This window comes from Pseudoalteromonas sp. NSLLW24 (assembly GCF_015864725.1).
Taxonomy (GTDB): domain Bacteria; phylum Pseudomonadota; class Gammaproteobacteria; order Enterobacterales; family Alteromonadaceae; genus Pseudoalteromonas; species Pseudoalteromonas arctica.
This window is the reverse complement of sequence record NZ_JADYWQ010000008.1, coordinates 115,343-173,013: the sequence shown is the minus strand read 5'-3', so window position 1 is coordinate 173,013 and position 57,671 is coordinate 115,343. Positions and strand designations below refer to the sequence as shown.

At 39.5% G+C, this 57,671-nt stretch carries 55 protein-coding genes and 8 tRNA genes (2 of these 63 running past the window's edge); 29 read left to right on the top strand and 34 right to left on the bottom strand.

What is annotated here, in order from left to right; translation table 11 throughout:
• The 10 genes from I6E72_RS10655 to leuS form a co-directional block, all read right to left on the bottom strand.
• Positions 1–964: the 5' portion of a serine hydrolase gene (locus I6E72_RS10655; RefSeq protein ID WP_010554697.1), read on the bottom strand. Its footprint begins 200 nt before the window's first position; only the first 964 of its 1,164 coding nucleotides appear in the window; it begins with the start codon at positions 962–964; its stop codon lies beyond the left edge, outside the window.
• 99 nt (positions 965–1,063) lie between these two features.
• Positions 1,064–1,828, bottom strand: a complete 765-nt coding sequence (locus I6E72_RS10650) for a septal ring lytic transglycosylase RlpA family protein (RefSeq protein WP_197112263.1) — start codon at positions 1,826–1,828, stop codon at positions 1,064–1,066.
• The gene (rodA, locus tag I6E72_RS10645; RefSeq protein ID WP_007585558.1) at positions 1,828–2,934 is read right to left on the bottom strand and encodes a rod shape-determining protein RodA; all 1,107 of its coding nucleotides are present in this window, start codon (positions 2,932–2,934) and stop codon (positions 1,828–1,830) included. The genes I6E72_RS10650 and rodA overlap by 1 nt, the downstream gene beginning before the upstream one ends.
• Positions 2,931–4,799: a penicillin-binding protein 2 gene (gene mrdA, locus I6E72_RS10640; protein ID WP_033012431.1), complete on the bottom strand. Its 1,869-nt coding sequence runs from the start codon at positions 4,797–4,799 to the stop codon at positions 2,931–2,933. The genes rodA and mrdA overlap by 4 nt, the downstream gene beginning before the upstream one ends.
• Positions 4,800–4,808: 9 nt before the next feature.
• Complete coding sequence (gene rlmH, locus I6E72_RS10635; RefSeq protein WP_007585562.1) at positions 4,809–5,279, bottom strand: 23S rRNA (pseudouridine(1915)-N(3))-methyltransferase RlmH; 471 nt, start codon at positions 5,277–5,279, stop codon at positions 4,809–4,811.
• Positions 5,280–5,316: 37 nt separating this feature from the next.
• Positions 5,317–5,634 (bottom strand): ribosome silencing factor, encoded by a 318-nt coding sequence (gene rsfS, locus I6E72_RS10630; RefSeq protein WP_007585564.1) that lies wholly within the window; start codon positions 5,632–5,634, stop codon positions 5,317–5,319.
• 55 nt (positions 5,635–5,689) lie between these two features.
• Entirely contained in the window at positions 5,690–6,325 is a 636-nt protein-coding gene (gene nadD / locus I6E72_RS10625; protein ID WP_165721389.1) for a nicotinate-nucleotide adenylyltransferase, read from the bottom strand.
• 21 nt (positions 6,326–6,346) lie between these two features.
• A complete protein-coding gene (holA, locus tag I6E72_RS10620; RefSeq protein WP_165721390.1) occupies positions 6,347–7,384 on the bottom strand; it encodes a DNA polymerase III subunit delta in 1,038 nt (345 codons plus the stop codon).
• On the bottom strand, positions 7,384–7,875 hold the full coding sequence (locus I6E72_RS10615) for an LPS-assembly lipoprotein LptE (RefSeq protein WP_010554703.1): 492 nt from the start codon (positions 7,873–7,875) through the stop codon (positions 7,384–7,386). Before I6E72_RS10615 ends, holA begins: the two co-directional genes overlap by 1 nt.
• Position 7,876: 1 nt before the next feature.
• Complete coding sequence (gene leuS / locus I6E72_RS10610; protein ID WP_165721391.1) at positions 7,877–10,465, bottom strand: leucine--tRNA ligase; 2,589 nt, start codon at positions 10,463–10,465, stop codon at positions 7,877–7,879.
• Between the two features lie 196 nt (positions 10,466–10,661).
• Between leuS and I6E72_RS10605 the strand changes: the two genes are divergently transcribed.
• From I6E72_RS10605 to I6E72_RS10585, 5 genes are all read left to right on the top strand, one after another.
• Entirely contained in the window at positions 10,662–11,120 is a 459-nt protein-coding gene (locus tag I6E72_RS10605; protein ID WP_007585575.1) for a zinc ribbon-containing protein, read from the top strand.
• Positions 11,121–11,197: 77 nt separating this feature from the next.
• Entirely contained in the window at positions 11,198–13,618 is a 2,421-nt protein-coding gene (locus I6E72_RS10600) for a Lon protease family protein (protein ID WP_024591122.1), read from the top strand.
• A gap of 2 nt (positions 13,619–13,620) precedes the next feature.
• Complete coding sequence (locus tag I6E72_RS10595; RefSeq protein ID WP_007585579.1) at positions 13,621–14,097, top strand: FKBP-type peptidyl-prolyl cis-trans isomerase; 477 nt, start codon at positions 13,621–13,623, stop codon at positions 14,095–14,097.
• A 25-nt stretch (positions 14,098–14,122) separates the two neighbouring features.
• Positions 14,123–14,377 carry a hypothetical protein gene (locus tag I6E72_RS10590; protein WP_002958531.1) on the top strand — a complete coding sequence of 85 codons (255 nt, stop codon included), beginning with the start codon at positions 14,123–14,125 and terminating at the stop codon, positions 14,375–14,377.
• A 146-nt stretch (positions 14,378–14,523) separates the two neighbouring features.
• Entirely contained in the window at positions 14,524–15,060 is a 537-nt protein-coding gene (locus tag I6E72_RS10585) for a hypothetical protein (protein ID WP_197112261.1), read from the top strand.
• Positions 15,061–15,081: 21 nt separating this feature from the next.
• Here I6E72_RS10585 and I6E72_RS10580 read toward each other — a convergent pair whose 3' ends face one another.
• Entirely contained in the window at positions 15,082–15,606 is a 525-nt protein-coding gene (locus I6E72_RS10580) for a CIA30 family protein (protein ID WP_197112259.1), read from the bottom strand.
• A gap of 82 nt (positions 15,607–15,688) precedes the next feature.
• Positions 15,689–16,456, bottom strand: a complete 768-nt coding sequence (locus I6E72_RS10575; protein WP_197112257.1) for a hypothetical protein — start codon at positions 16,454–16,456, stop codon at positions 15,689–15,691.
• Positions 16,457–16,636: 180 nt separating this feature from the next.
• Here I6E72_RS10575 and I6E72_RS10570 point away from each other — a divergent pair, with 180 nt between their 5' ends.
• The gene (locus I6E72_RS10570; RefSeq protein WP_197112255.1) at positions 16,637–17,725 is read left to right on the top strand and encodes an alkene reductase; all 1,089 of its coding nucleotides are present in this window, start codon (positions 16,637–16,639) and stop codon (positions 17,723–17,725) included.
• A 65-nt stretch (positions 17,726–17,790) separates the two neighbouring features.
• Here I6E72_RS10570 and I6E72_RS10565 read toward each other — a convergent pair whose 3' ends face one another.
• Together I6E72_RS10565 and I6E72_RS10560 are read right to left on the bottom strand one after the other, a co-directional pair.
• Positions 17,791–18,339 carry a hypothetical protein gene (locus I6E72_RS10565; protein WP_024591118.1) on the bottom strand — a complete coding sequence of 183 codons (549 nt, stop codon included), beginning with the start codon at positions 18,337–18,339 and terminating at the stop codon, positions 17,791–17,793.
• 17 nt (positions 18,340–18,356) lie between these two features.
• Complete coding sequence (locus I6E72_RS10560; RefSeq protein ID WP_024591117.1) at positions 18,357–18,932, bottom strand: hypothetical protein; 576 nt, start codon at positions 18,930–18,932, stop codon at positions 18,357–18,359.
• Between the two features lie 223 nt (positions 18,933–19,155).
• On the opposite strand from I6E72_RS10560, the gene I6E72_RS10555 reads away from it, so the two are divergent.
• From I6E72_RS10555 to I6E72_RS10545, 3 genes are read left to right on the top strand one after another with little or no spacing between them, the layout of a single operon-like run.
• Positions 19,156–20,166 carry an RDD family protein gene (locus tag I6E72_RS10555; protein WP_197112253.1) on the top strand — a complete coding sequence of 337 codons (1,011 nt, stop codon included), beginning with the start codon at positions 19,156–19,158 and terminating at the stop codon, positions 20,164–20,166.
• A gap of 29 nt (positions 20,167–20,195) precedes the next feature.
• A complete protein-coding gene (locus I6E72_RS10550) occupies positions 20,196–21,068 on the top strand; it encodes an alpha/beta hydrolase (protein ID WP_165734812.1) in 873 nt (290 codons plus the stop codon).
• 22 nt (positions 21,069–21,090) lie between these two features.
• Positions 21,091–21,858: a hypothetical protein gene (locus tag I6E72_RS10545; protein WP_165734813.1), complete on the top strand. Its 768-nt coding sequence runs from the start codon at positions 21,091–21,093 to the stop codon at positions 21,856–21,858.
• Positions 21,859–21,946: 88 nt separating this feature from the next.
• On the opposite strand, the gene lnt is transcribed toward I6E72_RS10545, so the two are convergent.
• The 5 genes from lnt to miaB are packed head-to-tail and all read right to left on the bottom strand — an operon-like array spanning position 21,947 to position 27,405.
• Positions 21,947–23,497: an apolipoprotein N-acyltransferase gene (gene lnt, locus I6E72_RS10540; RefSeq protein WP_197112251.1), complete on the bottom strand. Its 1,551-nt coding sequence runs from the start codon at positions 23,495–23,497 to the stop codon at positions 21,947–21,949.
• Positions 23,478–24,362, bottom strand: a complete 885-nt coding sequence (gene corC / locus I6E72_RS10535) for a CNNM family magnesium/cobalt transport protein CorC (RefSeq protein ID WP_007585597.1) — start codon at positions 24,360–24,362, stop codon at positions 23,478–23,480. The genes lnt and corC overlap by 20 nt, the downstream gene beginning before the upstream one ends.
• Before the next feature lie 22 nt (positions 24,363–24,384).
• A complete protein-coding gene (gene ybeY / locus I6E72_RS10530) occupies positions 24,385–24,843 on the bottom strand; it encodes an rRNA maturation RNase YbeY (RefSeq protein ID WP_002958542.1) in 459 nt (152 codons plus the stop codon).
• A gap of 4 nt (positions 24,844–24,847) precedes the next feature.
• Complete coding sequence (locus I6E72_RS10525; RefSeq protein WP_007585598.1) at positions 24,848–25,906, bottom strand: PhoH family protein; 1,059 nt, start codon at positions 25,904–25,906, stop codon at positions 24,848–24,850.
• A gap of 50 nt (positions 25,907–25,956) precedes the next feature.
• Positions 25,957–27,405 (bottom strand): tRNA (N6-isopentenyl adenosine(37)-C2)-methylthiotransferase MiaB, encoded by a 1,449-nt coding sequence (gene miaB, locus I6E72_RS10520; RefSeq protein WP_010554713.1) that lies wholly within the window; start codon positions 27,403–27,405, stop codon positions 25,957–25,959.
• Between the two features lie 169 nt (positions 27,406–27,574).
• Here miaB and I6E72_RS10515 point away from each other — a divergent pair, with 169 nt between their 5' ends.
• The gene (locus I6E72_RS10515) at positions 27,575–28,831 is read left to right on the top strand and encodes an FAD-dependent monooxygenase (protein ID WP_010554714.1); all 1,257 of its coding nucleotides are present in this window, start codon (positions 27,575–27,577) and stop codon (positions 28,829–28,831) included.
• A 154-nt stretch (positions 28,832–28,985) separates the two neighbouring features.
• Positions 28,986–30,569, top strand: coding sequence for a putative bifunctional diguanylate cyclase/phosphodiesterase (locus tag I6E72_RS10510; protein WP_007585601.1), 1,584 nt, complete (start codon positions 28,986–28,988; stop codon positions 30,567–30,569).
• A gap of 41 nt (positions 30,570–30,610) precedes the next feature.
• Here the strand turns inward: I6E72_RS10510 and I6E72_RS10505 are convergent.
• The 14 genes from I6E72_RS10505 to lolB all read right to left on the bottom strand — a co-directional run bounded on the left by I6E72_RS10505 (position 30,611) and on the right by lolB (position 36,899).
• Positions 30,611–30,685, bottom strand: a tRNA-Gln gene (locus tag I6E72_RS10505).
• A gap of 39 nt (positions 30,686–30,724) precedes the next feature.
• A tRNA-Leu gene (locus tag I6E72_RS10500) sits at positions 30,725–30,809 on the bottom strand.
• 71 nt (positions 30,810–30,880) lie between these two features.
• A tRNA-Gln gene (locus I6E72_RS10495) sits at positions 30,881–30,955 on the bottom strand.
• 38 nt (positions 30,956–30,993) lie between these two features.
• Positions 30,994–31,078 (bottom strand) — tRNA-Leu (locus tag I6E72_RS10490).
• A gap of 90 nt (positions 31,079–31,168) precedes the next feature.
• A tRNA-Met gene (locus I6E72_RS10485) sits at positions 31,169–31,245 on the bottom strand.
• Between the two features lie 5 nt (positions 31,246–31,250).
• Positions 31,251–31,325 (bottom strand) — tRNA-Gln (locus tag I6E72_RS10480).
• A gap of 39 nt (positions 31,326–31,364) precedes the next feature.
• Positions 31,365–31,449, bottom strand: a tRNA-Leu gene (locus tag I6E72_RS10475).
• Positions 31,450–31,496: 47 nt separating this feature from the next.
• Positions 31,497–31,573 (bottom strand) — tRNA-Met (locus I6E72_RS10470).
• A 332-nt stretch (positions 31,574–31,905) separates the two neighbouring features.
• Positions 31,906–32,997, bottom strand: a complete 1,092-nt coding sequence (gene ychF / locus I6E72_RS10465) for a redox-regulated ATPase YchF (RefSeq protein ID WP_007583951.1) — start codon at positions 32,995–32,997, stop codon at positions 31,906–31,908.
• Between the two features lie 53 nt (positions 32,998–33,050).
• A complete protein-coding gene (gene pth / locus I6E72_RS10460; protein WP_007583954.1) occupies positions 33,051–33,635 on the bottom strand; it encodes an aminoacyl-tRNA hydrolase in 585 nt (194 codons plus the stop codon).
• A 19-nt stretch (positions 33,636–33,654) separates the two neighbouring features.
• Entirely contained in the window at positions 33,655–34,266 is a 612-nt protein-coding gene (locus I6E72_RS10455) for a 50S ribosomal protein L25/general stress protein Ctc (protein WP_008171830.1), read from the bottom strand.
• Between the two features lie 149 nt (positions 34,267–34,415).
• Positions 34,416–35,363, bottom strand: coding sequence for a ribose-phosphate pyrophosphokinase (locus tag I6E72_RS10450; RefSeq protein ID WP_007583957.1), 948 nt, complete (start codon positions 35,361–35,363; stop codon positions 34,416–34,418).
• Positions 35,364–35,451: 88 nt separating this feature from the next.
• Positions 35,452–36,309, bottom strand: a complete 858-nt coding sequence (gene ispE, locus I6E72_RS10445) for a 4-(cytidine 5'-diphospho)-2-C-methyl-D-erythritol kinase (protein ID WP_197112249.1) — start codon at positions 36,307–36,309, stop codon at positions 35,452–35,454.
• Positions 36,310–36,311: 2 nt separating this feature from the next.
• Positions 36,312–36,899 (bottom strand): lipoprotein insertase outer membrane protein LolB, encoded by a 588-nt coding sequence (lolB, locus tag I6E72_RS10440; RefSeq protein ID WP_024593864.1) that lies wholly within the window; start codon positions 36,897–36,899, stop codon positions 36,312–36,314.
• Positions 36,900–36,982: 83 nt separating this feature from the next.
• Between lolB and hemA the strand changes: the two genes are divergently transcribed.
• From hemA to I6E72_RS10370, 14 genes are all read left to right on the top strand, one after another.
• Positions 36,983–38,239, top strand: a complete 1,257-nt coding sequence (gene hemA / locus I6E72_RS10435; RefSeq protein ID WP_010554718.1) for a glutamyl-tRNA reductase — start codon at positions 36,983–36,985, stop codon at positions 38,237–38,239.
• Between the two features lie 7 nt (positions 38,240–38,246).
• The gene (gene prfA, locus I6E72_RS10430; protein ID WP_007583962.1) at positions 38,247–39,332 is read left to right on the top strand and encodes a peptide chain release factor 1; all 1,086 of its coding nucleotides are present in this window, start codon (positions 38,247–38,249) and stop codon (positions 39,330–39,332) included.
• Between the two features lie 2 nt (positions 39,333–39,334).
• Positions 39,335–40,174 carry a peptide chain release factor N(5)-glutamine methyltransferase gene (gene prmC, locus I6E72_RS10425; RefSeq protein ID WP_197112247.1) on the top strand — a complete coding sequence of 280 codons (840 nt, stop codon included), beginning with the start codon at positions 39,335–39,337 and terminating at the stop codon, positions 40,172–40,174.
• Between the two features lie 54 nt (positions 40,175–40,228).
• Entirely contained in the window at positions 40,229–41,773 is a 1,545-nt protein-coding gene (locus I6E72_RS10420) for a response regulator (RefSeq protein WP_007583964.1), read from the top strand.
• A gap of 29 nt (positions 41,774–41,802) precedes the next feature.
• Positions 41,803–42,177, top strand: coding sequence for a SirB2 family protein (locus I6E72_RS10415; protein WP_007583965.1), 375 nt, complete (start codon positions 41,803–41,805; stop codon positions 42,175–42,177).
• Positions 42,178–42,326: 149 nt separating this feature from the next.
• Complete coding sequence (locus tag I6E72_RS10410; RefSeq protein ID WP_007583966.1) at positions 42,327–43,154, top strand: tetratricopeptide repeat protein; 828 nt, start codon at positions 42,327–42,329, stop codon at positions 43,152–43,154.
• Between the two features lie 14 nt (positions 43,155–43,168).
• The gene (locus tag I6E72_RS10405; protein WP_007583967.1) at positions 43,169–44,422 is read left to right on the top strand and encodes a DUF819 family protein; all 1,254 of its coding nucleotides are present in this window, start codon (positions 43,169–43,171) and stop codon (positions 44,420–44,422) included.
• Between the two features lie 9 nt (positions 44,423–44,431).
• A complete protein-coding gene (kdsA, locus tag I6E72_RS10400; protein ID WP_007583968.1) occupies positions 44,432–45,286 on the top strand; it encodes a 3-deoxy-8-phosphooctulonate synthase in 855 nt (284 codons plus the stop codon).
• A 121-nt stretch (positions 45,287–45,407) separates the two neighbouring features.
• The gene (locus tag I6E72_RS10395; protein WP_002958561.1) at positions 45,408–46,310 is read left to right on the top strand and encodes a transcriptional regulator GcvA; all 903 of its coding nucleotides are present in this window, start codon (positions 45,408–45,410) and stop codon (positions 46,308–46,310) included.
• Positions 46,311–46,312: 2 nt separating this feature from the next.
• Positions 46,313–46,948: an alpha/beta family hydrolase gene (locus I6E72_RS10390; RefSeq protein ID WP_024593861.1), complete on the top strand. Its 636-nt coding sequence runs from the start codon at positions 46,313–46,315 to the stop codon at positions 46,946–46,948.
• Between the two features lie 19 nt (positions 46,949–46,967).
• Positions 46,968–47,336, top strand: coding sequence for a DUF423 domain-containing protein (locus I6E72_RS10385; protein ID WP_007583972.1), 369 nt, complete (start codon positions 46,968–46,970; stop codon positions 47,334–47,336).
• A 17-nt stretch (positions 47,337–47,353) separates the two neighbouring features.
• Positions 47,354–48,439, top strand: a complete 1,086-nt coding sequence (gene rlmM, locus I6E72_RS10380) for a 23S rRNA (cytidine(2498)-2'-O)-methyltransferase RlmM (RefSeq protein ID WP_007583974.1) — start codon at positions 47,354–47,356, stop codon at positions 48,437–48,439.
• 16 nt (positions 48,440–48,455) lie between these two features.
• On the top strand, positions 48,456–51,764 hold the full coding sequence (locus I6E72_RS10375; protein WP_197112245.1) for a PKD domain-containing protein: 3,309 nt from the start codon (positions 48,456–48,458) through the stop codon (positions 51,762–51,764).
• 1 nt (position 51,765) lies between these two features.
• A complete protein-coding gene (locus I6E72_RS10370) occupies positions 51,766–52,287 on the top strand; it encodes a hypothetical protein (protein WP_197112243.1) in 522 nt (173 codons plus the stop codon).
• Between the two features lie 72 nt (positions 52,288–52,359).
• On the opposite strand, the gene cysZ is transcribed toward I6E72_RS10370, so the two are convergent.
• On the bottom strand, positions 52,360–53,070 hold the full coding sequence (cysZ, locus tag I6E72_RS10365; protein ID WP_010554723.1) for a sulfate transporter CysZ: 711 nt from the start codon (positions 53,068–53,070) through the stop codon (positions 52,360–52,362).
• Between the two features lie 312 nt (positions 53,071–53,382).
• Here cysZ and I6E72_RS10360 point away from each other — a divergent pair, with 312 nt between their 5' ends.
• The 4 genes from I6E72_RS10360 to I6E72_RS10345 form a co-directional block, all read left to right on the top strand.
• Entirely contained in the window at positions 53,383–55,635 is a 2,253-nt protein-coding gene (locus I6E72_RS10360) for a sensor domain-containing phosphodiesterase (RefSeq protein WP_197112277.1), read from the top strand.
• A 343-nt stretch (positions 55,636–55,978) separates the two neighbouring features.
• Positions 55,979–56,440, top strand: coding sequence for a GNAT family N-acetyltransferase (locus tag I6E72_RS10355; RefSeq protein WP_007583982.1), 462 nt, complete (start codon positions 55,979–55,981; stop codon positions 56,438–56,440).
• Between the two features lie 233 nt (positions 56,441–56,673).
• A complete protein-coding gene (locus I6E72_RS10350) occupies positions 56,674–57,543 on the top strand; it encodes an MYG1 family protein (protein WP_007583983.1) in 870 nt (289 codons plus the stop codon).
• Between the two features lie 77 nt (positions 57,544–57,620).
• A protein-coding gene (locus I6E72_RS10345; RefSeq protein ID WP_007378102.1) for a YnfA family protein crosses the window boundary here: on the top strand, positions 57,621–57,671 show its beginning. 282 nt of this gene lie beyond the right edge of the window; only the first 51 of its 333 coding nucleotides appear in the window; the start codon lies at positions 57,621–57,623; the stop codon falls past the right edge of the window.

Here is a 57,671-nt window from a genome sequence, read left to right as displayed (position 1 = left end):
GCTGACCACGTGGGATAGTAATCGGTGTATCTTCTAAAATACCTAAAGATACATTTTCTTTGTTACCCATCCAAATGCGTTGTTCTGCAAAGCTATCGCCTGCTTTGTACGGAGTAATTGTTTCATAAAAACGAAAACCATAGTTAAGTAGTTTTTTACTTTCTACTTTACGAGCTCGTTCGCTGGTAGTACCCATAACAACAGCAATTAAACGCATATCGTTTTTAGTTGCTGAGGTAACTAGGCTGTAGCCAGCTTCTGATGTATGACCAGTTTTAATACCGTCAACATCTAAGCTTTCGTCCCACAATAATGAGTTACGGTTATATTGCTTAATGCCGTTATAAGTAAACGATTTTTGCTTATAAAGTGCATATTCATCTGGCACATCACGAATAAGTGCAGCACCAAGTGTCGCCATATCGCGAGGCGTTGTGAAGTGCTCGTCAGTATCAAGGCCGTGGCTGTTGATAAAGTGGCTGTTGCTCATACCTAATTTAGCAGCGTGGGCATTCATTAAATCAGCAAATGCGCTTTCGCTTCCAGCAATATGCTCAGCCATTGCAACACATGCATCATTACCTGATTGGATAATAATACCGTGGTTAAGCTGATCAACACTAATTTGCTTACCTACTTCAATAAACATCTTTGAAGATTCTGGGAAGTTTTTAGCCCATGCTTTTTCGCTTACCGTTACCATATCGGTAGTGGCAATATTACCTGCTTTAATTTCAGTACCAATTACATAACTGGTCATCATTTTAGTTAAACTTGCAGGTGCTAGCTGTGTATCGGCTTCACCTTCAGCAATAACTTTACCTGTTGTAAAGTCGACTAAAAAATAACCTTTCGCATTAACTTGAGGTGGTGCCGGAATAATTTGGGCGCTGGCTGAAAATACGGCGGCTGTACAAACTAGGCCGCATACACCTTTGAGGATTTTATGTTTAATAGATTTCATCATACTCATTAATGGTTAAAGTTAAAGATTCGCGTTACGCCATTTTATACCCAAACCAGCCCAAGATGCGAGCATCCTGGGGTAGTTTGGGTATTAGTCTTACTGAGTGTAAAGCAAGAACGCGTTTTGAAATTGATTTTGTTTTAATTTTTTTAATACTTCGTCTGCATGAGGTGTGTCTTTTATTGGCCCTAAATGCAGTCTGTAAATGTCGTCTTTTTGAACGATATTTGTTGGTAATTTGTATTGCTCTCGCAATGTGCTGGCAAGCGCTTCAATATTAGCAAGTGTACTACCTGCAGCTACCTGAATATAGGTTTGACGCGCAGTTGCGCCCGCAAGCGTAACGGCTTCTAGCTTAACCTTTGCTGTACCATGGGTGTAATAGCCAAGCTTGTAAGCGGCTGCGTACGAAAGGTCAATTACTCTATCGTCATGAAACGGGCCCCGGTCGTTCACGCGTACGATTACCGACTTACCATTTGCTGTATTGGTTACTTTAACAAAGCTAGGTAGCGGCAGCGTTTTATGCGCTGCGGTCATGGCAAACATATCATACGTTTCACCATTTGAGGTGTGATAACCATGAAACTTACGACCATACCAAGAGGCAATGCCTTCTTCACTAAAGCCTGTTTCATCAAGCATGGGTGAATAACTTTTACCAAGCACTGTATATGGGCGACTAGCGCTGGCGCTTTTAGTTACTTCGGTAACTATAGCGTCTTGCATCTCAAGTGTAGTCGGGGCTCTAAGTGGTGCTGCATCATGGCGCATGCTATAGCGGCTACTAGAGCCGCTACTACATGCATTTAAAAGCAAAATTAATAACGTGGTAAATATAAGCTGATTAGTGTGTCGCATTATTTTAAAAGCATCCTTTTATCTGTCGCGATTGACATAATAATGCCAAATCCTGCCATTAACGTTACCATCGATGTGCCACCATAACTAATCAGTGGTAAAGGTACGCCTACAACAGGTAATAAACCCGATACCATGCCTATGTTTACAAATACGTACACAAAAAAGGTGAGGGTGAGTGCGCCTGCGAGCAATTTACCAAATGCATCTTGTGCATTAACAGCAATGTATAAACCACGGCCAATAATAAATAAATAGAGACTAAGTAAAACACATACGCCAAATAAACCAAATTCTTCGCTTAAAACCGAAAATATAAAGTCGGTGTGGCGCTCTGGCAAAAATTCTAGTTGCGATTGCGTACCAAGCAGCCAGCCTTTACCTTCTATACCGCCTGAGCCAATAGCAATTTTAGATTGAATAATATGATAACCCGAACCGAGCGGATCGCTCTCAGGGTCTAAAAAGGTGAGTACACGCTGCTTTTGATAATCGTGCATACCGTAGTGCCAAAATGGCCATGCGGCAAGCGCTACAATAGAGCTTAAAAAGCCGATTAAACGCCAACTTAATCCAGACAAAAACAAAACAAATATACCTGAACTTGCAATAAGTATAGCGGTACCTAAATCGGGTTGTTCTTTAATTAATAATGTAGGGAGCATTACAATCATAAAGCCAATAATTAAGTGCATTGGCCGAGGAGGTAAGTGGTTACGCCCTATATACCAAGCTACCATCATAGGGACTGCCAGCTTCATTAATTCTGCAGGTTGAAACCGTGTCACCCCTAAATCGAGCCATCGCTGTGCGCCTTTTGAGCTTACGCCAAATAAAAGTACACCCACTAGCATTAATAAACCAACGCAATAAAGTGGGATCACTAAACGCTTTAATGTGGCAGGCGAAAACTGGGCCAAAACAACCATAGCAACAACCGCACCGCCCATACGAGTCATGTGCCTAATCATCATTGAAGAGTCTTGGCCGCTTGCGCTGTAAACAACCATTATGCTACCAGCCATCATTATGAGTAATGCAATAAGCAGTGGTAGGTCTAGATGCATACGCATCCAAATAGAGCGTTTATCGTGCAAAGCGGTCATGGTGTATCGTTCCTTGCAAGATTAACTGGATTAGCTGCAAAGTAGTAATCCATAAGTTGGCGAGCAATTTGAATACCGCCGTGGTTGTTTTCTAATACAACAGAAACCACAATTTTAGGATCGTTGTAAGGTGCAAACCCTACGTAAATTGTGTTGTCACGCTGGCGCTCTTTAAGCGATTCTGCATCGTAGCGTTCACCTTGGGCAATACTAACTACCTGTGCAGTACCCGTTTTACCAGCCGAGTCGTAGTTAGTGCCTTTAAATGCTTTGTGCGCTGTGCCTGATATTTTTTGAACTGTATTATGCATTGCATCTAACGATACCTGCCAATGGCGTGGATCTTTTAAAATAACAGGGGGTTTTTCTTCGTTGTTAATTTGCGTTATGTCGCTATCTTTTTTTATTACTTGCACCAAATGAGGTGGATGATTAATACCACGATTAACTAATATGTTAGTCGCATTTGCAATTTGAATTGGTGTAGCAGTCCAGTAACCTTGACCAATACCTACCGAAATAGTATCACCACGCCACCAAGACTCTTTAAAGCGTCCTTCTTTCCATTCTTTTGAAGGTAGAATAGCAGTAGTTTCTTCATGAATATCAATACCTGACAAATCGCCGTAGCCAAAACGGGCCATAAAATCACTGATTTTAGTAATGCCTAATCGATAAGCCGCATCGTAAAAATAGGTATCGCACGACTCTTCAATCGCCTTGTATACATCCACATGACCATGGCCCCAACGTTTCCAATCTCGCCATTTGTGTTCAACATTTGGAATTTGAAAAAAACCAGGATCCCACATTGATGTTGATTCATTTACTATATTTTCTTCAAGTGCTAATACAGCCATTAAGGGCTTTACCGTAGAGGCAGGCGCATAACGACCTTGCGTAGTACGGTTTATTAACGGACGGTCTTGGTTAAGTAACGCTTTATAGTTTTTGCTGCTAATGCCGTGTACAAATAAATTTGGGTCGTAACTTGGGTTTGAATAAAGTGCCAGCACGCCACCATCTTTTGCATCCATAACTACAACAGCGCCACGCATATCTTTAAGCCCATGCTGTGCAATTTGTTGCAAGCCAATGTCTAAGGTAAGCACTAAATCGCTACCAGGTTGTGGCTGGGTCATGCTTAGAGTGCGAATTACACGGCCACGGTTATTAACTTCTACCCGTTGTGAGCCCACTTTACCGTGCAATGTCTCTTCATAGTATTTTTCTAATCCGAGCTTGCCAATATCATATGTAGCACGGTAATTGGTTGCACGATCTTCTTGTTCTAATTGGTTTAGCTCTTTTCTATTAAGCTTGGCAACATATCCAAGCGCATGCGTTAGCGTGTCACCAAATGGGTAGTAGCGAGCCAGACGTGCCTCAATACTAAAACCAGGGAATTTATGTTGATTAACCGAAAATTTCGCCACTTCAGTTTCGTCTAAGCGGGCTTTTAATACTTGTGATTTAAAACGACGGGTGTGTTTTATATCTTTTAAAAAGTCTTGTTTATCTTGCTCTGTAATCGCAATTATTTTACTTATTTGATCAAGCGATTCGTCAAGGTCATCTACCTCTTCGGGGATGACTTCAAGGTTGTAAACAGGTTTGTTTTCAGCAAGTAGCACACCGTTACGGTCGTAAATTAAACCACGGTTGGGTGCAATAGGAATAACTTTAATGCGGTTATCGTTGGAGCGGGTTTGGTAGTCTTGGTGATCTTCTACCTGAATAGTATAAAGATTAGAAAGCAATACAGCGACTAATCCTAATACAAAAACAAAACCCACGAATGCTCGCCTAGCAAATAAGTTTGCTTCTGCGGAGTGGTCACGAATAGTGGGTCTATGTTTTAGCATGGCAAGGGGTTACTCGCGATGATAAGGATGGTTGTTATTTAAGCTCCAGCCTCGGTAAAGGCTCTCTGCAACAATTATACGCACCAAAGGGTGCGGCAATGTTAAATTAGATAACGACCATTTTTGCTCAGAAGCTGCAATGCACTCTGGAGCAAGTCCTTCAGGTCCGCCAATAAGTAAACTTACATCGCGGCCATCGAGTTGCCATTTTTCCATATTTTTAGCAAGTTGGTGAGTATCCAGCGCTTTCCCTGTTACCTCTAACGTTACAATACGATTGCCTTTTGGAATAGCCGCTAATGTTTTTTCACCTTCAATGTGTAAAATACGTTTTATATCTGCATTTTTACCACGTTTTCCGGCTTGAATTTCAATTAACTCTAGGGCCATATCTTTAGGGAAACGTCGCTGATATTCTGCAAATCCCGTTTCTACCCATGCTGGCATTTTAGTACCAACAGCAATCATTTGTATTTTCACGTATTACTTCCAAGCATTGTCTAAAATGAGTGAGCGTTTAGCCCCACAGTTTTTCTAGATCGTAATAGCTACGTGCTTCGTTTTGCATCACGTGTACAACCACATCACCTAAATCAACCAGTGCCCATTCGCCGTCGCCTTCACCTTCATAACCTAATGGCTCTGAATCTGCATGACGCGCTTCTTTTGCTAAGTGATCGGCAATTGACTGTACGTGGCGTTTAGAAGTACCAGAACAAATTACCATGTAATCTGTGATATCTGATGTTCCAGTAACGTCAATATGAACGATGTCACGCGCTTTCATATCGTCAATTTTGTCCATAGCAAAGGCGAGTAGTTGTTTTGAATCCAAGGTTTTGTCTCAATTTAAAAATTTAATGGCGCGCATTTTAACACGCTAGGAGTTTTTAAGCATCAATTTGATAGAGCTGATGCACTTCTATGTAATGACTCACTGCATCGGGCAATAGTTCATTCTTTTTATTACTTTTTTTCAGTTGTTCGCGAATGGTGCTTGAGGCCGCATCGAGCATTTCGCCCGGTAAAAAATAAAGTTTACCTGCAAGTGAGTGTTTAAGTGCCGCTACTTCGCCGGCATTTGCGCGTTGCATATAGCTTTTGAGCTCACCTGTTACAGTGCAATGTTGAGCAGGGCGCTGGTACACCACAATATGGCAAAGCTGCGTTATTGCCTTCCACTCAAACCACTTATCTAGGTTGTTAAATGAGTCCATACCAATTAAAAATAAAATAGGTGTAGTGGGGTGCTCTTTACGAAGTTCTTGTAAGCTCAGCAACGAATACGATGGACCGGTTCGATTAAGTTCTCTTAAATCGAGTTCAAAATGAGGGTAAGGAGCAATAGCTGCGTTGAGCATATTAATTCGGTGCTCTGCACTAATACCCGGAGCTGCTTTATGTGCAGGTAATGCACAGGGCATAAAATAAAGCGTATTTAAATTAAACGCATTTACGCATTGCTGCGCCATATTTAGATGGCCTAAATGGACTGGGTCGAAAGTGCCACCAAAAATTGCGATCATTTTACACCCATTAGCTATTTATTAATTAACCGCGTGGTACGGCATAGGAATGTTGAGCGGCTGGCAAAATTTAATACAAATATGAGCAAGCGCTTGGTAAGGTGCAATTAAATTACCTTGCTTGTAACTGGCATCAAACAACGCAACATCACTATTTATTTGTTCTAGTGTGTGCATGTTTAAACGGTTAATAGCATTTTGAACTGGACCTTGTTGGTTTTTCCAAATTGCTTTTTGTTTAAATAAATTAGCGATAGGTTCGCCATTCAGTAAACCAAGTTGCACACTTATAAGTGTATTAAGCTCTTTGGTTATAGCCCACAAAATACTTACCACTTCGGTGTTATCGCTGGCAAGTTTGTTTAATACTTTTATAGCTTGTTTGGCGTGGCCATTTAATAGCGCATCGCTTAAATCAAAAATATCAAACTTGGCTTGGTTTAACAGACCTTGCATTACTAATTGCTGAGTAATTAATGCATTGCCGTGTAGTAGCGAGAGCTTCTCAAGTTCCTGAAAACAGGCTAACAAGTTGCCTTCGGTGGCATTTATTAAGCTTACTTTGGCGTCGCTTTGCATATTAAGTGATAAACGTTGGCATTGCTCATCAAGCCATCGTTTTACATGAGAGCCCGTAAGCGGGTAGCAAGGTACAAATACACCTTGCTTATCAAGAGCTTTAAACCATGCTCCACGTTGTACTTCTTGGCTGGCTTTAGCGCCTTTAACAATTAAAATAGTATCGGGATTAACCAGCTCAACTACTTTTTTAAAGGTGTTGCTGCCAATAACGCCTGGCTTTTGTTGGTTTAAATCAAGCTCAATAATAGTGCGGGCGCTAAACAGCGACATACTTTGGTACTGGGCTATAATTTCTTGCCAATCGAATCCTTGCATTAAAGTAAACTTAATTACTTCATCAAAACCTTGTTGCTTAGCACTGTCGCGAATTTGTTGTACGCACTGCGCTTCTTGAAAAGGCTCTTCTCCAAATACTAAATAAAAGGGCTTTAGCCCTTTATTTAATTCACTCGGTAGTTGATTAGCGTAGCAGCGCATTATAGTTGCGACAGCTCTCTAACAATACGACGACTGGCTTGCTCACGAATTTCGCTAATAAGTAGCTCAAGCTCTTTTGCTTTTGCTAATGCATGATCCGGATCATCTTGGTAATTACGATAAAGCTCAAAACGTTTTTCTATCGCTTTTTCACCTGGGCGTTTAACTACATACGATACGCCATAAGCGAGCTCATATTCAGCAACTTGGCCGTTTTGGAACAGCGAAAGTGTTTGGCGTTCAATGCTTTCTTTGCGTAAATACAATTGGGCTTTATCTTTAGCTGACGATACTAACTCTACGTTACTCGCTTTAAGCTCTTTTTTAAGCTCAGTGAATAAAGTCGATTTTTCGTCATCGCCTACAAGTGTTAGCTGTTTTAAGTTATCAGGCAGGCTAGAGGCTTTTTTTAAATGAAAGCCACAGCTTGATAACAAAAAACAGACTAGCACTAAGGCTAGTCCATTTTTAATGGCGTTAAATGCAGCCATATTAGTTAGCTACCACGTTAAGTAGCTTGCCTGGTACGTAAATGATTTTACGAATGGTTGAGCCATCAGTAAATTTAGTTACGTTAGATTCTGCAAACGCAAGGGCTTCTACTTGCTCTTGAGTTGCATCAGCTGCCACTGTTAACTTAGCGCGAAGCTTGCCGTTTACTTGTACGATGATTAGTTTTTCATCTTCAACAAGTGCAGACTCGTCAACTTTTGGCCATGCAGCATCTAAAATCTCGCCTTTTTTACCAAGCTCTTTCCAAAGCTCATGCGATAAATGCGGAGTAATAGGTGCAAGCATAATAACTAATGCTTCAAGTGCTTCGTTAGCAATCGCTACATCTTGTTTGTCGCTCAGTGGTGCTTTTAATAACTTATTAGAAAGCTCCATAATGGCTGCAATAGCGGTGTTAAAGGTTTGACGACGTTCAACATCATCAGTCACTTTAGCAATAGCTTTGTGTAAGTCTCGACGTAGTACTTTTTGCGGGTTAGTTAGCGCTGATTTATCAAGTGCTTGGTAACCTACTGTTTTAACGTCTACCGCGTATTTCCATACACGTTTTAAGAAACGATGCGCGCCTTCAACGCCTGAGTCTGACCATTCAAGCGTTTGCTCTGGTGGTGCTGTAAACATCATAAATAAACGCACTGTATCTGCACCGTACTGGGCAATTACATGTTGTGGGTCTATACCGTTGTTTTTAGACTTAGACATTTTACTCATACCTGATGAGAATACCGGCTCGCCGTCTTCCTTATGCCATGCTTTAGTAACGCGGCCTTTTTCGTCGGTTTCGGTGTTTACATCAGTTGGCGAAATCCAAATGTCGCCGCCTTTTTCATCTTTACGATAAAATGTTTCAGCAAGTACCATACCTTGACAAAGTAAGCGGTCAAACGGCTCGTCTGAATTAACTAAACCAAAGTCACGTAATAATTTATGGAAAAAGCGTGAGTACAATAAATGTAAAATTGCATGCTCAATACCACCAATGTATTGGTTTACTGGTAACCAGTAGTTAGCAGCCGCTGGATCTAGCATGCCTTCGTCGTAGCGTGGGCTACAGTAGCGTGCGTAATACCAAGACGATTCCATAAAGGTGTCAAACGTATCAGTTTCGTGAAACGCAGGTGCGCCATTTACTGTTGTTTTAGCCCACTCTGGGTCTGCTTTAAGTGGTGAAGTTACACCGTTCATCACTACATCTTCTGGTAAGCGAACTGGTAGCATATCTTCTGTTGCGGCAAGTTCTTTACCGTCTTCATCGCTAAGCATTGGAATTGGAGAACCCCAATAGCGCTGACGGCTCACACCCCAGTCACGCAGGCGGAAGTTTACTTTACGCTCACCAACACCGAGTGCTTCTAATTTATCGGCAATCGCTTTAAAACCAGCTTCAAAATCAAGGCCGTTAAATTCACCCGAATTTACAAGTACGCCTTTATCAGTAAATGCTGATTCTTTTAGGTTTACTTCAAGATCTGAACCTTCAGCAGGCGCAATGACTTGTTTTATATCTAGGCCGTACGCTGTTGCAAACTCAAAGTCGCGTTGATCGTGTGCAGGTACTGCCATTACAGCGCCTGAGCCATAATGCATTAATACAAAGTTAGCAACCCAAATTGGTACTTGCTCGCCCGTTAATGGGTGAGTGGCGTAAAAGCCTGTTGCTATACCTTTTTTCTCCATTGTTGCCATGTCTGCTTCGGCAACTTTGGTGTTTTTGCATTCTTCAACAAACATTGCAATAGCGTCGCTATTTTTAGCGGCTTCTTGTGCGATAGGGTGACCACCAGCAACAGCAACATACGTAACACCCATAAAGGTATCTGGACGTGTTGTGTATACGCTGAAAGTTTCGTCGTTATCGGTGCGTTTAAATTCAATATCACACCCTTCAGAGCGGCCAATCCAGTTGCGCTGCATTGTTTTAACTTGCTCTGGCCAATCTTCTAACTTGTCTAAATCGTCAAGTAGCTCTTGTGCGTAGTCGGTAATTTTAATAAACCACTGTGGAATTTCTTTTTGCTCAACCACAGCGCCTGAACGCCAACCGCGACCGTCAATAACTTGCTCGTTAGCGAGTACTGTTTGATCCACTGGATCCCAGTTAACTGTCGACATTTTTTTATACACTAGGCCTTTTTCGTAAAGCTTAGTGAAAAACCACTGCTCCCACTTGTAGTATTCTGGATGACATGTCGCAATTTCGCGATCCCAGTCATAACCAAAACCTAATTGCTTAAGTTGAGTACGCATGTAATCAATATTTTCGTATGTCCACTTAGCTGGTGCTGTTTTGTTTTTAATAGCAGCGTTTTCTGCAGGTAAACCAAACGCATCCCAACCCATAGGTTGCATTACGTTTTTGCCTTGCAGGCGCTGGAAACGAGAAACAACATCACCAATGGTGTAGTTACGCACATGACCCATATGCAGTCGACCACTCGGATAAGGAAACATAGAAAGGCAGTAATACTTTTCTTTGCTCTCATCTTCAGTGACTTTAAATACCTGGTTTTCTTCCCAGTAGCTTTGTACTTTTGACTCTATATCTTGCGGGTTATATTGCTCTTGCATCTATGGTTCCAGACTTCTTGCAAACTAATAAAAAATTGCCGTTAGGATACCCCAAATAAAACACTATTCACAGCGTCAAAAACATGCTTTTATTAAATTGTAACTTTCAGTGCAGGTTAACCTGCCTTTTTATAGTGTGGTTAGCTAAAGACATAAGTTACAGACTGATTTAACAGCAATTTTGAAGGAGTAAAAAATGACTGATTACAAAACATGGCTTAGCAGTTTTACCCATTGGATAAAAGATGTGAAAGAGCATGGTTTAAAAGATGTGGTTTCTGGGTTTGTTGAATCTGAGCAGGCGCTTAAAGATTTAAGTCAAGAAAGATATGAGCTCTACAAAAGTTATTTAAAGAATGATATTGAACATATAGTAGAGAACGAATCACACTATAATTCGCTTGCATGGCAAGAGCTTAAAGAGTCTCTTTGGTTTGAACTTTCGCACATAGAAGATAAAACTCAACTTGAGTGGCAATCTCTTAGCCAAGATTTTAAGCACAATGGTGTGTATCACGCAGGCGAATGGATAGCCATGGGCACATTAGTATGTAAGAATTGCACCCATAGTTACGATGTTTATCACGCTACACAAATTACACCGTGTATTGAATGTGATGGAATCTATTTTAGTCGTAAGGCACTGCACCCTTAAATATAAGTATTAAGTGGCTGCGGGCCACTTAATACGCCCAAAGGCCAGCGAATATGCTGGTAAAAAAAGAAGTTAGAATGACGAAAAAATTGCTGCCACTATCTGTTTCAAAGCTCGCACCGAGTATTTCTACTAATCACGTAAACACGTGTATGAACAATCCATACCCAGAGCAACTTACGTTTATAGGCCAACAACGCGCCCAAAGTGCTTTAGATTTTTCATTAGGGATGGAACTGCCGGGTTACAACGTTTATGTAATGGGCGAGGCCGCTCACGGGCGCTTTACGCTTGTTAAAGATAAACTTAAACAACACGCAAAAGACCGCTCAACGCCAAACGAATGGTTATACGTAAACAATTACGATGACCACAGAGAACCTATTGCGCTGTTTATGCAACCAGGCCAAAGCAAGCAACTTAGTGACGATATAGATTCATTTTTAGATGAAGTACTCGACACCTTTCCTGCGGCATTTGATAACCCAGCGTATCAGCGTAAGAAAAAATCAATCGATCGTGAATTTAACGATGCCTACGACAGTGCTATTACCGCAGTAGAAATTGCGGCGTTTGAGCAAAGCGTTGCATTAGTTGAAGAAAAAAATTCAGTAGGGTTTGCACCACTTGTAGATGGTAAACAATTAAGCGACAGCGAATTTGGCGAACTTGAAGAAACGTTACGTGAAGAGTTTTTTGAAAAAATTGAAAAGCTAGAAGATGCATTAATAGAAGCGTTAATAGAGCTGCCACGTTGGAAACGCGAATCAAAAGAAAAACAACGCAACCTTAAAAAGTCGACTGCAGAGCAAGCCACTAAACCACTTTTAAAAGACTTAGAACATAAATATGCCACGCATATTGGTGTACTGCGCTATTTAAAAGATATACGCGTTGAAATTATAGACGCGGTACTTGAATGGCTAGATGACGAAGATGAAAGTGAAGAAAGCAAAGAAGACTTTGATCGCAAAGGCATGCTTACCGACTTTTTTGCACCTAACATTTTAGTTGAGTTTAAAGAGGACGACGCAGCACCGGTTGTGTATGAGCCTAATCCAACGTTTGGCAATATATTTGGCAAAATTGAGTACTCAACATCTCAAGGCTCTTTAATTACCTGTTATCGCTCAATTCAGGCTGGTGCATTGCATCGTGCTAATGGCGGCTATTTAATTATGGACGCTGAAAAAATCATGGCAAACCCACAAGTGTGGGATGGTTTAAAACTTGCGTTAAAAACACATCAAATTAAAAACGACTTACCGTATCAAGACAGCACAGTAGGGACGAGCTTTACACTTCGCCCGCAGCTTATACCGCTTGATGTTAAAATTATTTTATTAGGTTCGCGCGAGTTGTACTACACCATAGGTGAATACGATGAAGAATTTGCAGAGCTATTTAGAGTATTAGCCGACTTTGATTACTACTTGCCAAGTAGCGATAAATTGCAATACCAGTTTATTACTAAAGTAACCGAGTATTGCGAGCAAACATTAAAGTGCACTGCAACGCAGGCTGCTATGGTGCGTTTACTTAAATTTAGTTACCGCCAAGCTGAGCATCAAAATAAATTATCAGCGCGTTTTGCTGATGTACTTGAACTTATTGCAGAAGCCAGTTACTACGCTAAGCAAGACAAATTAGCCGTTATTGACGCGCACCATATTGACGAAGCCATTGAAGGCAAGCAATACCGTACCGGCCAAATTAGCGAAAATATGCTCAGTGATATAAAAGAAGGTCACACACTTATTGCAACCGACGGCCAAGCCATTGGTAAAGTAAATGGCTTAACCGTATTACACATTGGCGATACCTCATTTGGTACCCCTGCGCGTATTACGGCAACGGTTTATGCTGGCGCCGATGGCGTAATAGATGTTGAACGCGAAGCTGAGCTTGGTAAAGCAATTCACTCAAAAGGTGTTATGTTGCTTACCGGTTATTTAGGTAATAAATATGCGCAGCACTTTAGCTTAACGCTTAGCGCTAATATTGCCATTGAGCAAAGCTATGGTTACATAGATGGCGATAGCGCATCTTTAGCAGAGTTGTGTGCGCTTATTTCGTCTATTACAAGCCTACCTATTAGCCAATCAATTGCGCTTACAGGCTCTATTAACCAACACGGCGATGTACAAGCCATTGGTGGCGTAAACGAAAAAATAGAAGGCTTTTTTAAACTGTGTAAAATGCGTGGTTTAACAGGTTCGCAAGGCGTTATCATTCCTAAATCAAACCAAGTTAACTTAGTGCTTGATGACGAAATACTTAATGCGGTTGAAGCGGGTAAATTTAATATTTACGCAGTTGAAACCGTAGACCAAGCGCTTAACTTGTTAATGGATATAGAAGCTGGCGATATTATTGATGACCAGTATCCAGAAAACTCAGTAAACGGTATTGCACTTGCTCGCCTCAAAGAGATTGCCGACATAGTAAACGGCGATGATGACGAAAAAGACGAAGAGCTAGATAACGAAAAAGGTTAATGATGATTAATATAATTTTGGCGGTAGTTATCGCCATTTTTTGTTTTTTAATATTTCAAAATAGTAAAAAAGCAAAACAACAAGCAGGCATAAATGCACAAATAGGTGCAGATTATTTAGCCGCTAACGCAAAGGTAGAAGGTGTAGTAGAAACGACTTCTGGCTTGCAGTATAAAGTAATCCATAAAAGCGAAAACGAAAACACACCAACCCCAAAAAGTATGGTTAACGTGCATTACCACGGCACACTAATCGACGGCACTGTGTTTGACAGTTCAGTAGAGCGTAAAACACCTATTAGCTTTGGTTTGCACCAAGTTATTAAAGGTTGGACTGAGGGCTTACAACTTATGAGCCCCGGCGATAAATACACGCTATATGTACCGCACCAATTAGCGTACGGCGAAAAACGTGTAGGGAGTATTCCTCCTGCCTCAGTACTTATATTTGAAGTAGAGTTACTGGCAATTGAGTCTTAGTGATCAAATAACAAGGAAGTAAATTATGAATAAAGACGAATTACTTAAAATAGCCAAGGGTGATATTAACTTTACCTTTCAATCTATTATTTATGCATTAGCGCTATGCTTACTAGTTGCAGCTGTTTTTTTACTAGAGATGAGCGTTAACCTACAAATGGGTTTAATAGTGTGTATTATCGGTGTGTTTGGAATGACTATTTATAATAATTTAAATACTCGCCTAAATGCGGCGCTTGCACTTATTGCGCTCTCACAAGATAACCAAAGCACTAAGTAAGCAACGAGTTAGTTTAATAAATTGGTATAAGCCCTACTTTAATAAAGTGGGGCTTTTTGCTTTTAGCTAACATTAAAATTTACTCAAGGATTTTAATACGAGGTCGATACCTATAATAGTTACAAAGCTATTTTAGGGATAAAATAATGAAGATTTCACCGACTCCCATTCCATACCAAGTATACAGCTCAAATACTCAAACTTTAGCGCAATCAGATAAACTACCTGTTGAAAAAGCGAGTGAAGAAAAGAGCGAGGAGGAAAATGAGGAAGAGCCAAAATATGTGTTATCAAAGTTTTTAGATACCAAAGCGCAAGAATATAGTGAAGATAACGCTACGTTTGGCAATCAATATAAAAACCTAGAAAAAGTATACAAGCACTTCACTGGGCGAGTTATTGCGCTGCAAGAGCAAATTAATAAACTTAAACAAAGCCCCGTACAACGTAGTTTAACTATAAACACTTCTGCAAGTGAGCTAAATAAAAGTGATGCGAGTTTAACTTTAGATGCTGACCACCTAGGTGCAAAAAAATACAAAAACACGCAACAGCAAGAGCAAATAGATATGTTAGAGCTGCAATTAGGGGAGTTAAAGTCAGAGCAAGCAGCAATAAAACAACAAATGGTTGAGCTGGTTATTAGTGAAATGAAGAGGCGGGGCGACGACTATACTATTTAGCGCCACCAACATGCTGGTGGGTTAGCTTTTAAACTCAATTTTACCCACTTCAAGTTTAAACTTACCTTCTTGCTTGCCTGCAATCATAAAGCCTAGCTGTTTTATATCATCAAAATCAATAATCGGTTGTTGCTCAAGCACGCGGCCGCGATACGTTAAAGTAAAATCACTCGGAGCAAAGTTTATATCTACCCATTCATTTTTTACTGTTTTAAATGAGTGGGTGTACGCTGCGCCATCAAGGTAATTGGTAGTTCTGAGCCTAAGCTGATAGGTTTGTCCATCGCCTTTAACGCGCAGTGCTATAGCTTTAGTATTTTGGCTTTGTGTATTTAGCTCTGTACGTATTGATGCAAAACCGCCGTTATTATCAAGCGAAACATTGCCTGTAAAAAGCAAATTTTCTTGAGTTTGTGTTACTTGGTTATTAGATACACCGCCCATTACTGAGTCGTTAACAACGTACCAGCGCTGATTTGCATTCGCTTGTGCACTTACAACTAATAAATTAAATACAAAAAGTGATGATAGTTGCTTTGTTGTCATACGTGTTTCCTAATTGGTATTAAGTAAGTGGAGTACTTATAACTAATACGCTTTAATAATGTATTTGTTCACTAATTTAAAACTAATTATTTTTACGAGCCCACTTATCCATTATTTTATTAAATAATATTTCATCATCAGTTTGCTCACCAGGGCAGATCTGCGCGCTACCTTGAGGCATGCCATTACTACCAAATACGGTTGAAGTATCAATTAAATAGCATTTACCGTTAAATTTTTCTAATCGTCGTGTGCCTATTGTATTTTGGCTAATAACTTCTGATTTTTGTGATTTAACCGGTGATTTAATTGTGGGGGTGGCAGCTATTGCATCATCAGTACTATCTGAGTTATCAGCTTCGCCAAACGTGACCATTTTTTTATGCGTTAAGTTATTTATAGGTGCGCCATAAATAGGCGCATACGGGTTAAGTTTTTTAAACGTTTGCGTGTTGATATTAATGGTGTGGGCAGGGGGTTGAGGTTTATTTGTAATAGTGGACTTTGTTACTGTTGTTGTTTTTGGTTTTTCGTCACGTTGTTTGGGTGCTTTAGTAACTTGTGTTTGAGTTGTAGGTGTTTTATTAGTGCTTATAGATTCAGGTACTTTTTTTACCTCTAACTTTGCAGGCTCAGCAATCGGTGCGTTAGTGGTGGTTTTAACGGTGCTTAACTTAGGTTGGGTTAATAAGTTAACCATTACATAAGCGTTTATTACGGTGTCTTTTTTTGTTTGAGGTTCTTCAACCTTTATTTTTTGCGAAAGTAATTTATGTGAAAGTAATAAGTACAGCAACACGCCATGTATACATAACGAGATAACCCACGGCCACGCATTCCCTTTATTCACATCAAATCCTCAACATAATAGTGCTGTTATGAGTCAATAAAATACATTTAGTTCACCTAAAGTTAATGTGTTTTACTTTGTGGCTTTATTGCAGATACAACAAAACTATTTTGCAGCTTTTGTTGTTTTTGCAGGTGCTTGGTTACGTTATTATGAGCGCAATCAAACTTAGGAGGCATTATGACATTACTTTTTGAACCAATAGAACTTGCAGGTAAAACATTAAAAAACCGTATTGTTATGCCCCCAATGACTCGCTCGCGTTCAACACAGCCTGGCGATATAGCTAACGACTTAATGGCAACATATTACGCACAGCGCGCAAGTGCCGGGCTAATTGTAAGCGAAGGCACGCAAATTAGTGAGCTTGGTAAAGGTTACGCTTGGACTCCGGGTATTTATTCAAATGAGCAAGTTGCAGGCTGGAGTAAAGTAACCAACGCAGTACATAGCGCTGGTGGCGTGATGTTTGCTCAGCTTTGGCATGTTGGTCGCGTAACTCACAGTGACAACACCGGTGGCGTGCAGCCTATTTCAGCCTCGGGCATTGCTGCAAAAGACGTAAAAGTATTTGTAGATACAAACGGCACACCGGGTTTTGTAGATACTCAGTTACCACGCGAAATGAGCAAACAAGATATTACGCAAGTCATAGGCGAATTTCGTCAAGCTGCTAAAAATGCAGTTAATGCAGGATTTGATGGCATAGAGCTTCATGCTGCAAATGGTTACCTTATTAACCAATTTTTAGACTCAGAGTCAAATGCTCGCACCGATGAATATGGTGGCAGCGTGCAAAACCGTATACGCTTTTTAATTGAAGTCGTAAATGCTGTTAGCGACGAAATTGGTAGCAACAAAGTAGGTGTAAGACTAGCCCCGTTAACAACCCTTAATGGCACAGTAGACGAAAACCCTGAGGAAACTTATTTAGCTGTTTCTGAGGCATTAAACAAAGCCGGTGTAGGTTACATGCATATAGCTGAAGCCGATTGGGATGATGCACCTTTAATGAGTGTTGAGTTTAAACACGCCATTCGTAAAGCTTACAGCGGTGTATTAATTTACGCAGGCAAGTACACCAAAGAGCGCGCAGACAAAGCACTTAGCGAAGGCTGGGCCGACATGATTGGTTTTGGTCGCCCGTTTGTATCAAACCCAGACTTACCAGCACGCTTAAAGCAAGGCAAGCCACTTAACAGCCACAACCCCGACACTTTGTTTGGTGGTGCAGAACAAGGCTATACCGATTACCCAGTTACAAATTAAATTTATATATAAATAAGGAGCTGTAGCATACAGCTCCTTATTTGTTTTAATTACACTGAGAGTACTTACTTAATTGCAGTAATAAACTCCTCGTCAGAATACAAGTTCTTAAGTAATTTTTGAACAAGCTCTACATAGCTTCGTTGACCATTTGGGATTGCAATTGCGCCAATAAATGAAGAGTCGAAATCATGTTCAGCTGAAATTACTTTTTCAAATAAAATTGCATCGTCCTCTGAAACAACAAAATTTACTTTTATAAATGAATTCCCCTCTGAGAACCCTGTTACATCAATATCTTGGTCAATAACCTTGCCAGTCACTTGCTTTTTAGCAACACCAGACCAAAGTTTAGCCAGTTTTAATTCTTGTATTAATGCGCTCTCAATATATTCGCCATAGCTGTTGCCTACAGATGAAACAAGAGGAGAGCCTCGAAGTGATATCTTATTTAATTTTTTTTCAGATTCAATTTTTCCGACTGAGACTGGTGTATTAGACTCTTCTTTTAGTTTAGAAACGTTACTGATATCTGCACTATAAGGTGGAACTTGAATGGTACATGCACTTAAAAATAAAGCCGCGATTAAACCTAGTGAACTTTTATACTTCATTTTATTTCTGTCCTTATTTATAAATTTGATTGATCAAGTTCTACAACTAGTTTGTTAAATGCTTCTTCTGTTGCACGTTTTGCAGATAAAGAAAAATCATTTTTAAACTCATCAAATTCAGCTTTGCCAAAACCTTTAACTTCACTATTCCATGCTATATCGCCATTGTTATTTAAAGTTTTACAGTTTAGTGTGAAAGTAAATTCAGTAGGAGGCCATGTGAATAAGCTATCTGAGCTAGATTGCGTTGTTATTGTCGGTATGAATACATACTCAATTTTTTTATCTTTTAAAAATGTACTATCAGTTAATGATTCAAGCTTATAGACGTTTTCAAATTTATTAGAAAGCACAGTATACAGCGCTGCTTCTGTGTCTTTATAAGGTTTGTAACTAACATTATCGCCACCACCGCCAGGTGTTTTTACTTGTGTTTTTATATCATCTTCAGAAATATAATAACCTACAACTGATGCTGATTTATTTTCTGTAACCTGAAGTTTTTCAGTGTCTGGATTTAAACTTATCTGGTGGGCACAGCCACTCAAAATAAGGACCGAAAACAAGAAAAACATGTTAGTTAATAACTTCAAAATATACTCCATATATTTAATTTTTAGTGTGAAAGCAGTTTCAGCATCAATATATGTTCAATAGTTACTTTTGTAAATTATGTTAACTTTATATTTGTAAACGGTTGTAACTTTTAGCATTTGTGAGGTCGGTTTTCTTCAAAATAAAGCAGAGTTAATCTTGAGCAAAAAATAAAAAACGCGTAAGTTAACCGGGTTACCTATTTTAATAACAAGAAAATAAATGAAAGCCAAAGAGATAGAACAATTAGAATTATCAAATTCTGAAACCCGAGAAGTTGTTACCCCCTACGCCTTTAAAATTGACAGTGCTTTACTGGGCTTGCCTTTAGCTACACCAATTCGGCGTGCACTAGCTATTATTATTGATGTAGCACTGATATTTTTAGCAGCCAAACTCAGCGCGGCTTTAATAGCATTTGTTGCTGCAATGGCCTTATATAAAGGTACGGCACAGCAATACCTTCCAAAAATGTCGAATGTGTGGCGAAGAATCTTAAAAATAACGGCAGCAAGTATTTTATTTGTAAGCGCACTTACTATGCTTTCAATTGGCATTGATTACCTAGAAGACGAAAACGCTGATCAAGGTTTAGCTGTTCAGGGCGTAAAAATACAAGATGAAATTCAGCTTACCGCCACAGAAAAACAACAGGTAAATACTTATTTAGCGCAAACAGCTGATGAAAGCTGTGAGCAACCTTGCCAACAAAACGCGCTTGATAATTTAATAGGGCAAGTACCTAAATTAGCAGAAATGGACGACCTACAAAACCCACAACTTGCTACCGTACTTTTACAGCTACTAGTGCTCAGTGAAAATAACGAAATAAAGCCTGCGCAGTTAATAGAAGAAAAACCTGCACAAACAACCACAAATAGTATTTTGCAGTGGAGCAAAGGCATTATTCAAGACCTAGGCTTAGGTTTTGGCTGGGCTGCTGTTTACTTTACGTTGTTCTCGTTACTTTGGCGCGGCCAAACGCCGGGTAAAAAGGTTTGTAATATCCGTGTTGTCGCCCTAAGCGGTGAGCCATTAGGTTTATTAGATTGTTTTGGTCGCTACGGCGGCTACGGTGCAGGCTTTGCCACAGGCTTGTTAGGGTTTTTACAGATATACTGGGACCCAAACAGGCAAGCCATTCAAGATAAAATATCAGCGACGGTGGTTATTAAAGGTAACTTGAATCAAGTTGTAAATGTGGAAACGGTAGAAGAGACTGTAAAAAGTTAAGTTTGCTCTTATTAATTACAAGGATGGTTATGAAAGCTTTATTAATGGCGTTTAGTTATCTGTATTTTATTACAGCTTCGTATGCGTCAGAAAATATTGTGTTAGCAAAAAAACATCAGCTTAAGTCTATTATTTTAGGTGAGCAGCGCAGTTATAGTGTTTATTTACCGCCAAGCTACAAGCAAAACCTCGAACGAGTATATCCTGTTATTTACCTGCTTGATGGCGACCCAACCCATTTAAAAGCCTTAGCTGGGCTTGTTGAAGCACTCAGTACTGAGCGGCTAGAAAAACAAATTCAACAAGCAATTATTGTCGCTGTTCCAAACAGTAAAAATGCGATAAGAGAGCGCGACTTTACCCCTACCAATGTCGATTGGACTTTTAACGGCAAGCTACTAGAAAAATTTGAAAACATTGGCAATGCCGCAAACTACACCGCTTTTTTTGAAAAAGAACTTATTCCCTTCATTAATAAAAATTACCGTACATCAAATAAGCGGGTATTAATTGGGGAATCTTTCGGTGGCTTGTTCGCAAGCTATGTTTTACTTACCAATCACTCTTTATTTACTGATTACTTAATTATTGATGCAACCTACCTTTGGGATAATAATTATCTCAATCGTTATTTTGACGAGCAACAGCTTATAAATAAGCAGCTTAAAGGCAATGTATATTTTACTTTTGCTAATAATGCAGCTTTTGGTGAAATTGGAGAGGCTAATTATAAATGGGGCTTAGAGCTTGCTAAAAAACTAAAAGCGCACCCGAGTAACAGTTTATATATAAATCAACGTTACTTTGAAGAAGAAACTCATGGCACGGTGGCAGCGCTTAGTTGGTACTATGGGCTTAGGGATCTTCTATACGAAGTAGAGTTAGCCTTGGTACGTAATTAAAAAAAGCAAAGGGAGTTCATTAATGTTTAAGAAATTAGATAAATATATGGATGATTTGAAATCTCCTTACTGGGAGATTTATATCTATCTAATAGCCATTACCTTTTTGATGGCAGGGACTATAACAATATTTTTTGGTGATCAGGGATTAGGGCAAAAATTTGCAAATTTTGGTAGCTTTCTAGGTGGGATTATAGCTCTAATTGCGCTTCTCTATACTAGGCATGAATACTTGAGGCTAAGAGGTTTAAATGAAAGGATAGGTATGATTACAAATACTTTACCTAGACTTAAGGGTTTTTTGAGTGGTAATTTTGTAATGATTGCTTCAAATTATCATACGGTAACATGTGGTTTTAAATGTAACAAAACCGGTATTGACTCTGATTACCTTGAAGAGTTTGAGCGAGAAGATATAGATATAGAAAACCAAATGCTTATAGAAGAGTTGGGTAGTATTTGGAGAGAATATAAGGTTCAACATATAAAAATATTGGAAGCAGGGGCTGATTTAACCTCTAGTTATCTAGATATTCATGAGCAAATAAAAGTATTAATTGAATCATTAGATGATGTACTTTTCTTTATTGCAAAGAGCTTAAAGCATTATAACTATAGTAGTCGTGAATCAAAGTTACTCGAAATTAGGCTAACCAAAAATTTATATTTCCAAAAATATATCCAGAATAAATTTAATACATTGGGTGAGCTTAATATTGATGAATATGAGCAATCGAAATCTGAACTTCAAGGGCTATTAGATAAAGCTATAGCTACACTAAAGTTATAAGCTTTTGTATATTCATGAAGGTGAAATACTAGCGTCAGGTATATTTCGTTTTAAAAACTGATAGCTACCTACTGAAAGCTATCAGTCCTTACTCCCTCAACCTAACCCCAAATCCAACAACACCCATCAAAAACACAAATCCCCACACAAATATGTTGCCGTATTGGCTGTACACGCTGTCGCCTTTTATAAGCTTAATGTTGGCTTTCAATATAGTAGCTTCAAACTGAGGCATGGTTTGTTGTGTGTGGCTTATAGGGTCGTATACGGCACTTACACCATTGTTGGTAACTCGCACTAGAGGGCGTTGTAGTTCGAGCGCGCGCATACGGGCTATTTGCATGTGTTGCAAAGGCCCAATAGAGTCGCCAAACCAGGCATCGTTACTTACCGTAAAGAGTAGGTCGGAATCGCTTTTGTAATTACCGCGTACTAAATCTGCAAAAACAATTTCGTAGCAAATAGCGGGTAGTAAATTAAAGCCGTTGGCGCGCAAGTTGTTTTGCACTTTGTCGCCACGGGTAAACGATGACATAGGCAAATCGAATAATGGGGCAATAGGGCGCAAAAAGTCTTGAAACGGTACAAACTCGCCAATAGGTAATAGCTGGTGTTTTTGATAGCGGTTTTTATCAAGGTAATGATAATGCCCGTGATCGTCGCCGCGTTCTTTATTACCGACCACAATAAGTGTATTGAATATGTTTTTGGTGTCTCGCTGGTAGTCAACAATACCGGTAACAAGGGCGGTTTTATTAAACGAGGCGGCACTGTCTAAATTGGCTAAGTAGGAATCAGCAAGCATTTCTATTTCAGGCACTGCGGCTTCTGGCCATACTATTAAGTCGGCATCCCAATGTGGGCGTGTCAGGTCTTGGTATTTGCTCATTGTGGTCCAAAACTCACTTGGCTCAAAGCGCAGGTGTTGCTGTATGTTCCCTTGTACGAGCAATACTGACATGTTTTTATCTGTGTAATGAATACTGCCGGTGGTGCTTGCGCCTGTAAAAATAAGCGCAACAGCTGTCGCAGTAACCGCCGGGGTTTTAAAATCTTTTTGGGTAAGTCTATACAGTGCAAAGCCAATAGCGACACAGGTAAGTGTTAAGCCAAACTCGCCAATATAAGGGGCAAGCAACCTTAAAGGTCCGTCGGTTTGTGTGTAGCCAAAACTTAACCACGGGAAACCGGTAAGTACGGTGCCACGTAAATACTCACTAATTGCAAAGCAGGCAATAAGTAATGCGCCAAAGCTTTTAGGGCCACTGGCAAAGCGTGTAGTTGCCCAAAAGGCAAGTGCGGGAAATAATGCTAAGTAGGCGCACAAAAATGCCATTAACGAGAGCGATGCTATCAGCGGCATACCGCCAAAGGTGGCAATAGAAACATGTACCCAGCTTATACCTGCACCAAACCAGCCTAAGCCAAATATAAAGCCATATTTAGCAGCGGTTTTTGCGTGTGCTTTACCGGTATTATTGGGATTAACGCAAAAAATTATGGTACCAAGGCTAATAAATACGATGGGCCAAATTTCAAAGGGGGCATAGCCAAAAGTTAAAACAAGGCCCGCAACGAGTGCGAGCCATGCTTTTTTATCTTTTGCTAATAGGGTAAGTCTAGTTAGCAGTTTCTTCACTGTCGTTATCATCAGCCTTAGGAACGGTGACTTGCAGTTGCAAAATACGACGATTGTCGGCGTTGGTTACTTTAAATTGGTAACCTTCTATGTCAATCGTTTCACCACGGCTTGGCATATGGCCAAATGCGTGCAGTACAGTTCCGCCAATAGTATCGGCTTCGTCTGTGCTGTAGCCTGTTTTAAAATGCTCGTTAAAGTCATCTACAGGTGTGAGTGCTTGCACTACGTGAACATGTTTAGCAAGTCGACGAATATCTTGATGTTCTTCTTCTTCGTCGTGTTCATCTTCGATTTCGCCAACAATTATTTCAAGAATATCTTCAATCGTTACCAAGCCCGATACGCCGCCGTATTCGTCAATAACAACAGCCATATGGTAGCGTTGCTGACGGAATTCGTTTAGCAATGTATCAACACGTTTGCTCTCAGGTACTACCATTGCTGGGCGTAAATAATCGCGTATTGATGGTAAATGCTCGTCTTTATTTAAGATCAGTGGCAATAAATCTTTAGCGAGTAAAAAACCTTCTACATGGTCTTTGTCTTCAATCACCACAGGAAAACGTGAGTGAGTTGAGTCAACCATCATTGGAATTAGCTCTTCAAGCGGGCTGTCGATCTCAAGAGTGATCATTTGTGAGCGCGGAACCATTATGTCTCGCACTTTAAGCTCAGACACGCCAAGCACACCTTCTATCATCTCTTTTGTTTCAGGATCGATTACGTCTCGTTCTTGCGCATCGGCAATAACTTCGACCAGCTCTTCTCTATTCTGGGGTTCCCCTTGCAACATTTGGGCTATTCTGCCCAACCACGTTTTGCCAGAAGAACCCTGGCTAGATTGCGAGTTACCGTCGCTCATTACGTCTAATTGCTCCGTTAATTTAAATATCGTCCCGGTATGGGTCTGCTATGTTTAGCTCTGCAAGTAATTGCTTTTCGATGCTTTCCATCTCTAAAGCATCGTCACTCTTTATATGGTCAAATCCAAGCAAATGCAAGCATCCGTGAATAACCATGTGAGCAAAGTGGTCATGAAATGACTTCTCTTGCTCAATTGCTTCAGCTAATACAATGGCTGGGCAAATAATTAAATCACCAACCAAGGGAATATCTATTCCTGGTGGTGCTTCAAATTCGAACGACAGTACGTTGGTCGGTTTATTTTTACCGCGATAGTCGTTATTAAGTTGTTGCGATTGCGCTTCGTCGCTAATAACGATACTGAGTTCTGACTCGTCACGGTATTGGCTAAGGGCTTTGTCAGCCCACAGTGCAAATTGCTCTTCGCTTGGGAGGTTGTCAAACTCACAGGCTATTTGTAAATCAAGTTCGGTTGTCAAAGTATTACTCTTTAGTAGTAGGCTGTTGAAGAGCAGCGAGTGCGTCTTTTGCATTTTGCTTTTCAATGCGCTTTAGTCGCTCGCTTTCGTCGTTTCGCTCGTAGGCTTCAACTATGCGTGCTACAACAGGGTGTCGTACTACGTCTTGGGCTTTAAAGTAGTTAAAGCTAATTTCGTTTACGCCATCAAGTACTTCCATTGCATGGCGAAGGCCTGAACGTGTGCCACGAGGTAAATCAACCTGTGTTATATCGCCTGTAATAACCGCTTTTGAGTTAAACCCTATACGGGTTAAAAACATTTTCATTTGCTCGGCGGTGGTATTTTGGCTTTCATCTAAAATAATAAAGGCATCGTTTAAAGTGCGTCCGCGCATGTAAGCAAGCGGAGCGACTTCAATGATATTTTTTTCGATGAGTTTTTCTACTTTTTCAAAACCTAGCATTTCAAAAAGAGCGTCGTAAAGAGGGCGCAGGTACGGGTCTATTTTTTGACTTAAATCGCCGGGTAAAAAACCAAGCTTTTCGCCGGCTTCTACAGCAGGGCGCGTTAATAATATGCGGCGTATTTCTTGGCGCTCAAGGGCGTCAACGGCGGCAGCAACTGCAAGGTAGGTTTTACCAGTACCAGCAGGGCCAATACCAAAGGTAATGTCGTGGTTTAAAATATTAGCCACATAAACACCTTGGTTATCGTTACGTGGTTTAATAACACCACGGCGCGTTTTAATCACCATTTCTTTGCCGTAAGCGCTGCTTGATGCGTCTTGCTCTAGGGCTTTTGATTCGGTAATAGCTAAATGAACGGCTTCGGGTTCTATTTCGCCTAAAACACCACGAACTGGCTGAGTATCAACATAAAGGTTTTTTAAGATTTCTACAGCGCCGGCGCAGTTGTGTAGTTTACCGGTTACTTTAAAAAAGTTGTCACGGTGAATTATTTCAACAGCCAGGTGGCGTTCAATTTGTTTGATGTTTTCGTCAAACGGGCCACATAAAGAAGAAAGGCGTTTGTTATCGGCAGGTTCTAAATAAATCTCTAATGTTTTTAACTGATTACTCAAAATTGCTTCCTATAGTACTGCGCCAGCGTTAACTGGCGCTAATAGTGTGACTAAGGAACGAAAGTAGCTACGCCAATTTCGTTAACAGTGTCTGGTTTTGGCTCTGCAGCTGCAGCTTTAGTTAAAATAGCTGAAGGAGCGATTTCACGTCGTAAGTTCATTTCTGATTCTGTACGAATTAAGTCACCACGTAAAGAGTTAGGTAGTGCTTCGGTAATACGTACGTCAACAAACTGTCCGATCACTGTGTGCGGGCCAACAAAATTTACTACACGGTTATTTTCGGTACGGCCACGTAATTCCATTGGGTTCTTTTTAGAAGGACCTTCAACAAGTATACGTTGCTCTGTATCGAACATTTGACGGCTAATTTGCTGCGCCATTTGTGTAATACGGTTTTGTAGTAAGTATAAGCGTTCTTTTTTCTCTTGCTCTGTTACGTCATCTGGCAAATCTGCCGCTGGCGTACCTGGGCGGGCACTGTAAATAAAGCTAAAGCTCATATCAAAACCAATGTCGCTAATAAGCTTCATGGTCGCTTCAAAGTCTTCTTTACTTTCGCCTGGGAAACCAATAATGAAATCTGACGACATGCTTAAGTTAGGACGAATTTTGCGTAACTTACGAATTGTCGATTTGTATTCAATTGCCGTATGGCCACGTTTCATTAGGTTTAATATACGGTCTGAACCACTTTGTACTGGTAGGTGTAAGTGATCTACAAGCTCTGGTACATCAGCGTAAACGTCGATTATATCAGGCGTAAATTCTACCGGGTGCGATGTGGTGTAACGAATACGGTCAATACCATCAATAGCAGCAATAAGACGAATTAAATCTGAGAAGTAACATATTTCGCCATCGTGCGTGTCGCCGCGGTATGCGTTTACGTTTTGGCCTAGTAGGTTTACTTCACGTACGTTTTGCTCAGCAAGCTGTGCGATTTCAAGTAGTACGTCATCTACTGGGCGGCTAACTTCTTCGCCGCGAGTATACGGTACAACACAAAAAGTACAGTATTTAGAACAGCCTTCCATAATTGATACAAACGCAGATGGGCCATCCGCTTTTGGCTCTGGCAGGCGGTCAAACTTTTCAATCTCTGGGAATGAAATATCAACAACCGATGAGCCTTTGTTGCCTTGCACTTGTTTAATCATTTCTGGTAAACGATGCAATGTTTGCGGGCCAAAAATAACATCTACAAATGGTGCGCGTTGGCGAATAGAGTCACCTTCTTGTGAGGCAACACAACCACCTACACCAATTATTAAGTCTGGCTTATCGTCTTTTAACAACTTCCAACGACCTAACTGGTGAAATACTTTTTCTTGTGCTTTTTCACGAATTGAACAGGTGTTAAGTAAGATTACGTCGGCATCTGTTGCATCATCAGTTAGCTGGTAGCCGTTGGTGGCATCTAAAAGTTCAGCCATTTTCTGAGAGTCGTATTCGTTCATCTGACAACCCCAGGTTTTAATATGCAGCTTTTTGCTCATTGAAATATTGCCTCGTGTTCAATTCGATAGTGGCACAAAAATGTGCTAGAAACAGGATTAAGGAGCAAGCATGCTCACTTAAAGGAGGCGTATTTTAGCTGGATACCCGCCCAGATCCAAGTATAGTTTTCATGTTTGTGATCTCAAATCAATACGGGGCGAGTTTAATGTGCTGTTAGGGATATCCTCTGGTATAAAACAAATTAATTTTGATACAATCAAAACAGACTCAAGTAATAATAAAATGATGAAAAACATGACCAAAAATAATGTGATAGTGGTTGGCGGGGGCATGGTTGGCGCAGCTATGGCGATAAAGCTGGCTCAGCAAGGCTTTGGTGTGCGCATAATTGAAAAACACCTAATAGACCCATCGCACATTCTTAGTAGCGATAAGGTGGATATTAGGGTGTCTGCTATTAATCGTTTTTCAGAAAATTTACTTGATGAATTAGGGGCAATGCCTCTATTAAGGCAAAACCGCATTGCACCATATCAACAATTAGAGGCTTTTGAGCGCGGTGGTGACAATTTATTATTTGATTGCGCCGACATAAACACGACACATTTAGGCCACTTGATTGAAAATAGTTTAATTCAAGCAAGCTTGTGGCAGCAATTTGGGCATTATAAGATTGAGGTTATTGAGCAATCATTGCCGGTAACTAAAATAGAGCAAACGGATGATTTAATTACGCTTGTGTATGGTGATCAAACCTATACGGCTGATTTAGTAATTGCCGCCGATGGTGGGCAATCGCAGCTGCGCGATAAGGCGAATATTGGTATTACGGGTTGGCAGTACCAACAGCATTGCATGGGGGTGTTAATTAAACTCGATGCACCGCAACAAATTAAAACATGGCAACAGTTTACACCAAGTGGGCCGTTAGCATTTTTACCAATGCAGGCACCGTACGCTAATTTAATTTGGTACGACGATGCAAATACATTGCAAGCATTTAAAGGGCTAAGCCCAACTCAGTTAAAAACGCACATTCTGAATAAATTCCCAGAACTTGCTGGAGACTTTGAAGTACAAACCCATGCAGTATTTCCGCTTACTCGCCAACATGCTAATAATTATTCGCAAGGGCGCTTGGTTTTAGTAGGCGACGCTGCACATACAATTAATCCCCTTGCTGGGCAGGGCGTTAATTTAGGTTTTCAGGACGTAGTGGCACTTGCTGAGGTTTTAAACGAAGCAGGAGATATAGGTTGCCCACTAAAACTTAAAGAATACGAGCGAGCTCGCCGCAGGGCTAATTTATTAATGATGAGCATGATGGACGCGTGTTACTTTGGGTTTTCTAATCAAATTACGCCACTTAAATGGGCACGCAGCCAGTTTTTAAAAATGGCTAATAATACGGGGCCGATAAAAAACTGGGTTTTAAAATACGCAATTAGTGGTGATTTAGGCTAAATTTAAAGTAGATATTAGAAAGGCTCATTTATGAGCCTTTTTTTATGTCTGTTTTTAAGTCAGCAAATAGTGACTCGGCTATATTGAACACGGTTTTAATTTAACTGGTGTTACATCACTAAATCGCAATTTAATAACTTTAAAGAGCCTGTGTGTGGATAATTTTTTTACAGTAATAATTATTTTAGGTGCGCTACTACTTGTTGCTAGCTTAAAAACAACCGTTAAAGTTTGCAAAAAAACATCGCAAAGAGCATGGAGTGTACTGCTATGCGCTATTATTTTTTTTATTATAGGGTATTGGTGGATACTTTATTATTTTTCAAACCACGACATTGCACCCGTCGTTATGAATATGGTGGCTATGTTGTTACTTGGCGGTGGTGGGTTTGTTTTTTTAGTTATTAAACTGAGCTTAAAAAGTATTCTTAAAATAGAGCAAGCAACGCAGTATCAAAAATATCAAACTGAGCACGATAACTTAACAACTCTACCTAACCGCGATAAATTTTTTAAATCTTTAAGTAAACAAGTTGAATATCCTTCCCCATTTTCACTATTTTATATCGACTTAAATAACTTTAAACAAATTAATGATGCGTTTGGGCATCAGTGTGGTGACCAACTTTTGGCTGCATTTGCCAATAAATTAAATAAAGAATTATGCGGTATTGCTAAGTTATATCGAATAGGTGGCGATGAGTTTGCTTTTTTATTGCATACCGATACAGATGAAAGCATGAATTATTGTGTAAACATTATAAACTCAGCCGTCAAAAGTCCGTTTTGTACGAATGAGCAAATGGTTAAAATACAATTAAGTATAGGCGTAAGCCGTTTTCCTGATGATAGCCGATTGCCCGATCAGCTATTAAAAAAAGCTGACTTGGCACTGCATGAAGCTAAAAAAACATTTCAACCTTTGGTAAATTACTCATCTGCAATAGGTAAACGAGCTGAGGACTTTTTTGATTTATCAGCCAAAATTAAAGTGGCATTACATAAAGATGAGTTTGAGCTTTATTTACAACCCATAATGGACTCTAAAGATCTGCAATTACATGGCCTAGAAGCGCTTATCCGATGGCCGCAAGATGATGGTAGCTTTATTAGTCCAGAAAAGTTTATAACCGTAGCTGAGCGTACAGGGCTTATTTTTCCTTTATCGAAATGGGTTGTACAAGAAGCCGTTAATCATATTAGAAAGCTCAAGCTATTTGGTTTCACCGGTACTATACATGTCAACTTATCGACTAAAGATATTGAAAGCAGCGAGTTTTACGATTTTATAATTAGTTTACTCGCAACCGACCCTACATTAAGCGACTCGTTAATTTTTGAAATTACAGAAGGTGCAATGATGACAAATATACCGGCTGCTAGAAAAATGATGCAACAGTTGAGTATGCGCGGGTTTAAATTTAGTGTTGATGACTTTGGTACTGGCTTTTCGTCACTGTCATTATTAAGAGAGCTGCCAATCAATCAAATAAAAATTGATCAGTCGTTTGTCAAAGATATGCTTACTAACTCGCCTGATTACGCCATTGTAGAATCTACATTGTTTTTAGCGAGTCGATTAAATTGCGATGTAGTTGCTGAAGGAATAGAAACTAAAGAGGTAGAACAGGCGTTGTTGAGTCTTAACTGTGATTATTTACAAGGGTATTTATATAGCAAACCAATAAATATAGATGAATTTATAAATGTTTATTTAAGTGCAGAAAAAGTAAGTTGAATTTAATGAGTATTGAGAAGTTTTAGACAGGGGAGTCAAATTGGCTGGGATACCAGGATTTGAACCTGGGAATGCCAGGATCAAAACCTGGTGCCTTACCGCTTGGCGATATCCCAACTATAAATTTGAATTAGTTTTAGTTCTTAATAAGAACATGGTGCGGAAGGAGAGACTTGAACTCTCACAACCTAAGTTACTGGAACCTAAATCCAGCGCGTCTACCAATTCCGCCACTCCCGCATCACTAAGTTGCTAATTTAAACTCTAAGCTAGAGCAATTCTTTTATCCAACTTTCCTTGGTAGAAGAAGTTGGCTGGGATACCAGGATTTGAACCTGGGAATGCCAGGATCAAAACCTGGTGCCTTACCGCTTGGCGATATCCCAACAAAGAATTCTTTATAATTTTAGTTCTTATAAGAACATGGTGCGGAAAGAGAGACTTGAACTCTCACAACCGAAGTTACTGGAACCTAAATCCAGCGCGTCTACCAATTCCGCCACTCCCGCATCGTTTGTACAATAAAGTACAGGTAGTTATTTTAAACTCTTCATTGAGCTGCAATTTAACTCTTGCAGAGCCATTTCTAAAAGAAGAAATGGTGGCTAAGACGGGATTTGAACCTGTGACCCCATCATTATGAGTGATGTGCTCTAACCAGCTGAGCTACTTAGCCATTGTTGGCTGGGATACCAGGATTTGAACCTGGGAATGCCAGGATCAAAACCTGGTGCCTTACCGCTTGGCGATATCCCAACAATAACAATTGATAGTTTTAATTCTTATCAAGAATTATGGTGCGGAAGGAGAGACTTGAACTCTCACATCCTAAGATACTGGAACCTAAATCCAGCGCGTCTACCAATTCCGCCACTCCCGCACACAAGGTAGTTATTTTAAACTCTTCATTGAGCAACAAAAAAATAATGGTGGCTAAGACGGGATTTGAACCTGTGACCCCATCATTATGAGTGATGTGCTCTAACCAGCTGAGCTACTTAGCCATCTTTTTTTGTTAGCACTTCATCGCTGAGTGCGGGGCGTATTATGCTGATATGACCCAAATTCGTCAACACCTTTTTTGCAAAAAAACACTTAACTGTGTTTGTTTGCAGGAAAATTAAGCTAACAGGCTAAAATTTAATAAAAATGCTGTTTTTTTAGCTGCCTTTAAGGCGCGGAATCTTAATTAACCCTGTACTTCTTTAATTAAGCGATATTACAAAGATAGACTAGTTGAGGCTAATTATTATTTTTATAATGCTTAAATACAAAAAAGGCTCGTAAAAACGAGCCTTTAAAAATTATTACCAAGTGAAATTGGTTTAATTTGTACTTATACGTTGAACAAGAAGTTCATTACATCGCCATCTTTAACAATGTACTCTTTACCTTCTTGACGCATCTTACCTGCTTCTTTTGCGCCACTCTCACCTTTAAAGGCAACAAAGTCGTCAAAAGCAATAGTTTGCGCACGGATAAAGCCACGCTCGAAGTCGGTATGGATTTTACCCGCTGCTTGTGGTGCTGTTGCACCTACAGGGATTGTCCATGCGCGTACTTCTTTTACGCCAGCTGTGAAATAAGTTTGTAATTGTAGTAATTCATAACCACCACGAATAACAAGGTTAAGACCTGGCTCTTCTAGACCAAGATCAGCCATAAACTCTAGCTTGTCTTCGTCATCTAGTTCTGAAAGCTCAGACTCGATAGCGGCACATACAGGAACAACAATCGCATCTTCAGCTGCGGCAATAGCACGTACGCGGTCAAGGTATGGGTTATTTTCAAAACCATCTTCAGCAACGTTTGCAATATACATTGTTGGTTTAATCGTTAAGAAGTTAATAGAGCTGATTGCTGCTTTTTCTTCTTTAGTTAGTGCTAGACCACGTAAAGTTAAGCCTTCGTCAAGATGCACTTTTACTTTTTCAAGTACAGCATTTTGCTCTTTAGCGTCTTTATCGCCACCTTTTGCTTTTTTTGAATTACGGAAAAGGGCTTTTTCAGCGCTATCCATATCAGCAAGTACTAACTCAGTGTTGATTACGTCAATATCGTCAGCAGGGTCAATAGTGCCTGCTACGTGGATGATGTTTTCATCTTCAAAACAGCGAACTACGTGGCCAATTGCATCGGTTTCACGAATGTTAGCTAAAAACTGGTTACCAAGGCCTTCACCTTTAGATGCGCCTTTTACTAAGCCAGCAATGTCTACAAATTCCATACTGGTGGTAAGAACTCGTTGAGGATTAACTATTTTAGCAAGTTCGTCTAGACGAGGATCTGGCACAGGTACCACACCTGTATTAGGCTCAATGGTACAAAAAGGAAAGTTAGCGGCTTCAATACCCGCTTTAGTTAGTGCATTGAAAAGCGTTGATTTACCAACGTTAGGCAAGCCAACGATGCCACATTTAAAACCCATAGTAAGATACCTTGTTTAGAATTCGTTTAAACGGTGTACTTGGACCCAAGTTACTAGGGTTTAAACGAATGTAGTCTGTTTTGTGCTTTTAACACACCATCTTTTGCAAGTATTTCCATGCAACGAACTGCTTCATCAACAGCAGCATCCATTTTTTCTTGGTCTGCTTTGGCCGCTTTTCCAAGCACCCAACCAGTAACCATTTCACGATGCCCCGGATGACCTACACCAATGCGCAAGCGCATAAAGTCTTTTTGATTTGCCATTTTTGCAATAATGTCTTTTAAACCATTATGACCGCCATGCCCGCCGCCTTTTTTTAACTTGGCAACGCCTGGGTCTAAATCCAATTCGTCATGGGCAACTAAAATGTCCTCGACAGGGATTTTGAAAAAATTAGCTAAACTACCGACCGCTTTACCACTTAAATTCATGTAAGTAGTGGGGATCAATAATTTGAATTCTTGGCCTTGAATGATCACTTTGCCTGTAAGGCCGTGATATTTAGGATCGTATTTTAGGGTGCAGTTGTAGCGTGCAGCGATTTGCTCGATGAACCAAGCACCTGCATTGTGGCGTGTGTTTGCGTATTCGGGGCCTGGATTAGCCAGGCCCACAAGCATTTGAATAGAATTCAAGGTTGCGAGACCTTAAAAATTATTCTGCTGCTGCAGCGTCGTCTTCAACTGGAGCTGCTTTGTTTGCTTTGATAGTCAGGATAGACTGATCATGGCCTTCGCCTTTACCTAAATCTACAGAGCTAACGCCTTTAGGGAAAGTAAGGTCAGAAATATGAACAGAATCGCCAACAACAAACTTAGAAACATCTACTTCAATGAATTCTGGAAGTGCTTTTGGAAGACACGTAATTTCAACTTCAGTTAACTGGTGAACAACAGTTGCGCCAGCTTTAGTTACAATATCTTCACCGATGAAGTGAAGAGGAACTTTAGTTTGAAATTTATGAGTAGCATCTACACGTTGGAAATCAAGGTGAGTAAGCTTAGGCTTGAATGGGTGACGTTGGATATCTTTTAAGATTACTTCAACAGCTTCGCCATCTACGTTAAGCGTAAGGATATGCGTGTAAAAACCTTCGTCTTCTTGTGCTTTGATCATATCTTTATGAGCAAAAGTAAGAGATAAAGCTTCTTTGTCAGCTCCGTAAAGGATTGCAGGAACTTTGTCTTCGCGACGTAGGCGGCGGCTCGCACCAGTACCAGTTTCTACGCGAAGTTCAGCGTTATATGTATAAGTTTTGTTAGACATGATGTCTCCAGTTATTAAAATGTGTAGGGCCTTTGCGACCAAGGTCCCTAGCCAAAAGGCGCGCTATCATACCACCACGCCCAGACAAAATAAACATCGCTTACAAAAAAAGCGCCAAAAGGCGCTTTTATACTCAGGAATGTTTAATTTTAGTGTTCAAACATCGCTGAGATAGATTCTTCGTTACTAATACGACGAATAGTCTCTGCTAACATGTCAGCAAGCGTAAGTACCTTAATTTTATCAAGGGCTTTAAGCTCGTCAGATAGCGGAATTGAGTCAGTTACAATTACTTCGTCAATCATCGAGTCACGTAAGTTTTCTGCTGCTTTACCTGAAAGAATAGGGTGCGTTGCGTATGCAAATACGCGTTTAGCGCCATGTTCTTTAAGTGCTTCTGCGGCTTTACATAACGTACCACCGGTATCAATCATATCATCTACGATAATACAATCACGACCTTCAACGTCACCAATAATGTGCATTACTTGAGAAACGTTTGCTTGAGGGCGACGTTTATCAATGATTGCTAAATCGGTATCGTTTAGTAGTTTTGCAATTGCACGTGCGCGTACAACACCACCAATATCTGGAGATACAACAACGACGTCTTCAAAGTCGCGTTCTTTCATATCTTCAAGTAATACAGGGCTGCCAAATACGTTGTCTACTGGTACATCAAAGAAGCCTTGGATTTGTTCAGCGTGTAAATCAACCGTAAGAACACGGTCAACACCAACGCTTGATAAGAAATCGGCAACAACTTTAGCGGTAATTGGAACACGGGCAGAACGTACACGACGGTCTTGGCGCGCATAACCAAAATAAGGAATGACGGCAGTAATACGACCTGCAGATGCACGACGTAGAGCATCAACCATAACGATAAGTTCCATTAGGTTATCGTTTGTAGGGGCACAGGTTGATTGCAAGATAAAAACGTCCGAGCCACGAACATTTTCATTTATTTGAACACTGATCTCACCGTCGCTAAAACGGCCAACAACAGCATCGCCTAATTCAATATATAAACGTTTTGCAACTTTTTGAGCTAACTCAGGTGTTGCGTTACCAGCGAAGAGCTTCATGTCAGGCACGGTAGGGTTCCTCAGGCACTGAATATTTGGACTAACGGGCAATGATAAATACCACTGCGAGTTAACTTATGATTACTTGTACGTTACTTCATTGATCGAATATGGCGGTTAACTCCGTATGAGCAGGTGAGACATTTGCGCTTGAAGCCACAAAACCCTGCCAAGTATGGGGGAGATTTTCAAGTACATCTTGTGCTTGAACTTGACTAGCAAATTCGACAAAACAACATGAACCTGTTCCGGTCATCTTCGACGGTGCGTATTTTAGCAACCACTGGAGGGTTTTTTCAACCTCGGGGCAAAGCTTTTTAACTAAAGGCTCACAATCGTTGGTTAAAGTATGGTGTTTCCAATCGCCTATTATTTTTGGTGTGTCGCGTTTTAAATCTGGATGTGTAAATATTTTTGCAGTACTTACATGTTGGTTTGGGTGTACAACGCAGTACCATTTTTGTTCAAGTTTTACCTGGTGTAATTTCTCACCAATACCATGCGCTATGGCGCTTTGCCCTTGTATGAACACCGGAACATCAGCCCCTAATTTAAGTCCTAATTGGGCTAGAATTTCTAAATTTAGTTCTAATTTCCATAATTTATTTAGCGCTAATAAAGTACTTGCGGCGTCGGATGAACCACCTCCAACACCTCCGCCCATCGGTAAGCGTTTAATTAAATTTATTTTTACACCTAAAGAGGTTTTACAGTGTGTTTGTAATAATAAAGCCGCTTTATAGATGAGATTATCATTTTGGGGTATGTCTTTAGTATCACCCCCGACAGAAATACCACCGTCTGTTGTTAGCTCAAAATGCAACTCATCACCAAAATTTAAAAAAGTAAATAAGGTTTCTAGTTCATGATAGCCATCTTCTCGGCGAGCATTAATATGTAAAAATAAATTGAGTTTTGCCGGAGCAATAAGTGAAAAAGAGGTTTTGTTATTCATACTTATTTAAACTGCCAATCGTAGAGTTGAATTTTTATTTTTATTTGTTGGTGCTTTAACGTCAGTTTAGTAGGTAACCAGTAACCTGCGTTTTGTACGTAAGTGCCGTAATCTATTTGCCATTTTTTGCCTGCATTATCAAACCATAATACTTGCTTAGCACGGCCTAGTTCATCAACGACTAAACTTTGATCGTCAATGGTGCCCTTAAGCCAGTTATCGGCGTTATCAACAGGGAGTGTAAAACCCGTTAAACGCTTTAAAAGCTCTGCAGCATTAGTATCAAAGTACTCATCGCCGTCAAACTCTAATTCAGCACCATTTGCTGTTTGTTTAAGCGACAAAATACGAGTACCAATAAAAGTAGTCAGTATTAAATTATTGGAATTTGTTGTTTGCTGCCAATTTAAGTTTGCAGATTGACGCTCTTCTGGGCTTATAAACGCGAGTTTACCCTCGACCTGCCAAGTTTTTTGAGCAGCTAAACGTGGCTTCCAATCATCATAAAGTGTTGTTTTTGTATCAATTTGATGGGCACAGCCACCTAATAATAAAAAAAACATGAATAAAATCAAATATTGTCGAATCAAATGTTGTTCCTTACTTTCCATATTCCGCTGATTTTTGGTAAAATTACCGCCTTTGAAGTAGGGCTCAGCAATATTTGGCAAATATGACCATAATAGCACTAGGTATAAATCACAAAACCGCATCCGTAGAATTACGTGAAAAAGTGGCTTTTTCGCCTGAGCAAATTTCAGAGGCGTTGCAACAATTAAGTGGCCATGCCGACTTTAATGAAGCGGTTATTGTGTCTACCTGTAATCGAACCGAGATCTATTGTAGCCTCGCTCAGCAAAATTCCCAAACACTGTTAACGTGGCTTGCCAGTTTCCATGGTTTGGATGAACATGAACTGAGCAGCAATATATACTGCCATGAAGGTAATGACGCCATTAACCACTTAATGCGCGTAGCGTGTGGGTTGGATTCTCTTGTGTTAGGCGAGCCGCAAATTTTAGGGCAAATAAAGCAATCGTTTTTTAGTGCTAAAACCCACGATGCAATAGGGGTTACTTTTGATAGGTTGTTTCAAAAAACCTTTTCGGTAGCAAAACAAGTTCGCACTGAAACAAATATAGGCGCAAGTGCCGTGTCGGTTGCATTTGCGGCTGTTAACTTAGCAAAACATATTTATGGCAAGCTTGATCAAACCAATGTGCTATTAATTGGTGCTGGTGAAACCATTGAACTGGTTGCTAAACATTTATATCAAAATGAGCCTAAAAAAATAACGGTAGCTAATAGAACAATTGAACGTGCTCGCAGCCTTGCTGATGAAGTGTCGGCAGATGTTATCGCACTTGCACAGTTGCCAGAACGTTTACATGAAGCCGATATAGTCATTAGTTCTACCGCCAGTACTTTACCTATTATTGGTAAAGGGGTGGTTGAGCAAGCGCTTAAGCAGCGCCGTCACAAGCCTATGCTATTTATAGATATTGCGGTTCCGCGCGACATAGAAAGCCAAGTAGGTGAGCTAGATGCTGCCTATTTATATTCCGTTGATGACTTACAAACCATTGTAAGCGAGAATATGGCAGCGCGTGAGCAAGCTGCACAGCAAGCGCAAATAATTATTACTGAACGCACCAAAGAATTTGCAATGTGGATGCGCTCACTCGATTCGGTAGATTTAATCCGCCATTATCGAAATGATGTACAAACAATTAAGTCAGAACTTGTAGAGCGTGCTGTTAGTCAGCTAAATACAGGTAAAGATGCAGAAAAAATTATATTAGAGCTCGCCAATAAATTAACCAATCGCTTAATGCACGCGCCTACCCGTGCAATACAAGACGCAGCGAAAAAAGGTGAAGTGGCGCAGCTAAACCAGTTGAAAAAAATGTTAGGTATTGATCAGGAATAACCGTTAAATGAAAGAGTCTGTTTATAATAAATTAGAAACCTTAGTAGAGCGTTACGAAGAAGTACAAGCGCTGCTAAGCGACCCGTCGGTCATTAGTGATCAAAATCGTTTTCGTGGGCTTTCAAAAGAATACTCTGAGCTTGAAGAGATTGTAAAAACGTTTTTAACTTACAAAGAAACGCAAGATGATTTAGCCAGTGCAGAAGAAATGCTTAAAGATTCTGACCCTGAAATGCGTGAAATGGCGCAAGAAGAATATAAAGAAGCTAAAGCACAAATTTTGGTAATTGAAGATCAAATTCAAGTATTAATGTTGCCAAAAGATCCGCGAGATAACAATAACGTGTTTGTTGAAGTACGCGCTGGAACAGGCGGTGATGAAGCGGCTATTTTTGCTGGCGACTTATTCCGTATGTACAGCCGCTATGCAGAAACTAAAAAATGGAAAGTAGAAGTTGTGAGCACCAATGAAGGTGAGCACGGTGGCTACAAAGAAGTTATTGCAAATATTAGTGGCGAAGGCGTTTACGGTCAATTAAAGTTTGAATCAGGTGTACACCGCGTACAACGTGTGCCAGAAACTGAGTCACAAGGGCGAGTTCATACCTCTGCATGTACTGTTGCGGTAATGGCGGAAGTACCAGAGGCCGAAGCGATACAAATTAATACCGCAGATTTAAAAGTTGATACATTTCGTGCATCAGGCGCAGGTGGTCAGCACGTTAATAAAACAGATTCTGCTATTCGACTTACACATATACCTACCGGTGTTGTGGTTGAGTGTCAGGATCAGCGTTCACAGCATAAAAACCGTGCTAAAGCGATGTCGGTACTTGCAGCACGTTTGCAACAGGCTGAGGATGAAAAGCGCCATGCGGCAGAAGCATCTGAACGTCGTGACTTAGTAGGTAGTGGCGATCGTTCTGAACGTATCCGTACTTATAACTACCCACAAGGTCGTATTACCGATCACCGTATTAACTTAACACTTTATCGTTTGAATGAAGTGGTAGCGGGTGATTTAAGCTGCGTTATTGACCCATTAATGCAAGAACATCAAGCTGACTTATTAGCGGCTATGGGCGACGAGTAATCGTGAGCCAAACTCTTGAACAAGCTATTGCTGCAGGCGCTAATTTATTAGCACCTAGCAGCGAAAGTGCTAAATTAGACGCACAAGTTTTACTTCTACATATTCTTCAAAAACCTCACAGTTACCTTTTTACTTGGCCAGAGCATGCGCTTAATGCCGAACAACAACAGCAATTTAATACATTTTGCCAAAGACGTTTAAACGGTGAACCTGTTGCACATATTACGGGGCAACGTGAATTTTGGAGCTTATCGCTTGAAGTTAACGCAACAACTTTAATACCTCGACCAGATACCGAGACGTTGGTAGAGCAAGCTCTTGAAATGGATGTACCTGTAGATTCCAAGGTGCTTGATTTAGGCACCGGTACTGGTGCAATCGCACTGGCGCTTGGTAGTGAAATGCCTAACTGGAAAATTACAGCTGTAGATAGAGTAAGTGATGCAGTTGCACTGGCTACACGTAACCAGCAGCGATTGGCTATTAATAACGTTCACGTTAAGCAAAGCAACTGGTTTAGCGAGTTACATGGTGAGAAATTCAACCTAATTGTCACTAACCCACCTTATATTGAAAGCAGTGATATACATTTAAATCAGGGCGATGTGCGCTTTGAGCCTTTGTCGGCATTAGTGGCGGATGATTGTGGAATGTCTGATATTAAACAAATAATTACGCAATCACGTGACTATTTGTTATCTAGTGGCTATCTTTTAATAGAACACGGTTTTGAGCAAGGTGAAGCTGTTCGTCATTTTTTCCAAAAAATGGCATTTGTGAATATTAAAACAGTGAAAGACTTTGGTGATAATGACCGTGTAACGTTTGCACAGTGGCCCTAAAGAATAATAATTGCCTGCTAGTGCGTTAAATAATGCCATGAAGGAATTTCGACTATGATGGGTGATTTTTTATTTTCAGATGAGCCAGAAGAAGCAATCAATGAGATTGAACTCGGTACCTGGAAAGTATTAATCGTTGATGATGAACCTGAAGTTCATGCTGTTACAAAACTAGCGTTGAGTGATTTTGAGTTTCAAAATAAACGCTTAGAATTTATTAGTGCGTACTCAGGTGCTGAAGCAAAAGAGCTTGTGAAAGAGCATCCAGATGCAGCCATTGTACTACTTGATGTAGTAATGGAGACCGATGATGCCGGTTTGCAAGTTGCTAAGTTTATTCGTGAAGAAGCTAAAAATAATCATATTCGAATTATTTTAAGAACGGGTCAACCTGGTCAAGCACCTGAACGACAAGTAATTATTAATTATGATATTAACGATTACAAATCTAAAACAGAGCTAACGGCTCAAAAGTTATTTACTGTTATTATGTCGAGCCTGCGTTCGTATCGGGATATTATTTCGATTGAGCAGTCACGCGAAGGGCTTGAGAAAATAATTATAGCGTCCCGTGATATTTTTTCTGCGCATTCAATAGAGCACTTTATTGAAGGCGTTATGCAGCAGTTAACTTCTTTACTCGGTATTGCTGATCAAGCTATGTATGCAACTACTTTAGTTGCGCAAAATCCTGAAGCACAAAATAATAAAAAATTAATTGTTTGCTCGGGTACCGGTGACTTTGAAAAAAGTGAAGGTAAAGAGCTCGATGAGGTATTACAAGCTGAACAATTAAGTGCATGTCATCAGGCGCTTAATGAAAAAAGCATTATTTATAAAGATAACTACTTATTTGCGTATTGTAGCAGTGAGTACAATCATAATTCGATGCTATTTATATCAGGTATTCCAAAGGATTTAACGGATACTCAGCGCCATTTAATTAAGATTTTCTCTCAAAACGTGCAACTTGCGTTTGAAAATGTACAACTTCAGTCTGAAATAGAAGCAACGCAACAAGAGCTTGTTTACAGGTTAAGTGAAGCGGTAGAGCAACGCTCAACAGAAACGGGTAATCATGTTAAGCGTGTAGCACATATTTGTCATATATTGGCACAAGGGTATGGCTTATCTAAGCATGATGCTGATTTAGTAAGGTTGGCGTCGCCTCTTCATGATGTAGGCAAAGTGGGCATTCCTGATGCGGTATTAAATAAACCAGCAAAGTTAGACGCCCAAGAATGGGAAGTGATGAAAACCCATACTGATAAAGGCTATACTATTTTAAAAGACTCGCCGCATGAGATTGTTAGTGCAGGCGCAATTATTGCAAAAGAGCATCATGAAAAATGGGATGGCTCTGGTTACCCACAAGGTTTAAGCGGAAACGCAATTAATGTATTTGGTCGTATAGTTGCACTTGCTGATGTATACGATGCACTTCGCCATAAACGATGCTATAAAGAACCTTGGACACTGCAAAACGTAGTTGATGAAATTAACGCTCAAAAAGGCACACACTTTGAACCAAAATTGGTTGAAGTATTTAACGAGAAGCTTGATGAGTTAGAAGCGGTTCTTAACCGTTTTCCTGATTAAATTTTTATAAAACAGAAGTACAGGGGCATATGGATTATTTAGCAGTAAAGCATTCACACATGGCAATTGCGATGTTGAGTGTGATTTTATTTTATGTTCGCGCATTTTCGCGAATGGGCAGTGGTAAATTAGCAAAAAATAAAGCGGTAATGATTGGTAGTCATAGTATAGATACTTTGCTATTAGTGTCTGCACTTACGCTTATATTTATGGCTAAAATTAACCCGTTTGAACAATATTGGCTATTAGAAAAAATAGTTTTAGTGGTTATATATATTGGTATTGGGGCTAAAAGCGCCAGACAAACTAAAATGACGGCTAAAGTTGCTTACGTTTTAGTTAACACTGCTGTTATTTTAGCGATAGGTTATTTAGCGACGTCTAAATCAGCTTTTTTGCTTTAAGTAATACCTGACTATTTGAGCTTTATAGTTGTTTTATAAAGCTCAAATACGACTCTCTCTCAGAAAGTATTCAAAAACATCTCTATATTGGTATATAGCTTTAAAGTTAGGTAAACTACGCCTTCGTTTTCTAAAATGTTGCAGTATTAATGACTACCCTCGGGTTTGACGAACACGATGAATCTTATCTTGATGATGCTTACGATGAATTTACACCTCCAGCGATTTACCGCTGTATTAAAGCAGAGTCAAAATGGGACCCTCAGATAGATTTAACACCATGTTATGAAACTTTAACTGACTTTGAACAGCAAATTTCAGCGCTGTGTTTAAAAGTGAGTGATGAGCACGATCGCTTCGAAAAATTATTAGATATGTTTTACAGCGATTGGCTATTTAGTGCCTCAGGCTTAAAAGTGCCAGAATACAAATTAAATACATTAAGCTATACGCTTTCTATGCGTAGTGGCTCACCAACAACGCTTGCAATTATACTTTGTCACTTTTTACAACAAGCTAACTTTGATGCAAATCTTAGTCTTACGCTGGGTGATGTTGGTGTTCATGTGGCGATAAGTGATGAAGAGGGCTACATAATTGAGCCAAGCAGCGGGCAACAAAGCTGGTATATCATCCCTGAAAACGCAGATGAAGATGATGGGCAAGAACAAGAGCCTTTAGAGTTAATTTTTGATGACGAAGTATATAAGCTATTTTTAGCTCAGCAAAAATGGTCTTTCATTAGCGAAAACAAATTTGGTCATGCTTTGACCTGTGTAGAGATGCTAATGGAGCTAATAGGCGACGACCCGTATGAGAGACGCGACAGAGGTTACTTATTAAATCAGCTCGGTTGCCCTAAAATGGCACGTGATGATTTACAGTTTTTTGTCGATGAGTGTCCGGACGATCCTGCAATAGAGATTATTCAACACCAAATAGAAGAACTAGAAGATAATAATAAAACGCACCATTAAGAATAGGAATAATTATGGTTGAAACTCAAAGCGCATTAATTACAAATGATGCCGTTGTGCTTGGTTTGCTTGCTATTATTTTGGGGTTTATTTTTAAAACCTCAAACAGTGAGCGTCCAGCTTTAAAACGATTTTATAAATACGTACCTGCTTTACTACTGTGTTACTTTTTACCTTCGTTATTAAATACCTTTGGTATTGTAGATGGTAATAAATCCAATGTTTATTATGTGGCTTCGCGCTACTTACTGCCTGCTTGTTTAATACTGCTTACCATTAGTATTGATTTAAAAGCTATTATTAACTTAGGCCCTAAAGCGCTCATTATGTTTTTAGTGGGTACATTAGGCATTGTTATTGGTGGGCCATTAGCTATTTTAGTCGTGAGTGCATTTGATCCAAGTATTGTTGGTGGTCATGGGCCCGATGCAGTATGGCGCGGTATGACAACCGTTGCGGGTAGCTGGATTGGCGGTGGTGCTAACCAAGCCTCAATGAAAGAGATGTTTGAAGTGGGTGGTGATATATTTTCTGTAATGATTACAGTAGATGTAATAGTCGCGAATATTTGGATGGCTGTTTTATTGTTAATGGCAGCAAACCATAAAAAGATTGATGCAGCTACGGGTGCTGATACAAGCGCAATTGAAGATTTAAAAAAACGTGTTGAAGCCTATCATGCTGAACACGCACGTATTCCTACTCTTAACGATTACATGACGCTGCTTGCAATTGCATTTGGTATAACCGGTTTAGCGCATTTTTGTGCTGACTTTTTAGGTCCGTACTTTGGCACTACTTATGAGTGGGCAAAAGAGTACAGCTTAAACAGTAAATTCTTTTGGCTAATCGTTATATCAACAACGATTGGCATAGGCTTATCGTTTACTAAAGTGAGACAAATAGAAGCGTTTGGCGCTTCAAAAGTAGCCTCTAGCTTTTTGTATATTTTAGTTGCATCGATTGGTTTGCATATGAATGTAACCGCTATTTTTAATAACCCAGGGTTATTTTTAGTTGGTGCAATTTGGATGTTAGTGCATGCAAGCATAATGTTAGTAGTAGCTAAACTAATTAAAGCACCGTTATTTTATATGGCTGTGGGCTCGCAGGCTAATGTGGGCGGCGCAGCGTCTGCACCTGTTGTAGCATCAGCATTTCACCCTTCGCTTGCGCCTGTTGGTGTCCTGTTAGCTGTACTGGGCTATGGTGTGGGTACTTATATGGCTTATATTTGTGGATTAATGATGCAAGCAGTTGCACCCTAAGGAATTTAAATGAAAGACCAAATTATTAAAATCAATGAAATTGAACTAGCAAACAACAAACCGTTTGTATTGTTTGGTGGTATTAACGTATTAGAATCTCGCGATTTAGCTATGCGTGTTGCAGAGCATTATGTAGAAGTAACGACGAAACTCAATATTCCTTATGTATTTAAAGCGTCATTTGATAAGGCTAACCGCTCTTCAATCAATTCGTACCGTGGTCCTGGTATGGAAGAAGGTTTAAAAATATTTGAAGAGATTAAAAAGACCTTCAACATACCGCTTATTACTGATGTACATGAACCGCATCAAGCAGCACCTGTTGCTGAAGTTGTTGATGTAATTCAGTTACCAGCCTTTTTAGCACGTCAAACAGATTTAGTTGTGGCGATGGCTAAAACAGGTGCAATTATTAACGTGAAAAAACCACAGTTTTTAGCGCCGCATGAAATGCGCCATATCATTACTAAATTTAATGAAGCGGGTAATAATAACATCGCACTTTGTGAGCGTGGTTCTAGCTTTGGTTACAACAACCTAGTGGTTGATATGCTGGGTATGGATGACATGAAAGCAATGGCGCCTGTTATTTTTGATGCAACACATGCGCTACAACGCCCTGGTGGACGAGCTGACTCTGCTGATGGTCGTCGTGCACAAGCTGCAGAGCTTGCTCGAAGTGGTATGGCGCTAGGTATTGCAGGTTTATTTATTGAGGCGCATCCAAACCCTAACGAAGCTAAATGTGATGGCCCATGTGCGCTAGCGCTTAGTAAGTTAGAAGGATACTTAACGCAAATGAAAGCGGTTGATGATTTAATTAAAAGCTTTGCCCCACTTGATACAAGTGCAAGCGATTTATAATTAAGCATGATGTTTATTAAAAAGCGACTCAGGTCGCTTTTTTTATGCCTTTAATATACACAAACTTATATGATGTATATAATCTCACGCATAAGAAAAACTAATTCTAAGCTTGGTTATTATGTCAAGACGGGTACCTCCATTAAACGCATTAAAAGCCTTTGAAGCGGCTGCGCGTCATTTAAGTTTTACTAAGGCTGCAGAAGAGCTCTATGTAACGCAGGCGGCAGTAAGTCATCAAATAAAAACACTTGAAGAGCATTTAGGTTTAAAGTTGTTTTTACGTAAAAACCGCTCATTATTATTAACTGAAGAAGGCCAAGGCTATTTTTTAGATATAAAAGAGATTTTTACTCAGCTTATTGATGCAACTGAAAAGCTATTAGCCCGTGGTGCTAAGGGCTCATTAACAGTTAGTCTAACACCAAGTTTTGCTATTCAGTGGTTAGTGCCTCGTTTGAGTTTGTTTAATGAGTTACACCCAGAGATAGACGTGCGAATAAAAGCACAAGATCAAGATGAAAACTCACTGACTGATGACGTAGATATTGCTATTTACTATGGAAGAGGTCATTGGAATGGCGTACAAGCGTACAAACTTCATACCGAGTATTTAGTACCACTTTGTAGTCCTATGTTATTAAGCGGATTAAAGCCGCTTGATCAACCTAGTGATTTAGCGCATCACACCTTATTGCATGACACCACACGTAAAAACTGGAAAACGTGGATGAAAACTGCAGGTGTGCGTAACATTCAGGTAAATCAAGGACCTATATTTAGTCACTCATCAATGGTGTTACAAGCTGCAGTACATGGGCAAGGTGTGGCAATCGGTAATAGTGTATTAGCTAAACCCGACATAGATGCAGGGCGTTTGGTTATTCCGTTTAATCACAGTCTAGAAAGTAAAAATGCATATTACTTAGTGCTTCGCGAATCGCAAACCGAGCTTGGTAAAATAGTTTCGTTTAAAGAGTGGATGCTGAGCTTAGTAGAGCATGAGCAAGAACATGAGTATTAATAATGATTGAATGGTTTAAAAGCACCGCACAACCTGCAATTGCACAGTTTATATTTGCGCATGGTGCAGGTGCCGGTAGCGATTCTGACTTTATGCAACATATGGCAAAATTAATAAGCGAGCAAGGTGTTGATGTTGGTTTATTTGATTTTGAATATATGCAAATTGCTAAACAAACTAATAAACGTAGGCCTCCTGAGCGAGCGCCAAAGCTACTTATTTATTATGAGCAAGTGCTTGGTCAGGCGCAGCCAGATTTACCGTTATTTATAGGCGGTAAATCGATGGGCGGACGCATGGCATCAATGCTTGCGTGCAGCACAGAGCAAAGACTTTCGGGTGTTATTGTATTTGGTTATCCATTTCATCCGCCGGGTAAGCCAGAAAAGTTACGCACCGATCATTTTGCTGATATTGTTTGCCCTTTTTTAGTATTACAGGGCGAGCGAGATACATTTGGTACACGTGAAGAACTGCTTACTATGGAAATGCCAAAACAGCCTTTACTCACATGGCTGACTGATGGCGATCATTCATTAAAACCACGTAAAAAAAGTGGCGTAACTGAACTGCAAAATAGAGAAACAGCAGCGTTAAGTGCCGTTGAATTTATTAAGCAACAAGTAGAGATGTGTTAAGACTCGATTAGGGGATTAGATGATTAAATTATTTTTAATGGCCGGCAGTATTTTTTGTATGCTCTCGGTTATGTTAGGTGCATTTGCTGCCCATGGTTTAAAAAGCCGTTTATCGGAGTATTCATTAGGGGTTTTTAAAACAGCTGCTGAGTATCAAATGGTGCATGGCCTTGCACTTATTGCGGTGGCTATTTTAATTAAATGGGGCATAAACCTGAGTTGGGCTGGTGGCTTTTTTATAACGGGCACACTACTTTTTAGTGGCAGTTTATATTTACTCGCTCTAACAGATATGAAGTGGCTAGGGCCGATAACACCGCTTGGTGGATTGTGCTTTATTATTGGTTGGATTGTTATTTTAGTGCAAGTCGCACGATTTAAGTTTTAAAGAGTTTAAGGGTTAATATGTCTAGTGTTGTGATTTATTGTCGTAGTGGTTTTGAAAGCGATGCCGCTGCTGAAATAACGTTTCATGCTGCAGAGCAGGGTTTTGCAGGGTATGTAAAAGCAAAGCCAAATACAGGTTATGTTGTTTACGAATGTTTTGAAGCGCATCACAGCGACGAAATAATCAAAAAAGTCGATTTTAAAAATATGGTGTTTGCACGCCAATGGTTTGCCGGTACATTACTTGAAAACATGCCAGTAGAGGACCGTGTAAGTGCAGTAGTTGAAGCTGCTAAAGATTTTACATTGTGCTCAGAACTGCGCGTAGAAACGCCAGATACAAATGAAGGCAAAGAGCTTTTAACGTTCTGTAAAAAAATATCAACGCCGCTTAAAAAAGCCCTCGAAAAACAAAATACAGTACTGCGTGAGCCAAAAGCAAACCGCCCAGTAATGCATGTCATGTTTTTAACAAACAATACGGCTTATGTTGGTTACTCGTATAGCTTTAATAATTCTCCATTTTTCATGGGTATTTTACGCCTTCGTATGCCAAGCGATGCACCGAGTCGTTCAACGTTAAAACTCGACGAAGCGTTTAATGTATTTATTCCTGAGCAACAACGTGAATCACGCGTGGCAGCAGGTATGCGCAGTGTTGATTTAGGTGCATGCCCGGGTGGTTGGACTTATCAGCTTGTACGCCGAGGTATGTTTGTAAGTGCTATTGATAACGGCCCAATGAATGACGATTTAATGCAAACGGGTCAAGTTAAACATTTTAGAGCAGATGGTTTTAAATATCGCCCAGAAAAAAGAAATATTACTTGGTTAGTGTGCGATATGGTGGAAAAACCAACCAAAGTGACTACGCTAATGATTGACTGGGCAGTAAATGCATACGCAAAAGAGTTTATATTTAACTTAAAACTACCTATGAAAAAACGCTTTGATAGTGTTTATGAATGTCTTTCGATGATAAGAAAAGAGCTTGAGAAACATAGCATTAATTACGAGTTACAAGCTAAACATCTCTATCATGATCGTGAGGAAATAACCGTTCATTTAAACGTTACTAAGGTGCCACAAAATTTGTATAGTTAATATGTAGAGGCTAAAAGTGGTAAAAAACAATATTAATAAATGGCTAAGTTTACTTTTTTTATCACTTTTAATCACAGGTTGTGGCGGCGGCGGAGAAGGTAGTGATTCAACTACGCCCTCTGGTAACGCTGCGCCCAGTGTTACGCTCTCTGTTAGTAGTAACGTTATTGTCTCTAACCAATCGTTTACTATTACTGCGCTTGCAAGTGATAGTGACGGGCAAATAGCCAATTATCAATGGCAACAACTTAGTGGTCCTGAATTTACATTTATTGTTAATGGCAATACGCTTACAGCTACTGCACCGAGTGTAACCACTGACACGACCTTTAGTTTTTCAGTTACTGTTACTGATAATTCAGGTGCTACTGCACAACAAGTATTTTCAGGCACTATCACTTCTCAAAATAATGCACCTACAGTTAATATTACAGGCCCAAGTAGTGCACTTGCTAACACACAAGTAAGCTTAGTTGCTAACGCTCAAGATACCGATGGAACCATAAGCACTATTAGTTGGATTCAGTCTGCGGGAGATAATGTTGATTTTAGCCAATCAGATGGTGTACTTAGTTTTACTGCCCCTAATGTATCTGAAAATACAACGCTAGGCTTTAGCGTAACCGTAACAGATAATGCCGGTAAAAGCGCTCAAGCGAGTAAAACGGTTTTAATTAATCAAGTAAATAGCGCACCAACAGTCATTGTTACAGGCCCAGATGAAGCTGAAAAAGATGACAGTGTAACCCTAGTTGCAGATGCACAGGACAGCGATGGCAGTATTAATAGCATAACCTGGCAGCAAACAAGTGGCCCTGTAGTTGAACTTACCCAAACAGAAACAAGTATTAGCTTTAATGCGCCCACTGTTGCGCAAAATACCAATGTAACGTTTGTAGTAACTGTTACCGATGACGATAACGCTACAAATAACGCCCAGAAAATAGTTTTAATATTAGCCCCAAATAACCCACCGACTGCCGATGATGTAAATATAAATGTGCAATATAACCAAGCCACAGAATTTAGCTTAGTGGTTAGCGACGCAGATAACGATAGCGTACAGATTGACTTTGGTGATGATTTAAATGGAGCGCAAATCAGTGTTATTGATGACCAAGCCTTACGTTTTAGTTACACACCTCCTGCAAACAGTATCACTCCACAAAGCTATACGTTAACGGCGACTGATACAAAAGACACAACTGAATTTGTATTGAATGTTACCGTTGTTGATTCAACGCCCGCTACAATTAGTAATGTAACGCCCCAAAATAGTAATGAACCAGTATTTGTAGATAGCCCTGTTAGCATTACATTTTCAGATATTATGCTCGTGAGTACTTTAGCCGTTAACTCTAGTAGTGGTACTTGTACTGGAAGCGTACAAGTATCAGCAGATAATTTTACTACTTGCTTGGCCTTAACTATTGAAAGTTTGTCGGGTACTACCAGCGACACAAGTACTTATTTTCATACTGTAAATTTAAGCGCAAGCTTTGATGAAGACACTCAATATATTGTTCGTGTTACAGCTGATTTAGCTAATTTTGATAGCACAACTATTTTGGCGCAAACTGCCACCTCGTTTACAACTTCTAGCCAAGATATAAAAATAACAGAGCTTTCATCTGTGCAATTTAGTAATGACTTACCTTGGATTGAACTTTATAACGGCACCGGTGCGACAGTAAATTTACAAGACTACTCTCTTAAAGCTCGCAGTATTAATATGTCTGATAGTACGTTGAGTGATGAGCAAGTATTTGCGCTGCCTAATAAAGAGCTTTTAAATGGCGCCTATATTATTTTACAAAGCCGCTTTGGCGATGATTTTTTAGCAAGTGCGTCATTAAATAACACTAAGCTTGTACTTGTTGGTAGCGCGAATGATCAAATTAGGCCTTATTGGTACATAAATGGTTTTGCAGAATTACTTAATAGTGCGGGTACACAAACTATCGACTTTGTTAAGTTTGGAAATTCAACCCAAGAGCCTGTAACAGCCTCGCAGTGGCAAGGCGAAAATGCTGCACAAATACTGCCAGAGCAGGGCGCCAGCTTAAAGCGTACGCTCGGCGCAACCGATACCAACCAAAATACAGACTGGAACTACTCAGTATTCAATACTCCGGCAGGGCCTAACGATATATCTTGCTCAATAGATGATGATGAAGACGGTATTCCAGATTGCGCAGAGGTAGAGGGGGCAACATTTGGTGGGCTGCCTTTATATGAATGGGGAGCGCGTACTTCACAAAAAGATATATTTATTGAAATAGATTATATGGATAGTAGTGATGTTGGAATAACGCCTCATCGAACTGCACTTGAAAAAATTGTTAGTGTATTTGCAAGTAAAGGCTATACCGTTCATTTTGATGTAGGTGACTTATTTGATCAAAATAGCGATATTGCGCCGCAAAACTTTGATTTAGGTGGCGGAAATGTTGTCCCTTTTAATAGTTATACTCCGTTTGAGTACGATTTAAGTAGCCCTAATTTGTTTGCTTATAAAATGGAATATACCGATATAACCCGCAGACCCATTTTTCATTACTTATTAATGGCAAGTAGTGGAAATGAAGATGGCAGTATTAGTGGATCGGGTATTGCTGAGATCAGCGGTAATGATTTAATGGTAACTATGGGGGGCTGGGGCTTAACGCTCGATACGCAAATAGCAACCAATGTAACTTATAATTATCAAGCATCAACTATCTTTCATGAGCTAGGCCATAACTTAGGCTTATACCATGGTGGCGATGAAGAGGTTAACTTTAAGCCTAATCATTTAAGCTCTATGAATTATTTATATCAATTAGCGGGTTTATCAACAATAGGTAATAACGAAGGCGATCGTTATTATGAGCGTTTTTATCCCGGCAATGCTAGCTGCGATATTACACCAAATACTAATAGTCATTTAGGCTCTACAGATGATTTTATTATTGATTATTCAAGTGGTAGTTCAGCAGATTTAAATGAGAGCACAATACTTGAAGCACAGGGGCTAAATCGAAATGGCTCACTACCTGTTGATTTTAACTGTAATGCAATTAACACCGAAAGCTTAACCAGCTTTGATACTAACCAAGATAATACAATATCAATACTTAGTGATGTAAATGAGTGGAGCATGCTTAATTTGCAGTTTTATATGCAAAGTGCAGGTAATCGATTTGGCGTGCCAAATACTAATAATAGTAAGGTGTATAATTTACAAAGCTCACCTACTAATATTGAAACGCTGCCCAGTTATATAAAAGAAGCGCAGCCAAGTAGTGCAATTATTGCTGAGTTAAAAGCAATTAAAGAGCATTAATATGAAACTAGGGTTAAGTATTAAGTTTATTGTTTGTAGTAGTTTTTTAAGCTTACTAATAGCGTGTAGCGATACTAACAATGCACGTGAATGGTTACTAAAAAATGACAATTTATATTACAAAAATATAGCTATTGACTGGCGAGTTGAATCAGTAAAGGGCTGTAAGACATGCGTTATAAACCAAGATGTTGTTTATCAGCCTGAAGGCATTAGTAGTTATAATACGTTAATGCAGAGTCAAAATTGGGTGGCGGTACATGAGTTAAGTAAAATCAATGTTATCCGTTTAAAGATGCCAGACCAAACACCTTACTTATTCGTAGAGCGTATAAAAGGGCGAACACTAAAGCTGTTTGATCAGCAGCAAAACTACAGTATAAAAATTGGTGAAGTTACAGCCGTTAATTTTAACAATCAGCGCTTTAGTATTTTGATTAAAAAATTTGAAGAAGTAGATAAACAAAGTGTCGCATTACCAAGGCGTGCATCGCTTGAGTTTATTGCTTTAAAAATAGATTAAAAAAGCACCTTAGGTGCTTTTTTATCTCGGGTGCCGTGACCTTTGAATATTGAAAAATCAGCAACCTCTTAATTAACTACGGTATTTTGGTCGATAATTATCGACCCACAAACGTGTTGCACCACACACAGCTACAGGCATAACTATTAAGTTTACAAAGGGTATAGCCGTTAATAACATAACAGCAAAACCAAACCCGTATGATAAACCTTGCTTAGATTTTAAATCGTCTTTCATCTGCTTAAAGCCAATTTTATGGTTATCAAACGCATAGTCTTCATACTGCACCGCGTACATCCAACAAGTAAACAAAACCCATAGTATTTGGCCAATGACAGGTAAAACCCAAAGTAGTATGAAAAAACCAATAGCGCGAGGAAGGTAATAGCACAACTTCGTCCACTCACGGGCAAGCATTCTAGGTACATCTTTAACTAATTCGGAAAAACCATCATCGTTAATTTTTTGACCCGTTAAATAAAGCTCAACTTTTTCGCTTAATAAAGCATTGAATGGGGCTGCAATAAAATTAGTGATTATAGTAAATAGCATACTGTAGCTAAATAATACGACTAATACAGCAATTGGCCACATTAGCCATTCAAGCCAGCTTAACCATTCTGGTAGCATGTTACTGATGTAGCTAAAGCTATCACTTAGCCATCCAAATAAGAAAAACAACGAACTACCAAATAGCAGAACATTAATTAAAAGCGGGATAAGTACAAAGCGCTTTAACCCTTTTTGGCTAATTAATTTAAATCCCGAAAAAAAATATTCCATACCTTGTGTGATCTGCACTGTAACCTCAAAAAATATTTACCATTAGTTATAGTATAAATAGCTTAATAATTTTGAACAGTAATTTTAAGTAACAAAGTGTTAGCTTTAATGTTGCGGTTTTGGTTATATAATAACTACAGGTGTTTAGTAATATGCAATTATGATTAATCAATGTAGACCCGGTTAGTTTTTTATTAATAAAAGAATGAACTTACTAATCATGACTATACTGAACTTTACTACGTAGAAAAAAAGCATCTGTTTGAGGCTTTTTGTTGTATCAATATGTATAAATAATGCGAGCAAGTGAAAATGGGTACGGATAGGTTAAAAAAGTTATTATCTCACCAGCAAGGCATTTTATCTAAAATTGCATTAGGGGTACCTTTAAATGAGGTGCTTACTGAAATTTGTTTATCGATAGAGCAGATTATTAATGATGAATCTGCTCGGTGTTCCATTTTATCAGTTAAAGGCCAGCAGCTTTTTCATTGCGCAGCCCCTAATATTCACCCAGAGTACTGTAGTTTGCTTAATGGAGTTCACATAGGGCCAAAAGTAGGTTCATGTGGTACTGCAGCATTTTCGAAATCGCGCACGATTGTAGAAAATATTGAAACCTCACCGCTTTGGGAGGACTTTAAAGATTTAGCGCTAAAGTTTGATCTTAAGTCATGTTGGTCAACACCTATTTTTTCAACTCAAGCTGATTTGTTAGGCACCTTTGCTATTTATCACAGCACCCCTAAAGCCCCATCAGAGCAAGATTTAGAACTAATAGATTTTTTTGTACACTTTTCAAGTATTGCTCTTGAGAAAAGTAACGAATTTGAGAAGGCAAAACAGCTTGTCTTTAATTTACAGCACAGTAATGAAAAATTTAAAGCCTTCACCAAAGTAATGCCCGATCTCATCCTCATTTTAAGTGAGGATGGCACATATACCGATGTTTATGGTACCTCTAATGAGTTACTGCTTGATTCGACCACGGATCTTATTGGCGAAAATGTTAAAGACCTACTTCCTCAAAAAGATGCGAAGATGATAATGGATGTCATCGAAACAACACTCTCGACTAACGAGATGCAAATATTTGAATATGAATTAAATGTTCCCAAAGGGGGCATAGTTTTTGAGGGACGAGCTGCCGCTCTAGATCATTACAATCCCAGTAGTCCTACAAAAAGACATGTAGTGTGGATGGCCAGAGATATTTCAATAAAGAAAAAGGCTGAGCAAGAAGTTCATAAGCTCGCCTTTTACGATCCATTAACTAATCTTCCAAATAGAAGGATGCTTAGCGACAAATTAAGTCGATGTGTAGAGAGTGTTAAGCGTAACAAAAATATAGGGGCATTATTATTTTTAGACCTAGATAACTTTAAGCGTATTAATGATTCACTTGGGCACAGTGCGGGTGATGAAGTACTTGTGGAATTATCAAAAAGGTTAAGCGCAATAATAAAAGGTTCAGATACACTGGCCAGAGCGGGTGGTGATGAATTTATTATTTTACTTAAACACATAGGGCAAAATACAAAGCAGGCAATTCTAGAATGTAAAGCCGTTGCTAAAGAAATTCAAAGAGCTTTTCATGATAAGTTTGAAGTGGGCAACCTTGCATTTCAAGTAAGCTGTAGCATCGGCATTTGCCTAATTGATAGCGTAAACGCACAGGCTGACAATATATTAAAATTTGCAGATACTGCTATGTATTGTTCTAAAAATAAAGGGGGTAATAGCAGCAGCTTTTACGACCCAGCCTTGCAAACACTACTTGAAAAGCAAACAGAGCTAGAAACCGACATAGTGAGAGCAATTGCGTCTAATGAGTTTTGTGCTTACTTTCAGCCACAAGTTAATACGCAGGGTGATGTTGTTGGTGCTGAAGCACTTATTAGGTGGAACCATCCTCAAAGAGGGCTGATAACAGCAAACGAATTTATACCTATTGCAGAGCAATACGGACTTATTCAAAAACTACAAAATATTGTTTTGCATGATATATGTATTTTAATTAATGAGCTTAAAGCAAGCGCTATCATTGACGACTCGTTTAGTGTTTCAATTAATATTAGTCAAAGTCAGTTTAATTCATCAAATTTAAAAGGTGAGCTGTTCAACACTATCAATGAATTTGATATTCGAGCATCACAAATTAAGTTAGAAATAACCGAGTCAATGCTCTCTAGTGATATAGATTATACAATTAGGCAAATGAAAGAGCTCATTGCGGCTGGCTTTTTATTTTCGATTGACGATTTTGGAACTGGATACTCTTGCTTAGCTTACTTAAGTGCGTTTCCTGTTAAAGAATTAAAAATAGATAAAAGCTTTATTGATAAAATTTTAGATAATGAGATTGGCTTTAATATCGCGCAAACAATTATCAGTTTAGGAAAAAGCTTAAACTTAGTGGTCGTTGCAGAAGGCGTAGAAACAACAGAGCAGTATGACTTACTTAAAAAAATGAATATTGACACTATGCAAGGCTACTTAGTTGCAAAGCCGATGGATAAAGAACGTTATTTAAAATGGCATAGTGCTAATAGCAATCCGCAATAATACTTAATCAATTAGAGGGATTAAATCTGGCGGTAACTGTGTTAAAAAATTCTGCCTTGTTATCGACACGATTTTCTTATCTCAAAATAGATCACTTAATTAAGCAAATTGGTACGAAATGCTCTCAGAGCTTAATTACTTAAAGGCCAATGTTTAATAATTGGTAATAACCTAACAAAAACTTCCCATATGCAAGGTCATTTTACTTTTTCTAGCTGCTAAAATTCCCCAAACTATATGCTAAATAAGGACTAAAGATTTTTTGGTTAAACAATGCTAAGCTATGCTCGCTTGAATATATTATTTAAAGCTTAATAAACTTATAACAATGAATGGAAGCTTTATGCAGTTAGTCGATTTGAACCCTAATGATCCCGATGTAGTAAATGTATTTGACGATATAGACCGACTTATAAATTCTTTATACCCTGTTGCTACAGCGCAGTCTCTGGAGTTAAACGAATTAACCTTACCTAATGTGTATGCTATTGGTTTAAAAACTGATGAAGGTATTATTGCCTGTGGTGCGATTGTAGAGAAATTTGATACTCAGCCTTATGGCGAAATAAGACGTTTATATGTAAAACCAAGTCATCGTGGTAAAGGGCTATCAAGACGTATTATGCAGATTTTATTACATCAAGCTGGCGAAAAGCAAATCCCGTTAATACGTTTAGAAACAGGTCCAAAACAAATAAAATCAATCAATTTATATGAAAACTTAGGCTTTAAACGCTGTAGCAGTTTTGGCTCATATGTAGATAATCCACAAAGTGTATTTATGGAGTTAGGGCTTAGCCAATAAGCTTATTAACGCTACGACATGTTAAAGCTTAATGTGTCGTAAATATCTGGCCTCATTATTACCTTGTAATAAAAGTCATACTCAAGCTATTAACTATAAAAGCAGCTTTTATAGTGATGCAAAAAATACTTCACTGTTTTTAACACCTGTCTTCGTATAAAATCTGCCTCGATAATTAGTGACTAACTTACAAAGCGAGAATTTTTATCTTTTCTAAAAGTAGCAATAAACAAATGAGCGAAATAACAGTAGTAACCCACAATGGTAATTTTCATGCAGATGACGTTTTTAGTATTGCGGTACTTAAACATGTTTTGCCAACGTTTAAACTGGTACGTACTCGCGATAAAGCGCTTATAGAGAGTGCCGACTTTGTAATTGATGTAGGTGGCGAATACGATCCTGAAACTAATCGCTTTGATCATCATCAACGCGGTGGTGCAGGCGAGCGAGAAAATGGCATTCCTTTTTCATCATTTGGTTTAGTGTGGAAAAAATACGGCTTAGCGCTGTGTGATGATAACCAAGCCGTGGCTGACAGAGTCGATTCGGGCTTAGTTTCAACCATTGATGCCATTGATTGTGGTCATGTTGAAGGTGTATCAAAGGGAATAAGCTTGAGCCAAACAATCTCAATGTTTAACCCTACGTGGGAAGAAGAGAGTAACTTTGATACCTGTTTTGATGAAGCTGTTGAATTTGCAGCTCGCATGCTCATTCGTTTTATCGCCTCAGCTCACGGTAGTGTAAATGCAAAGGCGATTGTTGCTAAAGCAATTGAAAATGCAGAAGATGCCAGAGTTATAGTGCTTGAAAAATACACACCGTGGAAAAAAACAGTGCATATCTTATCAAGCGATGCGCTATACATGGTTTACCCATCGCATTCTGGGCAATGGATATTACAAACAGTACCCGTTGAGCCTGGCTCGTTTGAAGATAGAAAACCGCTTCCTAAAGCATGGTCAGGTTTATCTGATCAAGCGTTTGTAGATGAAACCGGTATTGATGACGCTGTGTTCTGTCACAATGGCTTATTTATAGCGGGCACTAAGTCGTTTGAAAGCACAATGAAGCTTGCCACTATGGCGCTTAGCGAATAACAACGCAGATTCATAACGAATACTAAGCATAACAATTTATATAGATTGTTATGCTTGTTATCTTAGCGTGGAGCATTATGTTTGAACTAAAAACAATCGCACTTTTTACTATTACAGCCTTAGCAGAA

Coding starts and splice junctions, on each gene's coding strand:
- I6E72_RS10650 (WP_197112263.1), bottom strand. CDS start 1,828: ATGCGACACACTAATCAGCTTATATTTACCACGTTATTAATTTTGCTT.
- rodA (WP_007585558.1), bottom strand. CDS start 2,934: ATGACCGCTTTGCACGATAAACGCTCTATTTGGATGCGTATGCATCTA.
- mrdA (WP_033012431.1), bottom strand. CDS start 4,799: ATGCTAAAACATAGACCCACTATTCGTGACCACTCCGCAGAAGCAAAC.
- nadD (WP_165721389.1), bottom strand. CDS start 6,325: ATGATCGCAATTTTTGGTGGCACTTTCGACCCAGTCCATTTAGGCCAT.
- holA (WP_165721390.1), bottom strand. CDS start 7,384: ATGCGCTGCTACGCTAATCAACTACCGAGTGAATTAAATAAAGGGCTA.
- I6E72_RS10615 (WP_010554703.1), bottom strand. CDS start 7,875: ATGGCTGCATTTAACGCCATTAAAAATGGACTAGCCTTAGTGCTAGTC.
- leuS (WP_165721391.1), bottom strand. CDS start 10,465: ATGCAAGAGCAATATAACCCGCAAGATATAGAGTCAAAAGTACAAAGC.
- I6E72_RS10605 (WP_007585575.1), top strand. CDS start 10,662: ATGACTGATTACAAAACATGGCTTAGCAGTTTTACCCATTGGATAAAA.
- I6E72_RS10600 (WP_024591122.1), top strand. CDS start 11,198: ATGACGAAAAAATTGCTGCCACTATCTGTTTCAAAGCTCGCACCGAGT.
- I6E72_RS10595 (WP_007585579.1), top strand. CDS start 13,621: ATGATTAATATAATTTTGGCGGTAGTTATCGCCATTTTTTGTTTTTTA.
- I6E72_RS10590 (WP_002958531.1), top strand. CDS start 14,123: ATGAATAAAGACGAATTACTTAAAATAGCCAAGGGTGATATTAACTTT.
- I6E72_RS10585 (WP_197112261.1), top strand. CDS start 14,524: ATGAAGATTTCACCGACTCCCATTCCATACCAAGTATACAGCTCAAAT.
- I6E72_RS10580 (WP_197112259.1), bottom strand. CDS start 15,606: ATGACAACAAAGCAACTATCATCACTTTTTGTATTTAATTTATTAGTT.
- I6E72_RS10570 (WP_197112255.1), top strand. CDS start 16,637: ATGACATTACTTTTTGAACCAATAGAACTTGCAGGTAAAACATTAAAA.
- I6E72_RS10565 (WP_024591118.1), bottom strand. CDS start 18,339: ATGAAGTATAAAAGTTCACTAGGTTTAATCGCGGCTTTATTTTTAAGT.
- I6E72_RS10555 (WP_197112253.1), top strand. CDS start 19,156: ATGAAAGCCAAAGAGATAGAACAATTAGAATTATCAAATTCTGAAACC.
- I6E72_RS10550 (WP_165734812.1), top strand. CDS start 20,196: ATGAAAGCTTTATTAATGGCGTTTAGTTATCTGTATTTTATTACAGCT.
- I6E72_RS10545 (WP_165734813.1), top strand. CDS start 21,091: ATGTTTAAGAAATTAGATAAATATATGGATGATTTGAAATCTCCTTAC.
- corC (WP_007585597.1), bottom strand. CDS start 24,362: ATGAGCGACGGTAACTCGCAATCTAGCCAGGGTTCTTCTGGCAAAACG.
- miaB (WP_010554713.1), bottom strand. CDS start 27,405: ATGAGCAAAAAGCTGCATATTAAAACCTGGGGTTGTCAGATGAACGAA.
- ychF (WP_007583951.1), bottom strand. CDS start 32,997: ATGGGTTTTAAATGTGGCATCGTTGGCTTGCCTAACGTTGGTAAATCA.
- I6E72_RS10455 (WP_008171830.1), bottom strand. CDS start 34,266: ATGTCTAACAAAACTTATACATATAACGCTGAACTTCGCGTAGAAACT.
- ispE (WP_197112249.1), bottom strand. CDS start 36,309: ATGAATAACAAAACCTCTTTTTCACTTATTGCTCCGGCAAAACTCAAT.
- hemA (WP_010554718.1), top strand. CDS start 36,983: ATGACCATAATAGCACTAGGTATAAATCACAAAACCGCATCCGTAGAA.
- prfA (WP_007583962.1), top strand. CDS start 38,247: ATGAAAGAGTCTGTTTATAATAAATTAGAAACCTTAGTAGAGCGTTAC.
- I6E72_RS10420 (WP_007583964.1), top strand. CDS start 40,229: ATGATGGGTGATTTTTTATTTTCAGATGAGCCAGAAGAAGCAATCAAT.
- I6E72_RS10415 (WP_007583965.1), top strand. CDS start 41,803: ATGGATTATTTAGCAGTAAAGCATTCACACATGGCAATTGCGATGTTG.
- I6E72_RS10410 (WP_007583966.1), top strand. CDS start 42,327: ATGACTACCCTCGGGTTTGACGAACACGATGAATCTTATCTTGATGAT.
- I6E72_RS10405 (WP_007583967.1), top strand. CDS start 43,169: ATGGTTGAAACTCAAAGCGCATTAATTACAAATGATGCCGTTGTGCTT.
- kdsA (WP_007583968.1), top strand. CDS start 44,432: ATGAAAGACCAAATTATTAAAATCAATGAAATTGAACTAGCAAACAAC.
- I6E72_RS10395 (WP_002958561.1), top strand. CDS start 45,408: ATGTCAAGACGGGTACCTCCATTAAACGCATTAAAAGCCTTTGAAGCG.
- I6E72_RS10390 (WP_024593861.1), top strand. CDS start 46,313: ATGATTGAATGGTTTAAAAGCACCGCACAACCTGCAATTGCACAGTTT.
- I6E72_RS10385 (WP_007583972.1), top strand. CDS start 46,968: ATGATTAAATTATTTTTAATGGCCGGCAGTATTTTTTGTATGCTCTCG.
- rlmM (WP_007583974.1), top strand. CDS start 47,354: ATGTCTAGTGTTGTGATTTATTGTCGTAGTGGTTTTGAAAGCGATGCC.
- I6E72_RS10370 (WP_197112243.1), top strand. CDS start 51,766: ATGAAACTAGGGTTAAGTATTAAGTTTATTGTTTGTAGTAGTTTTTTA.
- cysZ (WP_010554723.1), bottom strand. CDS start 53,070: ATGGAATATTTTTTTTCGGGATTTAAATTAATTAGCCAAAAAGGGTTA.
- I6E72_RS10360 (WP_197112277.1), top strand. CDS start 53,383: ATGGGTACGGATAGGTTAAAAAAGTTATTATCTCACCAGCAAGGCATT.
- I6E72_RS10355 (WP_007583982.1), top strand. CDS start 55,979: ATGCAGTTAGTCGATTTGAACCCTAATGATCCCGATGTAGTAAATGTA.
- I6E72_RS10350 (WP_007583983.1), top strand. CDS start 56,674: ATGAGCGAAATAACAGTAGTAACCCACAATGGTAATTTTCATGCAGAT.